We start from the raw sequence: 56,822 nt of genomic DNA on the forward strand, positions 1-56,822 counted from the left end.
CGCCTGGTGGAGCAGTTGCACGCGGCCGGGCCCGACGCCCGGGTGTGGACGGTGCTGCCCGACGAGACGTCCCCAGCCTTCTGGGCCCGGCGGATGGCGGGCGAGACCCTCGTCCACCGCGCGGACGCGGCGCTCGCCGTCGGCGCGGAGTTCACCGCCACCGACGAGGCGGCCCGCGACGCGGTCGACGAGTGGCTGTCCTTCTGCGACCACCCGGAGGCCCACGCACCGCTCCCGGACTCCCCCGCCGTCCTCGGCCCGGGCCGTACCCTCGCCTTCGACACGACGACGGCCACCCCGGACGCGGCCGACGGCGCCCTCTCCCCCGGCGGTCCCCCGCCCGCCCCCGCCCGCTGGTTCATCGACCTGACCGGCGACACCCCCGTCCTCCACCGCACCGCGGCCCCGGCAGCCGTCACCGTCCGCGCCACCCCGACGGCCCTCCTGCTCTTCCTCTACGGGCGCCCGCTCCCCGACGGCGCCCTCGGTGTCACCGGCGACCGCGAACTGCTGGCCCGGTGGCGGGACCGGGCCGCGTTCTGGCTCACCTGACCCGCGCCCGGACGGCCCCTGACCTGCGGCGAGGACGTCATAACGAAGGGGTTGTGGATCGGGTCACCTGACCATCGCCGACTGCACCAACAACACCAACCAGCGCGTCGCCTTCCATGTGACGGCCGTACGCGGCTGGGCCCCCGACGGCGCGGGGAACTGGGTCAGCCTCACCCCGGGCCGGCGCGGCAGGTCGGGGTTCCCGTGCGGCGGCACCGGCGTCGGCAGCAACGGGCTGGGAGGAAGGCTGAGCGACCGTAGCGGTCGCGCCTGACTCTTTCAGGTAAACGAAAACCCCCTCCGAACTGCTGTGATGCAGTTCGGAGGGGGTTTCCTCCACTGTGGCGGCGCCAGGATTCGAACCTGGGAAGGCGAAGCCGGCAGATTTACAGTCTGCTCCCTTTGGCCGCTCGGGCACACCGCCAGGGTTTGCTGCCGGAGACCCGCTTGCTGCGGTGCTCGGTGGCAACGACGTAAACCATACCTGATGGCAGGGGGTGCTCCGCCACTCGGTTCGCGCGGCCGGGGGCGTGGGTGCGGGGGCCGCCTCCTCTAGGCTGGCGGGGCGGTCCGGGACGGGCCGTTTCCCTGACGGATCTATCCACGAGGAGCCAACTCACCATGGCCGACTCCAGTTTCGACATCGTCTCGAAGGTCGAGCGGCAGGAGGTCGACAACGCCCTCAACCAGACCGCCAAGGAGATCTCGCAGCGCTACGACTTCAAGGGCGTGGACGCGTCGATCGAGTGGTCGGGCGAGAAGATCGAGATGCGCGCCAACGGCGAGCAGCGGGTCAAGGCCGTACTCGACATCTTCCAGACCAAGCTGGTCAAGCGCGGGGTCTCGCTGAAGGCGCTGGACGCGGGCGAGCCGCAGCTCTCCGGCAAGATGTACAAGATCTTCGCCTCCATCCAGGAGGGCATCTCGCAGGAGAACGCCAAGAAGGTCGCCAAGACGATCCGCGACGAGGGCCCGAAGGGCGTCAAGGCGCAGGTCCAGGGCGATGAGCTGCGGGTCAGCTCGAAGAGCCGCGACGACCTCCAGGCCGTTCAGCAGCTGCTGAAGGGCAAGGACCTGGACTTCGCGATCCAGTTCGTGAACTACCGGTAGGCACCGGCGTACGACGGTACGGGCCCGTGGGTCGGGGCGTTCCGTCGGCGGAGCACACGCAGTGACCGGGTGGGGCGGCGGGCCATGGGCGCGCCGCCCCACCGGCGTGTCCGGCCGTCACCCGGACGGGGCGACGGCCGGGGCGCGGTGCGGCCCGCGCCCGGGTGGTCAGCGGGTGGCGAAGGGCTCGTCGGTGGGGACGATCTCGCGGCCGAGGGGCATCAGGGAGATCGGGATCATCTTGAAGTTGGCGATGCCGAACGGGATGCCGATGATCGTGATGCAGAGGGCGATGCCGGTGCAGATGTGGCCGAGCGCCAGCCACCAGCCCGCGAAGATGATCCAGACGACGTTGCCGATCGTGGATCCGGCGCCCGCGTCCCGGCGTTCGACGGTGGTACGGCCGAAGGGCCAGAGCGCGTAGCCCGCGATGCGGAAGGACGCGATGCCGAACGGGATCGTGACGATCAGGACGCAGCAGATGATTCCCGCAAGCACATAGCCGAGCGCCAGCCAGAAGCCGCTGAGAACCAACCAGATGACGTTGAGGATGAGCTTCATGATCGACAGCCTTCCACGGCAGGGCGACAGGGGTACGCCCGGGTAGACGCGGCAGCCGACGGGGAACGTTGCGACGCGGGCGCCCCGATGTGCCCGGCCGCGCCTTTATATGTGGGGACCGGCCATCCGCTCCAGGCGGCTGATGCGTTCGCCCATCGGCGGGTGGGTGGCGAAGAAGCGGGACATACCGTCCCCCGCGCGGAACGGATTGGCGATCATCATGTGCCCCGCGGTCTCCAGCCGCGGCTCCGGGGGCAGCGGCAGCTGCTGGGTGCCCCTCTCCAGCTTACGGAGCGCGGAGGCCAGGGCCAGGGGGTCGCCGGTGAGCCGGGCGCCCGAGGCATCGGCCTGGTACTCCCGGGAGCGGCTGACGGCGAGCTGGATCAGGGACGCGGCGAGCGGCCCCAGGATCATGATCAGCAGCATCCCGAGCACCCCGGGGCGGTCGTCGTCGTCCGAGCGGCCGGCCGGGATCAGCCAGGCGAAATTCACCAGGAACATCACCACGGAGGCCAGCGCCCCGGCCACCGAGGAGATGAGGATGTCGCGGTTGTGGACATGGCTCAGCTCATGGCCGATCACCCCGCGCAGCTCCCGTTCGTCCAACAGCTGGAGGATGCCGTCGGTGCAGCAGACCGCGGCGTTACGGGGATTGCGGCCGGTGGCGAAGGCGTTGGGCGCCTGGGTCGGCGAGATGTAGAGGCGCGGCATGGGCTGGCGGGCGGCGGTCGACAGCTCACGGACCATGCGGTACAGACCGGGCGCCTCGAATTCGCTCACCGGGCGGGCGCGCATGGCCCGCAGCGCGAGCTTGTCGCTGTTCCAGTACGCGTAGGCGTTGGTCCCCACCGCGACGAGTACGGCGACGACCAGGCCCGTGCGGCCGAAGAAGCTGCCGATGACGAGGATGAGGGCGGACAGACCACCGAGGAGTACGGCGGTTCTGAGCCCGTTGTGCCGGCGGTGCACCGTACGCCCTCCAAGCGATCCGGCAGGGGAACCCGCTGCTGCGACATCCACTCTCCGGTGGACCCTTACTCACTGGTCAACGCGGGATGAGCAGGGCAGGTTCCCTCACCCTCCGCACCCGGGGAGGGCCGGTTCCGGCGCCCGGACGGACGCGGGCGGCGGCGGTGGAACGCCGGGTTCCGGCCAGGGGGCGGCCCGGGCCGGGCTTACAGCAGGGTGCTCGCGGCGAAGCGCAGGACCAGCTGCGGGGCGCCGGAGAGGGCCACGCCGAGGACGGTGGCCAGGGTGAGCGCGACGGCGAGCGGCGCGGGGATCCGGGCGGGCGCGGGGCGGGCGGCGAGTGCGCCCCCCGCCGTCACCTCCACGGAGCCCGCGTCGGCCGCCTCCTGCGGGGCACCGCGGAAGAGCACGGCCGTCCAGCGGAGGTAGTAGTAGAGCGCGATCACCACGTTGACGGCCATGACCACGGCGAGCCAGCCCAGGCCCGCGTCGACGGCCGAGGCGAAGACCGTGACCTTGGCGAACAGGCCGATCACGCCCGGCGGCAGCCCGGCCAGGCAGAGCAGGAAGAAGCCGAGCGCCAGCGCCACCACGGGGCGGCGGGCGGCCAGCCCCCGGTAGTCGGTGAGGCGGTTGGCCGGGCTGGTGCGGGCCACCAGGGCGGCGACCGCGAACGCGCCGAGGTTCACCGCGGCGTACATCAGGGCGTACGCGACGGTCGACCCGATGGCGCGCCCCGGGGCGTCGGCGTACGCGGCGGCGGCGATCGGCACCAGGAGGTACCCGGCCTGGCCGACGGAGGACCAGGCCAGCAGCCGGACGGCGCTGTGGGTGCGGGCCGGGTCCTGACGCAGCGCGGCGACGTTGCCGACCGTCATGGTCAGCGCGGCCAGCACCGCCAGCACCGGGCCCCAGACGTGCGCGTACGCGGGGAAGCCCTTGACCGTGACGAGGATCAGGCCGGAGAAGCCGACGGCCTTCCCGATGACGGAGAGGTACGCGGCGATGGGCAGCGGCGCGCCGACGTAGGTGTCGGGGACCCAGAAGTGGAACGGCGCGGCGGCGGTCTTGAAGGCGAAGCCGACGAGCGTGAGGGCCACGCCGGCGCTCGCGAGGGTGGCCAGGCGCGGGTCCGGGAGGTGGGCGAGTCCATGGGCGACGCGGGTCAGGTGGAGGCTCCCGGTGGCGGCGTACAGGAAGCTCACGCCCAGGAGCATCACGGCGGTGGCGGCCACCGAGGAGAGGAAGAACTTCAGGGCCGCCTCGGAGGAGAGCCGGTCGCCGCGGCGCAGGCCGACCAGGGCGAAGGCGGGCAGCGAGGCCACCTCCAGGGCGAGGACGAGGGTCGCCAGGTCCCGGGAGGCGGGCAGCAGGGCGGCGCCGGAGGCCGAGGAGAGCAGCAGGAACCAGTACTCGCCCGCGGGCAGGCCGCCGTCCTTGACGGTGTCGATGGACAGCAGCGCGGTCAGCAGCGCACCGGCCAGCACGAGGAGCTGGATGACCAGGGCGAACGGGTCCGCGACATAGCTGCAGACGTCCCCGCCGCCGACGCAGAAGGTGCGGCGGTCGCCGCCCACCAGGGGCAGCAGGGAGAGCCCGGCCAGGGCGAGGCCGCCGGTGGCGAGCCACCCCAGGAGCGGCTTGCGCGCCACCGGGAGGAACAGGTCCGCGACGAGCACCACCAGGGCGACGAGGGCGGTGAGGAGGGGCGGCGCCAGGGCGACCCAGTCGACGGACTGCACCAGGGAGGCCGCTCCGCTCGCGGCCGTCGAGATCATCGGGCTGGTCACTTGCCGCCTCCGAGGAGCTGCTGGACGGCCGGGTCGGTGAGGCCGAGGAGGGCCGCGGGCCACAGTCCGGCGAGGACGGTGAGGGCGGCGAGGGGGGTCCAGGCCGCGTATTCGTGGCGTGCGATGTCCGGGATGAGGGTGCCGCCCGCGGTCCGTCCGGTGGCGGGCCGCTTCCCCGGGGCGGCGTGGTGCGCGGCCTCGTCCGGGGAGGCGGTGCCCTCCTCGATCGCGGCGGCGGGCTCGTCGGCGTCGGGGGTGGCGCCCATGCAGACCCGGCGGACGACGAGCAGCAGATACGCCGCGGTCAGCAGGGTGCCGAGCCCGGCCAGCGCCATGAAGGTGAGGAAGGCGGGTCGGCTGAGGCCCGGCGCCGGGTGGAACGCGCCGAACATGGCGAGCATCTCGCCCCAGAAACCGGCGAGCCCGGGGATGCCCAGGGAGGCGACGGCGGCGAAGGCGAGCAGGGCGCCGAAGCGGGGCGCGCGCCCGTAGAGCGCGGCGCCGGTGGTACCGGCGAGGGTGTCGAGGTCGGTGGTACCGGTGCGGTCCTTGAGGGCGCCGACCAGGAAGAAGAGCAGGCCGGTGATGAGGCCGTGGGCGATGTTGGCGAAGAGCGCGCCGTTGACGCCGGTGGGCGTCATGGAGGCGATGCCGAGCAGTACGAAGCCCATGTGACCGACGGAGCTGTACGCGATCAGCCGCTTCAGATCGCCCTTGGCGCCCTTGCGGACCAGCGCGAGGCAGGCGAGCGAGCCGTAGACGATGCCGACGGCGGCGAGGGCGGCGAGGTAGGGCGCGAAGGTGTGCATGCCCTCGGGCGCGATCGGCAGCGCGATCCGCACGAAGCCGTACGTGCCCATCTTCAGCAGGACTCCGGCGAGCAGCACCGAGCCGACGGTGGGGGCCGCGGTGTGGGCGTCCGGCAGCCAGCTGTGCAGCGGCCACAGCGGCGACTTGACCGCCAGTCCGACACCGATGGCGAGCACCGCGACGAGTTGGACGGTGTGGCTGAGCTGGGACTTCGGACCGTTGTCAGTGGCGAGTGCAACCATGTCGAACGTGCCGGTTTTTACTCCTACGAGAAGGAGGCCGAGCAGCATGACGACGGAGCCGAGCAGCGTGTAGAGGATGAACTTCCAGGCGGCCGCCTGTCGGCCGCCCGACTCCCGGCCGGACGGAGCGCCGGGCGCCGCCCCTCCGGAATTGCCGCCCCAGCGGGCGATGAGGAAGTACATCGGGATGAGCACCATCTCGAACGCCAGGAAGAACAGCACGAGATCGAGGACGGCGAAGGTGGCGAGGGTGCCGGACTCCAGCAGGAGCAGCAGGGCGACGAACGCCTTGGGGGACGGCCCCTGGGGCATCGAGAAGTAGCTGTAGAGCGCGCAGAGGAAGGTCAGCAGCGCGGTCAGGACGACGAGGGGGAGCGAGATGCCGTCGATGCCGAGGTGGACGCGGATGTCCAGCGCGGGGATCCAGCTGATGTCGGTGGTGGCCTGCATCCGGGCCGGGTGGCTGTGGTCGAAGCCGATGGCCAGGGCCACGGTCGCCGCGAGGACGACGCCGGTGACGGTCACGCCGTGGCGCAGTACGGCCTGGTCGGGGCCGCGGCCGCGGAGGCCGGGCGGGGCCGGGAGCAGCGCGCCGACGGCGCCCAGCAGCGGGAGGACGACGACGCCCGCGAGGAGCAGCTGCATAGCGGTGTGATTCATGGTCAGGCTCCGGTGCCCGTGGCGACGAGGACCGCGGCGACGGCCAGGACGAGCGCGCCCGCGAGCAGCGCGCCGAGGTAGGTCTGCACGTTGCCGGTCTGGGCGCGGCGGACGGCGGCGCCCAGCCAGCGGGGGCCGGTTCCGGCGGCGCGGACGTAGGTGTCGACGACCTCGCGGTCGAGGAAGCGGACGAGGACCGCGGCGGCGCGCACCGGCCGGACGAACAGCGTGGTGTAGACGGCGTCGAGGTGGAATCCGGCGGCCGCGGGGCGGTACAGCGGCCCGAGCAGCACCCGGCCGGGGTCGGTGGCGGCGCCGTCGGCCGCGGTGCGGGTGGCCGGGGCGGTGGTGTGGCGCCAGGTCGCGTAGGTGATCAGGCCGCCGACGAGGGCGATGCCGGTGCCCAGGACGGAGGTGGTGAGCGTCGGGGTGAGCGAGCGCCCGTCGAACCAGTCGGGCAGGAAGGGGGCGGTCAGGCCGAAGGCGGCGGTGGGGACGAAGAGGACCCAGAGCACGGCCTTCATGGCGAGCGGCTGCGGGCTGTGGTCGGGGGCCTCGGGTCCGCTGCCGCGGAAGGCGAGCAGCCACAGCCGGGTGGCGTACCCGGCGGTGAGGAGGGCGGCGATCAGCCCGGAGATCAGCACGGTCCAACCGGCCGCGCCGGGGATGCCCGCGGCCCCGCCGGTGGCGGCGTGCTCCGCGGCGCCGAGGACGGCTTCCTTGGAGAAGAAGCCGGAGAACGGCGGGATGGCGGCGAGCGCGAGGAGGGCGACGGTGACGGTCCAGTAGGCGTCGGGGACGCGCCGGTCCAGGCCGCTCATCCGGGACATGGCGGAGAGCGAGTTGGTACCGGCGGCGTGGATCAGCGCCCCGGCGCCCAGGAAGAGGAGGGCCTTGAAGGCGCCGTGGGAGATGAGGTGGAAGACGGCCGCACCGCGGTCGCCGACGGCCAGGGCACCGGTCATGTAGCCGAGCTGGCCGATGGTCGAGTAGGCGAGGACGCGTTTGACGTCGTCCTGGGCGAGCGCGGCCAGACCGGATCCGATCATGGTGACCGCGGCCATGACGGCGAGGACGACCAGCGCCGCGGCGGAGGCGGCGAAGACGGGGAGGAGCCGGGCGACGACATAGACACCGGCGGCGACCATCGTCGCGGCGTGGATGAGCGCCGAGACGGGGGTGGGACCGGCCATGGCGTCGGGGAGCCAGGTGTGCAGCGGGAACTGCGCGGACTTGCCCGCGACACCGGCGAGCAGCAGCAGCGCGATCAGCGTCGGGTGGTCGAGCCCGTCGCGGGCGATCGAGCCAACGATGCCGGTGATGCGGAAGGTTCCGGTGTCGGCGGCCAGCGCGAAGATGCCGAAGAGGAAGGGGACGTCGCCGAGCTTGGTGACGAGGAACGCCTTGAGGGAGGCGGCGCGGGCGGCCTCGGTCTCCCAGTAGTGGCCGACGAGGAAGTACGAGCAGATGCCCATGACTTCCCAGCCGACGAGCAGCACCATCAGGTCGCCGGTGTAGACGACGAGCAGCATCGCGGAGGTGAAGAGCGAGACCAGCGCGGCGTAGGAGGGGTAGCGCGGGTCGTCCCGCAGATAGCCGGTGGAGTAGATCTGCACACAGGTCGCGACCACACCGACCAGGACGGCGATCAGGACGGCGAAGCCGTCGAGGTGGAGCGCCAGGTCGATGGGGACGGAGCCGGTCGGGGTGAGCCGGGTGGCGACGTCGGTGGCGGGCCCGGTGCCGACCGCCGCCGCGGTGACGGCGGCGAGCACGGCGGCGGCGAGCGTGGGCAGCACGGCGAGCGGCCGGACGAAGCCGGGGGCGCGGCGGCCCAGGAGGAATCCCGCGACCGCGCCGAGGAACGGCAGGAGGGGGACGAGGACGGCGGTGGTCGTGGGTGTCACGCGGGGGCCTCCGCCTTGGTGTCCGGCTGCGGCTGCGGTTCCGCGGTGGCGGCGTCCGGGGTGCCCGGCGTGTCGGCGAGGTCGCGCAGCCGGTCGATGTCGGAGGTGCCGCGGTGGCGGTGGACGAGCAGCACGATCGCCAGACCGATGCCGATCTCGGCGGCGGCGACGGCGATGGTGAAGAGGGTCAGGGCCTGCCCGGCGTGGAGGGTGTCGCGCAGCCAGGCGTCGAAGGCGACGAGGTTGAGGTTGACGGCGTTGAGCATCAGCTCGACGGACATCAGCACCAGGATCACGTTGCGGCGGGCGAGCACGCCGTACAGACCGGTGCAGAAGAGGAGGGCGGCGAGGACGGCCGGATAGACGAGATGCATCAGCGCTGTCCCTCCCGCAGGGCGGGGCCGGGGGCGGTCGCCGCGCCGGAGGGGGCCGCCGCGCCGGGTGCCGGGAGCGGTGCCGTACCGCCCCCGTCGGACCCGGCTGCCGTGTCGGTGCCCTTGCGGGAGAGGACGATCGCGCCGACCAGGGCGGCGAGCAGCAGGACGGAGAGGGCTTCGAAGGGGAGGACCCAGTACTGGAAGAGGCTGCGGCCGGTGGTCTCGGTGGTGCCCTGCGGGGTGCCGAGTTCGATCCAGGTGGCGCGGAAGGCGTCGACGACGACCCACACCAGGGCGGCGGCGGAGGCGGCGGCCACGGCGACGGCGGCCCAGCGGTTGCCGGAGTCGGCGTCGGGTGACCGGCCGATGGGCGCCTTGGTGAGCATCAGCCCGAAGAGGAGGAGAACGACGACGGAGCCGACGTAGATCAGGACCTGCACCCAGGCGATGAACTCCGCGGTCAGCAGCAGGTACTCGACGGCGGTGCCGCCGAGGGCGACGACCAGCCAGAGCGCGGCGTGGACGAGCTGCCGGGTGGTGACGGTGACGACCGCGGCGCCGAGGGTGACGAGGCCGACGAGGAGGAAGGCGATCTCGACGCCGGAGGGGGTGAGGAAGCCGTGGCTTGCGGCGGCGAGCGTCACGCGTCCTCCCCGGAGTTCTCGGCGTCGGCGGCGGCCTGCTGGGCGGCGAGTTTGTCGGCCGTCTTACGGGCGGCGGCGATCTCCTTGGGCTCCTCGGCGGCGGGGTCGAGGGCGGGCGGTTCGGGCACGGTCCACATCCACTCGCGGAGTTTGTCGCGCTCGTGGGTCAGCTCGCGGATGTCGGTCTCGGCGTACTCGAACTCCGGTGACCAGAAGAGCGCGTCGAAGGGGCAGACCTCGATGCAGATACCGCAGTACATGCAGAGGGAGAAGTCGATGGCGAAACGGTCGAGGACGTTACGGCTGCGCTCGCGCCCGCCGGGGGCGGCGGGCGGCACCGTCTCCTTGTGGGAGTCGATGTAGATGCACCAGTCGGGGCATTCGCGGGCGCAGAGCATGCAGACCGTGCAGTTCTCCTCGAACAGCCCGATGACGCCGCGGGTGCGCGGTGCCAGATCGGGCTGGACGTCGGGGTACTGCGCGGTGACGCTGCGCTTCGTCATCGTCCGGAGGGTGACGGCGAGGCCCTTGGCGAGCCCGGAGCCGGGGAAGCCGGACGGCTTGGACTTCTTGTCGGCGGCCATCTCAGGAGGTCACCACCTTGACGACGCCGGTGAGGGCGATCTGTACGAGGGCGAGCGGGATCAGGACGGTCCAGGCGAGCTTCTGCAGCTGGTCCTCGCGCAGCCGCGGATAGGTGACCCGCAGCCAGATGATGAGGAAGGCGAGGACCGCGGTCTTCAGCAGCGTCCACAGCCAGCCGAGGCCGTCGGCGCCGAACGGTCCGTGCCAGCCGCCCAGGAAGAGGACGGAGGTCAGGGCGCAGAGCACGACGATGCCCGCGTACTCGGCGAGCAGGAAGAGCGCGAACCGCAGACCGGTGTACTCGGTGTACGCGCCGAAGATGATCTCGGAGTCGGCGACCGGCATGTCGAACGGCGGGCGTTGCAGCTCGGCGAGACCGGCCACGAAGAAGACCACCGCGCCGATCAGCTGCCACGGCACCCACCACCAGTGGAAGGAGTCGAGGATCCCGGGCAGCGAGAGGGTGCCCGCGGCCATCGCGACGGAGGCGGCGGCGAGCAGCATCGGCAGTTCGTAGGCGAGCAGCTGGGCGGCCGTGCGCAAGCCGCCGAGCAGGGAGAACTTGTTGGCCGACGCCCAGCCCGCCATGATCGAGCCGAGGACGCCGACGCCCATCACCGCGAGGACGAAGAAGAGGCCCGCGTCCAGGCTCTGGCCGACCGCGTTGCGCGGCCCGATCGGGATGGCGGCCAGGACCAGCAGATACGGCAGCAGTCCGACGGCCGGGGCGAGCTGGAAGACGCGCCGGTCGGCACCGGCGGGGACGATGTCCTCCTTCTGCGCGAACTTCACGCCGTCGGCGACGAGCTGCGCCCAGCCGTGGAACCCGCCCGCGTACATCGGTCCGAGGCGGCCCTGCATATGGGCCATGACCTTGTGTTCGGTCTGTCCGACGACCAGCGGGAGGACGAGGAAGGCGACGAAGACGGCGAGCAGGCGCACCACGATGTCGAGAGCGTCGCTCATGGGGTGTCGCCTCCTGCCGGGTCCTGGGTGGGGGTGCCGTCGTCGGTACCGGCGTCCTGGCCGGTACCGGATTCCTCGCCGGAGCCGGTGGACGTACCGGTGCCGGGTTTCCCGGCCGTACCGGGTTTCCCGTCCTTACCGGATTCCCCGTCCGTACCGGTGCCGGTGGCGTCGGGAGCCGTGTCCGCCGGGGCGGGCTCGGGCTCCTCGAAGGCCGGGCGGGCGTGGTGCCAGGGGGCGTCCGAGGAGGTGGCCGCGGGCTTGGCCGGACGGGAGGCGGCGCCTCCGCCCGACGCCGCGGGTCCGGCGGCCGCTTCCGGCTTCGCCGACGCCTCGGGCCCGGCGGAAGCCTCGGGTCCGGTCGGTGCTTCCGGCCCGGCCGCGGTCTCGGGCTCGGCGGCCGCATCCGGCTTCGCCGCCGCCTCCGGCCCGGCCGGGGTCTCCGGCTTCGCCGACGCCTCGGGTCCGGCCGGTGCTGTCGGGCCACCGGCCGCAGGCCGCTCCGACGCGGGCTGTTCCGGCGCGGGCTGTTCCGCCACGGGCTGGGGCGACGCGGGCGGTTCCGGGGTGGTCGGGCGCTGGCTGGCGGAGCCGGCGCTCGCCGAGCGGGTGCGGCGGGCCGGGCGTTCGCCCGCGGCCGGGCGCTCCGCCGCTCCGGCGCGTCCGGCACCGGCCGTCCGTCCGGCACCGGCGGCGCGGGCGCCACCGGCCGCGCGGGCACCGCGTGCCGGGCGGGCCGGGGCCGGGGGCAGCTGGCCCTTGAGCGGGCCCCATTCGTTCGGGTCGGGGACGCCGGGCGGCAGCATCTGGCGGCGCTTGGGGCCGCCGTGCTCGGACTCGCCCGGTTCCTTGGCGCCCGGCCACGCCTTGGCGACCCGCGCGGCGAGGACGAAGTCCTTGCGCAGCGGGTGGCCCTCGAAACTCTCCGGGAGCAGCAGCGGCACGAGGTGCGGGTGGCCGGTGAAGTCCACGCCGAACATCTCGTACGTCTCGCGTTCGTGCCAGGCGGCGCCCGCGTAGACGCCGATGGCGGTGGGCAGCGCCGGGGCGTCGTGCGGCACGGTGGTGCGGACGAGCAGCCGCCGGACGGTGCCGGGGCGGGAGACGTCGGCGAGGTGCGCGCAGATCCGAAAGCCGGTGCCGGGCTCGTCGACGGCGCTCAGCCAGTCGAAGAAGGTGCAGCTCAGGGCGGTGCGGGCGACGGTCAGGGCCTCGATCCAGCGGTCGGCCGGTACGTCGACGGTCAGCAGGTCGTAGGCGGCTTCCGCGGTGGCGCCGGTGCCGAAGAGGGCGCTCGCCGGGCCGGGCAGCCAGCCGACGACGGGCTCGGCCGCCTCCGCCGCGGGCGCGTCCACCGGCTCCTCGGCCGGACCGTTCGCCGGGTCGTGCGTCGGCTCGCTCATCGGGGCTCCTCCCCCGGACCGCCGGGTTCCGCCGTGGGGGCCGGGCCGGGCTCCGGGGGCGCCACCAGGCCGCTGCGCAGCGCGTTCGCGGAGGGCGCGGGCGCCCCGGCGGAGCCGTACCGCTCGCCCAGCGATTCGCGGGCGATCTTCTCCTGGAGCTTGAGGATGCCCTGCAGCAGCGCCTCCGGGCGGGGCGGGCAGCCCGGTACGTACACGTCCACCGGAATGATCTGGTCGACGCCCTTGGTCACGGAGTACGAGTCCCAGTAAGGGCCGCCGCAGTTGGAGCAGGCGCCGAAGGAGATGACGTACTTCGGCTCGGGCATCTGCTCGTAGAGCCGCTTGACGGCCGGGGCCATCTTGTCGGTGACGGTGCCGGAGACGATCATCAGGTCGGCCTGGCGGGGGCCCGGCGCGAACGGGATGACGCCGAGCCGGATGAAGTCGTGGCGCGCCATGGACGCGGCGATGAACTCGATGGCGCAGCAGGCGAGGCCGAAGTTGAAGACCCACAGGCTGTAGCGGCGGCCCCAGTTGAGGACCACCTTCATCGGTTCGGGCGCGAGCCGGGAGAGCGTGCCCAGGCGGCGCGGCATCGGCAGATCGGCGCGGGCGGAGCCCTCGGCCGCAGCCGACGCGCCGTCGGGGGCGGGGGTCACGTCCATTCCAGGACGCCCTTCTTCCATGCGTAGAGCAGGCCGACGGTGAGGAAGCCGAGGAAGATGAACATCTCCACGAGCGTGACGCCGCCGAAACCGGGGGCGGCGAAGACCGTCGCCCAGGGGAACAGGAAGATCGAGTCGACGGCGAAGATCACGTAGAGGAACGCGTAGACGTAGTAGCGGACCTGGGTGTGCGCCCAGCCCTCGCCGACCGGGTCCACGCCGCATTCGTACGTCAGCAGCTTCTCGGGCGTCGGCACCACGGGCCGCAGCAACCGCCCGGCGCCGAAGGCCACGCCCACGAAGAGGACACCGACGACGGCGACCAGGCCGACGAAGGAATACCCCTGGAAGTACTCCGCGGCGCTGGTGATGGTGCGCACGGTCGTGTCGTCCGGCACGTCCGCCCCTCGCTCCCTGACTGCGCTTGTTCAACGACTTCGACGATCTGTACGCACGGAGTCTAGGCCCTGCCCTCCCCGCGCTGAGCAGCCGCGTCTCGTCCACGGTGACGTTGACCCCACTTCGTCCCGGCTCTGCGACCGACTGCCGGACGGTGCTGCCCGCCATGCGGACGGGCCGGACGGCGCCGGGCGGTCAGGCCCCGGCCCCGTCCGGACGGGGCAGCGGGCCGCCGTCGAAGGGGCTCCGGCCGTCCGGCGGGGCGTCGAAGGGACTCCGCTCCCCGCCCGACGGCGGCGCCTGGGGTTGCCGGGTGGCCCGCAGCGGCTCCGGTTGCCGGGGAGGCTCGGGGGTCGCCCGGGGCTGGTGGGGCGGTTGCCCGTACGGGTGCGCCGGGGGCTGCTGCGCCGGGGGCTGCTGCTTGGGGACGTAGGGCGGGTGGGGCTGCATGTATGGGTTGGTGTGCGGGGGCAGGGGCTGCTGCGGACTGTGGTGCGGCTGGGGCGCCTGTACTGGCTGTGCCGTCTGCATCGGTTGGGCTGCCTGTCCCGGCTGGGGTGCCTGTCCCTGGTACGGCGGCTGGGTCTGCTGCGGGGGCAGGGGCTGCTGGTGGGGGTGGTGTGGGTGGTTGCCCTGGTGTGGGGGCTGACCCTGCGGTTGGTGCGGTAGCTGCGGGCCGAGCGGTGCGTGGGGCTGCGGCTGCGGAGCGAGAGGCGGCTGCGGGCCCGGTGGCGTCTGAAGCTGCGGCCCGGCGGCGGGCGGCATTCCGGCGGCGGGCCCGGGGACGACCGGCCCCGCGGGGGTAACCGTCACCGCCCCAGTAGCGGGCACGACCGGCCCGCCCGGGGCAACCGGCCCCGCGGCCCCGGGAACGACCGTCGGCGTCGCGTTCGGCATCACGTTCGGCGCCGCGTCCGGTGCCGTCCCCGGGTGCGGCATCGGGGCGGCGGCGGGGCGGACGACGCCGTGGGCGACGTACGGTTCGGCGCCGCGGGTGGTGTGGTCGGACGGGCGGCGGCCGGGTTCCCGGGAGACCGCGCGGTCCATCACCTCGGCGGCGATCCGGGCCGCGGCCGCCAGCGTCCGTTCGCCCAGCAACTCCGTACGGATCGCGCCCCCCGCGGCCAGATGACGGTCGTAGGGCAGCGGCAGCACCGCCGCGCCGCCCGCGCCGAGGTGGGCGGTGGCCGTACGGGCGTCGATGCCGGTGTCGGGCGCCAGGTGGGTGAGGACCACGACGGTGGTCGGCAGCAGTCCCGGGTGGAGGCCGCCGACCCAGTCCAGTACGGAACGGGTGGCCGCGACGCCCTCCGGGGTGGCCGGGGTGACCAGCACCCTGGCCTGGGTGGTGACCAGCGCGGTACGGGCCACCTCGGCGGGGAGGGTCTCGCAGTCGACGACGGTGGCGGCGAAGTGGCGCCGCAGCGAGGTCATGACGATGCGGTAGGTGTCGAGGTCCAGCCGGGTGCCGATCGCGCCCTGGCTGCCGGGCAGCAGCCAGCCGCCGCCCGTGAACGGCAGCAGATAGCCGGTCAGATCGGTGATCAGCATCGACGGGTCGACGATCTCCGCCAGATCGCTGCCGGACCAGCGCACCTCGCGCGCGCCCAGCCGGTGCGGGAGGGTGCCGAGCGCCGGATCGGCCTCGACGGCGAGCACCGGGTCGGGCCGGTAGTGGGCGTAGGTCAGCGCGAGCAGCGCCGCGACGGTGGACTTACCGGCGCCGCCCCGGATGCTGGAGACCGCGATCTGCCGCCCGGTGACGACCGGCTGCTGGATGGCGCGCGCCGCCTCCGTGACCGCCGCCGTCTCACCGGCGGGCGACGAGGCGAACACCTTCCGCAACGCCCGCCCGGCCCGCCGCCCCAGCGGATCCCCACGCCGCGGCCTGGGCTGCCCGTCGACCAGCTCCGGCGGCAACAGCGGTACGGAAACGGGCGTACGGGCGGGAAGCCGGGGACGACCGTACGAAGCGGGCAGGGGAGCGGCCTGGGCCGGGCCGGGGGCGGCCGGAGCCTGATTCGCCCCGGGGGCCGTGGGGGTGGCTGGCCCTTGGATCGGGCCGGGGACCACGGGCCCGGCGGGAGCCGGAGCCGGGCCGGGAGCGGCCGGGGCCGGAGCGGGAGCAGGAGCGGGAGCGGCCGGAGCCTGATTCGCCCCGGGAGCCGTGGGAGCCGTGGGGGCCGTGGGGGCCTGAGCCGGACCGGGGGCGGCCGGGACCGGCTGCGCACCGGGAGCCACAGGGGCAGTTGGCCCTTGGGCCGGACCGGGAGCCACGGGCGCAGCGGGAGCCTGAGCCAGGCCAGGAGCGGCCGGGACCGGCTGCGGACCGGGAGCCACAGGAGCAGCTGCCCCTTGGGCCGGACCGGGAGCCACCGCCCCGACGGGAGCCTGCGCCACCCCGGAAGCCCCAGGCCCGGCCGGAGCCGGACCCGCCCCGGGCGTCCCGGCCGCCCCGGGCGCCGCCCCGGCGCGCGGGGTCTGTTCGGGCGCCCCCGGCGCACCCGCAGGCGCCCCTGGGACGTCCCTTCCGGGTTCTCCCGGAAGGGACGGCGCTTCGGGGGCTCCCGGAGGGGACGGCGTCTCCGCCGGGCCGTCCGTTCCGTCCTGCTTCCGTGTCTGTGCCGCCATGTCCCGCCGCCCCTCTTCCCCGAGTGCTCCCGGTGCCTTTGGCCGGACCGGCCGTTGCGTTGCCTCCGGCCGTGTCTCCGGGCCCGTCTGCCACGACCGTTCGGGTACCGCCGATGGTTCCGTCCGCGCGGGTGCCACCGGTGGTTCCGAGCCGTCGGGCGGTGCGGACGGGGCCGCCACCCCCGTAACCGGCGCACCCTGGTCCCGGGTCGCCCGGTCCGTACCGTTCATCGTCAGAACGCGTCCCGCAGCAGGGCGTACCCACCGAGGGCGCCCACCGTCACCGGGAGCAGGGCCAGGACCGCCACCGGTTCGGCGCGGGCGACGGCGCGCCGTAGGGCGTCCTGGGTGCGCGGGGTGAGGAGCGCGGCCGGGAGGGCCGCCAGGAGGCAGAGGAGCGCGCCCGCGGCGGCGGGCGCCGGGCCGGTCGCCGCCCAGCGCAGCACCGGGTGCAGACAGGCGGCGCACCCGGCGGCGGCGACCGCGGCGACCTGCGCGGCGAGCGGGTAGGCGCGGGCCCGGGCGCAGAGCACCAGGCCCAGCAGCAGCGCGGCGGCGGGCGCCCAGACGCCGCTCTGACCGGCCGCGAGCCAGCCACCGGCGCCCGTGGAGACGGCGACGGCCACGGTGGCCGGGGCGAGCGTCCGGTGGGTGGCGCCGAGGGCCGCGGCCACCCGGTGACGGCTGACCGGGGTGGCGCCCGCGCGCCGGTCGTCGCGCCCGGTCAGTCCGGCCGACGTCAGGGCGTGGCGGGGCAGTTGGCCCAGGACGAGGAGGCCCAGCAGGCCGAGGAGCGCGCCGGTCCGGGCGGGCGTCGTCAGGGCGAGTCCGGCCTCCCACGCCCCCAGGGAGACGAGGACCGCGGCGGCCCCCAGGTGGGCCGCGCGCCGCCAGGGGGCGCACAGCCCGAAGAGTCCGAGGAGGGCGGCGGCGGTCCCGGCCAGGGCGGCGAGGCGGACCGCGCCGCCCGGTGCCGCGTACCAGGAGGCGTACGCCCCCAGGGTGCCGCCGAGCAGCAACAGGGCCGCCCCGGGGGCGCGTCGGGCGGGCCGGGTCGCGGCCAGGGCGGCACCGGCGCCGCCGCACAGCACCGCGGCGACGCCGAGCCAGAGCGCGGCGGCGCCGCCGTACCAGCGGTCGGCGCCGGTGCCCGCGACGGCGCCGAGCAGCACACCCGCCGCGCCCGCGGCCGCCGCGGCGGACCGTGGTCCCCAGCCCCAGCCGCGTACCTCCAGGGGCGCGGCCGTGTCGGCGCCGAGGCCGCCGCCGGGGCGGGTGCCGGGCGTGAACGGGCCCCGGACGAGGTGGAGTTCCGCGCCGTCCGGCAGGCGGGCGGCGGCGAGGGAGGCGTGCGGGGCGAGGGCGGTGCCGTCGGCGGTGACCAGTTGCCGCGTACCGGGTCCGGCCGGGCGTGCGCTGAGCAGCCGCAGCAGTTCCGGCAGGAGCGCCCCCACGGGCTCCCCGGACGGGACGACGAGTGCGGTGCGGCGGCCGTCACCGGTGACGAGGGTGACCCGGCTCAGGGTGGTGCGGCGCTCCTCGGGGGCGCCCACGGTCGCGCTCACGCCGGGGCCTCCGTCCGGCGCCCGCCCGGCCAACGGCCGCCGTCCGCCGGGGTTTTTGCCCCGTACGGAGAGGTGTGGCGGGTGTGCCGCCGCCGTGTGGTGTCCGCCCCCGGAGACCGGCCGCCGTCGTTCCGCGCCATCGCCCCTCGTCCCTCCCCTGTACGCACGGCGACACCCTACGGCGATTTTCGCCTCCCCGACCCCTCGAAAGCGGCGAGGGAATCGACAAAAGGGCAGGTCAGAGCAGGTACCGGGGCGAGCACCCCCGCACAGGGGCAAGTCGTCCCGAGGGGTGCGCGGAGGGCCTCCCCGAGGACGGCCGGACCCGGGGCGCCCCGGTCACCGGGTGGGGGTGGGGAGAACCCCACCCCCACCCGGCCCGTGCACCCCATGGCAGACGGCGCGGCGTCCGGGCAGGCTTGCCGTATGACACAGACAGTGACCCCGGCCGGCGCACGCGAGGACGAGGGGGCGCCCCTGCCCCGTCCGCGCGCCGCCCTTTCCCCCGAGACCTGGCGGGAGATCGGGTACCTGCTGGCCAATCTGCCGCTGGGCGTGCTCGCCTTCGAGGTGGCGCTGGTGTGGCTGGTGACGGGGCTGGGACTGTCGATCACGGTGGTCGGACTGCCGCTGCTGGCCCTGGGCCTGGCGGCGTGCCGGTGGTACGGGCGACTGGAGCGGGCCCGGGCCCGGGTGCTGCTGGGCCTGCGGATACCGGAGCCGTCGCCGCTGCGCGCCCGGGAGCCGGGGTTCTTCCCCCGGCTGTGGGCGCGGCTCACGGACCCGGTGGGGTGGCGGCACGCGCTGTTCGCGCTGGTCCGGCTGCCGTGGGTGGTGGTGACGTTCGGGCTCACCCTCGTCCTGCTCGTCGCGGGCTGGCCGCTGCTGCCCTGGGCGGCGCGGCTGCTGACCGACGTCGACCGGGCCATGGTGCGCGGGCTGCTGTCGCCGTCGGACGCGCTGGAGCGGCGGATCGCCGAACTGGAGGCGGACCGCGAGAAGGTGACCGACACCGCCGCGGCGGATCTGCGCCGCATCGAGCGGGATCTGCACGACGGCGCGCAGGCCAGGCTGGTGGCGCTCGCGATGGGGCTCGGGCTGGCGAAGGAGAAGCTGGAGGAGGACCCGCAGGCGGCCGCCGCGATGGTGGACGAGGCGCACGGCGAGGTGAAGCTGGCCCTCCAGGAGCTGCGGGACCTGGCCCGGGGCATCCATCCGGCGATCCTCACCGACCGCGGTCTCGGCCCGGCCCTGACGTCGCTGGCGGGGCGCTGCACGGCCCCGGTGTCGGTCGCCGTGGAGCTGACGGAGCGCCCGGTACCGGCGATCGAGGGCATCGTCTACTTCACCGTCTCCGAGCTGCTGCAGAACGTCTCCAAGCACGCCGGGGCGCGGTCCGCCGCCGTGGAGGTGCGGCACTCCGGCGGGCGGCTGCTGGTGACGGTCACCGACGACGGCCACGGCGGCGCCCGGAAGGTGCCGGGCGGCGGCATGGCGGGGCTCGCCGACCGGCTGGCGTCGGTGGACGGCGCCTTCACCCTGGACTCGCCGTCCGGCGGCCCCACCCGGATCACCGCCGCCCTCCCCTGGCGCGGTCGCACCACCACCTGACCCACCCGCGGCCGGTGACCCCGCGCCGCCCCACCTCATCCGGAGACACGGACCGCCCCCGGGGCGCGTCCGGCGGACCAGGCATCCCGAAAACAGGCACCGCCTCCTTCCGGCACCACCCCTTCCGGCACGACGACTTCGGCACACCGACAGGACGGACGGCATGACGATGGCCACGGCTTCCGAGCGGCGGGCGGACGCCCCCCGCGCACTCCTCGCGCTGCGCGCCCCCTTCTCGGGGCGTACCTGGCGCGCGTTCCTCTACCTCCTCGGCAACCTCCCGGTGGCCGTCGCCCTGTTCGCGTACGCGACGACGATGGTCTCGCTGAGCGTGGGACTGCTGGTCACCGTCGCGGGCATCCCGGTGTTCGCGGCGACGCTGGCGGGGGCGCGGGGTCTGGGCGCCATGGAGCGGGCGCGGGCCCGGGTCCTCCTGGGGACGGCGGTGGCGTCGCCGCCACCGGTGCGGCCGTCCGGTGCGGGCGTGGTGCGGTGGACCGGCGCGCTGCTGCGGAACGGCGCCTCCTGGCGGCAGCTGCTCTTCTGCCTGCTGCGCTTCCCCTGGGCGGTGGCCGCCTTCTCCGTCGTGCTCACGTACTGGCTGCTGGCCTGGTCGCTGCTGACGTATCCGCTGTGGCAGTGGACGTTCCCGCGCTACCTGGGGCAGCCGGGCATCCAGCTGTGGGAGCCGGGCGCCGTGCCGGGCGATCTCTCCGGGTACCTCGACACCCCGGCCGAGATCGCGGTCACCGCGCTGGTGGGCCTGCTGCTCGTCCTCGCCCTGCCCTGGGTGACGTACGCGCTGACCGCCCCGGACCGGGCCCTGATCCGGGTGCTGCTGGGCCCCTGGCCGCCGACCGCGACGGGATCCGGGCCGGTGGTCGCCGGTGCCGAGGCGCCCGCCCCGTACGGCGGCGCCCCGGAGACCGTACGGACCGCGGCGCCCGGGGACGGCCCGGTGCCCCGGGAGGGCTGACCGCCTCAGCAACCTCACGCTCCTCGCCCCGCTCACCCGTTTCTGCCCCGACGCGTCCCGATCCTGGGATGCTGAGGTGCCGCCCCGGGAGTGAGCGGGGCGGTGGCGTGGGGACGGTTCGGGAGAGACGGGCGACGTGGAGGACAGGGTGCGGGTGGTCATCGCCGAGGATTCGGTGCTGCTGCGGGAGGGGCTGACGCGGCTGCTGACCGACCGCGGGCACGAGGTGGTGGCCGGTGTCGGCGACGGCGACGCGCTGGTCACGGCGGTCGGCGAACTGGCCGGGTCCGGTTCCCCGCCGGACGTCGTGGTGGCCGACGTCCGGATGCCGCCGACCCACACCGACGAGGGGGTCCGGGCCGCCCTGACGCTGCGGCGGACGCACCCGGAGGTCGGGGTGCTGGTGCTGTCGCAGTACGTCGAGGAGCAGTACGCGACCGAGCTGCTGGCCGGGTCGACCCGGGGCATCGGCTATCTGCTCAAGGACCGCGTCGCCGAGGTGCGGGACTTCGTCGACGCGGTGGAGCGGGTCGCGGACGGCGGCACCGCGCTCGACCCCGAGGTGGTCGCCCAACTGCTGGGCCGCAGCCGCCGTCAGGAGGCGCTGGACCGGCTGACCCCGCGGGAGCGGGAGGTGCTCGCCCTGATGGCGGAGGGCCGGACCAACGCCGCCGTCGCCCGGGAGCTGGTGATCAGCCACGGCGCGGTGGAGAAGCACATCGGCAACATCTTCCTGAAGCTGGGCCTGGCGCCGAGTGACGGGGATCACCGCCGGGTGCTCGCCGTCCTCACCTACCTCCGCCCGTGACGCCCCCGCCGCCGCGCCCCGGACCAGGCACGTACCGCGCCGCACCGGGGCCGTAGGTCCGTGGTCCTAGCACCATTGTCGGAGCGTCACCGCAGTGCGGAGCGGCCTCGGAGAGGGGGGACGGACCCAGTGTTTTCATGACGATTCACGAGCATCCGCCATCTCACGGCCACGTCCATCATGTGATCGACCCAGGGAAGGCGACCCTTACCCCCGTACGATGGTGAGGGGACCGTCCGGTCGGCACGACACGTCCCGAACCCGCCCTCCGGCGGGGAGCCGTACCCCTCTAGGGAGGTCCGAAGCAGTGACCAGCCAGGTCAGCAGCACCGCCGAACAGGCCGACGGAGCGCACGTCGGGGAACAGCGCTCGTTTGGTGACGGAGGCACAGACAAGGAGATCCGGCGTCTGGACCGGGTGATCATCCGGTTCGCGGGTGACTCCGGGGACGGTATGCAGCTCACGGGTGACCGGTTCACCTCGGAGACCGCGTCCTTCGGCAATGATCTGTCGACACTGCCGAATTTCCCCGCCGAGATCCGCGCCCCCGCCGGTACCCTGCCCGGTGTTTCCAGTTTCCAGCTGCATTTCGCCGATCACGACATTCTCACCCCCGGTGACGCCCCCGACGTTCTGGTGGCGATGAATCCGGCGGCCCTCAAGGCAAATCTGGCGGATGTCCCGCACGGCGCGGAGATCATCGTCAACACCGATGAATTCACCAAGCGTCCGATGGCGAAGGTCGGCTATGCCACCAGCCCGCTGGAGGACGGCTCGCTGGAGGCGTACCGCGTCCATCCGGTGCCGCTGACGACGTTGACGATCGAGGCGCTGAAGGACTTCGGGCTCTCCCGCAAGGAAGCCGAGCGCAGCAAGAACATGTTCGCGCTGGGCCTGCTGTCGTGGATGTACCACCGGCCGACGGAGGGTACGGAGAAGTTCCTCGCGGCGAAGTTCGCCAAGAAGCCGGACATCGCCAAGGCGAATGTCGCGGCCTTCCGGGCGGGCTGGAATTTCGGTGAGACGACGGAGGATTTCGCCGTCTCCTACGAGGTCGCCCCCGCGACGACGGCTTTCCCGACCGGCACCTACCGCAATATCTCCGGAAACCTCGCCCTGTCCTACGGTCTGGTCGCCGCGGGCCGCCAGGCGGATCTGCCGGTCTACCTCGGTTCGTACCCGATCACCCCGGCATCCGACATCCTGCACGAATTGTCGAAGCACAAGAATTTCGGGGTGCGGACGTTCCAGGCGGAGGACGAGATCGCCGGTATCGGTGCCGCGCTCGGCGCCGCCTTCGGCGGTTCGCTCGCGGTGACGACGACCTCCGGCCCCGGTGTGGCGCTGAAGTCCGAGACCATCGGTCTCGCCGTCAGCCTCGAACTCCCGCTGCTGATCGTCGACATCCAGCGCGGCGGCCCCTCCACCGGTCTGCCGACCAAGACCGAGCAGGCCGACCTGCTCCAGGCGATGTACGGCCGCAACGGCGAGGCGCCGGTGCCGATCGTGGCGCCGAAGACGCCCGCCGACTGCTTCGACGCGGCCCTGGACGCCGCCCGGATCGCGCTGACCTACCGCACGCCGGTGTTCCTGCTCTCCGACGGCTACCTCGCCAACGGCTCCGAGCCCTGGCGCATCCCCGAGGTCGAGGAACTGCCCGACCTGCGCGTGCAGTTCGCCACCGGCCCCAACCACACCCTGGCCGACGGCACCGAGGTGTTCTGGCCCTACAAGCGCGACGAGCGGACCCTCGCGCGCCCGTGGGCGGTGCCGGGCACGCCGGGGCTGGAGCACCGGATCGGCGGCATCGAGAAGCAGGACGGCACGGGCAACATCTCCTACGACCCGGCCAACCACGACTTCATGGTCCGCACCCGCCAGGCCAAGGTGGCCGGTATCGAGGTCCCGGACCTGGAGGTCGACGACCCGGCCGACGCGGACACCCTGGTCCTGGGCTGGGGCTCGACATACGGCCCGATCACCGCCGCGGTGCGGCGGGTGCGCGGGGCCGGGCAGCGCATCGCCCAGGCCCATCTGCGCCACCTCAACCCCTTCCCGAAGAACCTGGGCGAGGTCCTGGCGCGCTACGACAAGGTGATCGTGCCGGAGATGAACCTCGGCCAGCTCGCCACCCTGCTGCGCGCCGAGTTCCTGGTGGACGCGCGCTCGTACAACCAGGTCAGCGGAATGCCGTTCAAGGCCCAGCAGCTCGCCGAGGTCTTCAAGGAGGCCATCAATGACTGAGACGATCGCGGGCCCGGCGGCCGGACCGCAGGCGCTGGCGCTGGTGCCCAAGGCCGAGGCCAAGCAGTCCATGAAGGACTTCAAGTCGGACCAGGAGGTCCGCTGGTGCCCCGGCTGCGGTGACTACGCCGTCCTCGCCGCCGTCCAGGGCTTCATGCCCGATCTGGGGCTGGCGAAGGAGAACATCGTCTTCGTCTCCGGCATCGGCTGCTCCTCCCGCTTCCCGTACTACATGAACACCTACGGGATGCACTCGATCCACGGCCGCGCCCCGTCGATCGCCACGGGCCTGGCGTCCTCCCGCCGCGACCTGAGCGTCTGGGTCGTCACCGGTGACGGCGACGCGCTGTCCATCGGCGGCAACCACCTCATCCACGCGCTGCGCCGCAACGTCAACCTCAAGATCCTGCTGTTCAACAACCGGATCTACGGGCTGACGAAGGGCCAGTACTCCCCCACCTCCGAGGTCGGCAAGATCACCAAGTCGACGCCGATGGGGTCGCTGGACGCGCCGTTCAACCCGGTGTCGCTGGCGCTCGGCGCGGAGGCGTCGTTCGTCGCCCGCACCGTCGACTCCGACCGCAAGCACCTCACCTCCGTGCTGCGCGCCGCCGCCGACCACCCGGGCACCGCGCTGGTGGAGATCTACCAGAACTGCAACATCTTCAACGACGGCGCCTTCGAGGTCCTCAAGGACAAGGACAAGGCCCAGGAAGCGGTGATCCGGCTGGAGCACGGGCAGCCGATCCGCTTCGGCGTGCCCGGCGAGGACGGTCTCGGCTCCCAGGGCGTCGTCCGCGACCCGGCCACCGGCGATCTGAAGGTCGTCGACGTGGCGGAGGCGGGCACCGACGCCATCCTGGTGCACGACGCGCACAGCCCGTCGCCCACCACGGCGTTCGCCCTCTCCCGCCTCGCCGACCCGGACACCCTGCACCACACCCCCATCGGCGTGCTGCGCGACGTCGAGCGCCCGGTCTACGACACCCTGATGGCCGACCAGCTGGACGCCGCCGTCGAGCAGCAGGGCAAGGGCGACCTCGGCGCGCTGCTGACCGGCAACGACACCTGGACGGTCGTCGGCTGACGCCCGCACCCGCCCGCCCCACGGTGCCCCCACCCGGTCCTCCCGGTGGGGGCACCGCCGCGTTCCGAGGCCGTGACCTGGGCTTTCGGCGGTGCCGGGCGGTGGGTCGCGGCGCCGCCCGGCGGTCATGACCGTATTCCGATACGCACATGACAGGCGGGCGGCGCGGCGCTACCGTCGCAGGGTGGCGCCGCACGTCCGGGGGCGGCCGAGCAGCCTCGGGAGGGTCCTTTGGAGTCCGGGAACACGCAGCGCGCAGGGCTCGCGTACGGTCTCGCCGCGTACGGCATGTGGGGGCTGCTGCCGCTCTACTGGCATCTGCTGGACGCCGCCTCGCCCGCCGAGATCCTGGCGCACCGCATGGCGTGGTCGCTGCCGGTCGCCGCGCTCATCCTGCTGGCGCTGCGCCGCTGGTCGTGGGTGCGCCCGCTGCTGCGGCAGCCGCGCCGGTTGGCGCTGGTCGCGGCGTGTGCGGCGGTCATCTCCGTGAACTGGTTCCTGTACATCTGGGCGGTGAACGCCGGGCACGTCCTGGAGGCGTCGCTCGGATACTTCATCAATCCGCTGGTCAGCATCGCCTTCGGGGTGCTGGTGCTGCGGGAGCGGCTGCGGCCGTTGCAGTGGACGGCGGTGGGCGTGGGCGCCCTCGCGGTGCTGGTGATGGCCGTCGCCTACGGCCGGGTGCCGTGGATCTCGCTGGTGCTGGCCTTCTCGTTCGCCACGTACGGGCTGCTGAAGAAGGGCATCAAGCTCGACGGCGTGGACGGGTTCGCGGCGGAGACGGCGATGCAGTTCATACCGGCGGTCGGCTTCCTGGTCTTCCTCGGTGTCCGCGGCGACTCGGCGTTCGTGAACGACGGCATCGGCACGGCGCTGCTGCTCGCCGGGTGCGGGGTGGCGACGGCGGTGCCGCTGATCTGCTTCGGCGCCGCGGCGGTCCGGCTGCCGCTGACGACGGTCGGGATGCTGCAGTATCTGGCGCCGACGTTCCAGTTCGCGCTGGGTCTGCTGGTCTTCCACGAGTCGATGCCGCCGGAGCGGTGGGCCGGTTTCGCGCTGGTGTGGCTGGCGCTGGCCCTGCTGACCTGGGACGCGCTACGGACCGCCCGCACCGCGCGGGCGGCGGTGGCGGCCGCCGGACGGCGCGCCGGAGCCGCGGTCGCGGCGGGCGCGGCGGGCGCGGCGGGCGCGGCAGGCGCGGCAGGCGCGGCAGGCGCGGCAGGCGCGGCAGGCGCGGCAGGCGCGGCGGGAACGGCAGGCGCGGCGGGAACGGCAGGCGCGGCAGGCGCGGCCACGGTGGCCGCGGACGGCCCCGCCGGGGAGGCCGGGGCCCCGCTTCCGGCGGCTGCGGACGAGCCCTCGGCCTGAGCCCGTACCGCCCCGGGGGCGCGCCGTGCCGCGCGTCCCCGGGGCCGTGGGACTACTTGGCGGCCGTGTTCGCCGTCTTCACGAGGGTCTGCCGGTCGACGGCGCCGACGTAGACGGTGCCGTCGTCGGTCATCAGGGCGTTGACCAGGCGGGTGCTGAAGACATGGCCGGAGCCGAAGTCGCCGTGGACCTGCTCGCCGAGGCTGTCGAGGAAGGCCGCCGCGCCGCCCTTGCCGGTCGGCAGGGAGCCGCCGCCCTTGAGCACCGCGACACCCGTCCAGCCCTTGCCCAGCACCGTGACACCGTGCGGGCCGGTGGCGTTCCGCGGGCCCTTGCCGCCGTGGAACTCCTTGAAGCCTTCGAAGCCCGGGGAGCCGTGGCCCTTGCCCGGGGTCGGCCGCGTACCGTCGACGATCTTCGCGCCGCCGGGTGGAGCGAACGACGAGGCGGCCGGGCGGGCGAAGTCGACGGTGGTGAAGCCCGCGTCGACGACCGCGGCGCCGCCGCTCCGGGGCAGCAGGGAGAACTTCAGCGGCACGCCCTTGGCGGCGTCCACCGCGATCCGGACCGAGCCGACCGTCGATCCGGACTGCTTGGGCGTCAGCACCAGCTGGTACGCGTCCCGCCCGGCGACCTTCTCGGTGCCGCCGACGGTGACGGAGGTGGTGTCCCCCGCGGCCTTCAGCGCCTGCCGGGCCAGCTCCTGCGGGGTGGCACCGGCGAGATCGCGCGGCAGCCCCGCACCGGGCCGCTGGGTGTGCGCCGCGCCCTTGGGCCGCTCGGAGCGGACGGCGGTGTTGCTGCCGCCGTCGTACGCCCAGCTGCGGTCGCCGTCGTGGATCAGGCTGTACTCGGCACGGCCGTCGACGAAGGTGACGCGCTGCCGGTCGGGGCCGTCGGCCGCGACGCGCAGGGTGTGGGAGCCGGACGCCAGCTCCATCAGCTTGTTCCGCGGCGCCTGCGGGGAGCCGTCGCCCTCGCCGGAGCCGCCCGCGCCGAGGCCCGGCAGCGCGCCGCCCGCGCCCGGCAGCGACGGCAGGCCCAGGTCCGTGGTGACACGGACGGTGCCGGACAGCTGCTGGGTGTCGGACCCGGCCATCTTGGCGAGGAGCTGCTGCGCCGTGATCTTCGGCAGGTCGGGTGAGCCGGATCCGGCGAACGCCGGGACCAGCCCGACCGTCGCCGCGACCACCGCCGCCACCGCGACGGGAGCCCCGTACCGGACGGCCTTGCGGCGCTTCACCGGGACGTCCCCCTCCGGGACCGGGCGGCCCGCGGTGGCGTCTGTCGGTTCGTTCCGTGGCATGTGCCTACCTCCGGTCATGAGCGGCGGGCCCGCGCTGCGCACCGGTCCCCCGGGCCCCTTCGTGGCCGTACCGCCGCGTTGTGGTGATCTCATCCCACCAAAACGACCGGAACGCCGCGTCAACCCACGGAGCCAACCCGTCCTCCTGCTGGGGTATGACATCCGGTCAGCGCACGGCGGCACGCCTCCACCGGGAGGGTGACACGACCCCTGAGACCGGGGCAACGGGAGGCGGACCGTCCGGTCCCCGGGGACCGGACGCGGCACGCCGCCCCGGGTCAGCCGGCCCGGTGCACCACGGCGTCGCAGAGGCTCTCCAGCGCCGTCTTCGCCGTGCAGTCCGGCAGCGGCGCCAGCACGGCGCGGGCCTCCTGCGCGTGGCGGACGGTGTCCCGGCGGGCCTGCTCCAGGGCGGGGTGGGCGCGGAGCCCGGCGAGCGCCTCGGCGTGCCGGGCGTCGTCGGTGAGGTCACCGGCGAGCAGCTCGCACAGGGCGCGGTCCTCGGCGGTGCCGGACGGGCCCTCGGCACGGGCCCGCAGATGCAGCACCGGCAGGGTGGCGACGCCCTCCCGCAGGTCGGTGCCGGGCGTCTTGCCGGACTCGTGGGAATCGCTGGCGATGTCGAGCACGTCGTCGGCGAGCTGGAAGGCGGTGCCCAGCCGCTCGCCGTACTGGGTGAGGATGCCGACGGTGTTCTCGTCGGCGCCGGACATCATCGCGCCGAACCGGCAGGCCACGGCGACCAGCGAACCGGTCTTCCCGGCGAGGACGTCCAGGTAGTGGTCGACCGGGTCGCGCCCGTCGCGCGGCCCCGCGGTCTCCAGGATCTGGCCGGTCACCAGCCGCTCGAACGCCTCGGCCTGGATACGGACCGCGTCGGGCCCGAGGTCGGCGAGCATGTGCGAGGCGCGGGCGAAGAGGAAGTCGCCGGTCAGGACGGCGAGGGAGTTGCCCCAGCGGGCGTTGGCGCTGGCCACACCGCGGCGCACGTCCGCCTCGTCCATCACGTCGTCGTGGTACAGCGTCGCCAGATGCGTCAGCTCCACGACGACGGCCGAGGGCACGACACCGGGGGCGTAGGGATCGCCGAACTGTGCGGCGAGGGTGACGAGCAGCGGCCGGAACCGCTTGCCGCCCGCGCGGACGAGATGCTGTGCGGACTCGGTGATGAACGGCACGTCGCTTTTGGTGGCCTCCAGCAGGCCCTCCTCGACAGCCGCCAACCCGGCCTGGACATCGGCCTCAAGAGCCTGGTCCCGCACGCTCAGCCCGAAGGGCCCGACGACGGTCACGAGGGGTACTCCTGTCTGCTGACGATCAAACGGAATGTCGATCTGTCGCTGTCTCCACCGCCCGCCAGCGTATCCGGTCCCAGTTCGATCACCGTGAGCGCCCGCCCCCCGAACCCCATCGGCAGCCGACCAGCCCTGTGCCCGGTATGTTCCAGGACCCCTTTTTCCCCTGTATGGCATGAATCGGACGGGGTGCGGACCACGACGGGACGGGAACCGGGGCGCCCCGGGACCCGCGCGCCCGGGACGGCTCCGCCTCCGCGCGGGCGGCGCGGGCGCGCGACCCCGTCCACCCGGCGCCCGCTCCCCTTCCCCCACCTGAGCAGGCACCCGAGGAGTTGTCCACAGGGCCCACGGCGACCGCGGGACGGGCCGTAGTCTGCTGATCGACCCCACGGCCACCGGCCGGGCGGGCGGGGCCACCACGCCGCGCCCGCCGGTGACGACGAACGCGAGGAGCTGTCATGTCCGAGCAGAGCCCGTTCGACCTCCCCGAAGGCGATCCCTTCGGCCCGCACACCCTGCCCTACGGCGTGTTCAGCACCGCCGCGGAGCCCGCGGTGCGCCGCCTCGGCGTCCGCCACGGCCGGTACGTCCTCGATCTGAGCGCACTGCCCGAGCCGCTGCGCCCCGCCCACGCCGAGGTGCTCGCCGCCCCGACCCTCAACCCCCTGCTGGCCGCCGGACGACCGGTGTGGACGGAGGTCCGGGCCGCCGTCCGCGCCGCGCTGACCGACCCCGCGCACCGCCCCGCCGTCACCCCGCTGCTGCACCCCCTGGACGACGTCACCCTCCACCTGCCCTTCGACGTCGCCGACTACGTCGACTTCTACGCCAGCGAGCACCACGCCACCAACGTCGGCAAGATCTTCCGCCCGAACGACGCCGCCCTCCCGCCGAACTGGAAGCATCTGCCGATCGGCTACCACGGCCGCGCCGGGACGGTCGTCGTCTCGGGCACCCCCGTCGTCCGCCCCAACGGCCAGCGCAAGGCCCCCACCGACGCCGCGCCGACGTTCGGCCCCTCCCGCCGTCTCGACATAGAGGCCGAGGTCGGCTTCGTCGTCGGCACCCCCTCCACGCTCCACGAGCCGGTCGCCCTGGAGTCCTTCCGCGACCACGTCTTCGGCGTCTGCCTGGTCAACGACTGGTCCGCCCGCGACATCCAGGCATGGGAGTACGTCCCGCTCGGCCCGTTCCTCGGCAAGTCCTTCGCCACCTCCGTCTCCGCGTGGATCACCCCGCTCGACGCCTTCGACGACGCCCGCACCGCCCCGCCCGCCCGCGACTTCCCGCTGCTGCCCTACCTCGACGACACGGCGGCCGAGCCCGGCGGCATCGATCTGCGCATCGAGGTGCAGATCAACGGCGAGACGGTCTCCCGGCCCCCGTTCGCCTCGATGTACTGGACGGCCGCCCAGCAGCTGACCCATATGACCGTCAACGGCGCCTCGCTGCGCACCGGCGACCTCTACGCCTCCGGTACGGTCTCCGGCCCCGGGCGGGACCAACTCGGCTGCCTCCTCGAACTCACCGAGGGCAAGGGCCCGTTCCTCCAGGACGGCGACGAGGTCACCCTGACCGCCTGGGCCCCCGGCCCAGGCGGCGCCCGCATCGGACTGGGCGAGGTCACCGGCCGCGTCCTCCCCGCACCGGCGGCGCCCTGACCCGCAGGTCCCGGGCCCCGCGGACGAGGACGGCGAGGGGAGCGGCGGCGGTGGCGGGCGCACGATCGTCACCTCGCCTCCACACCCCTCCTGCTAGCCTCACGGCTCCCCAACTCACCACCGAACGAGGAGACGTAGGTGCGTAAGGCAGCGCAGATCGCCGGAGCGGCCGCCCTCGCCGCGATGCTGCTCAGCGGCTGCGGCAGCAGCGGCAGCTCCGAGGACGAACCGGCCGGAGGGGCGTCCGCGCCGTCGGCCCCCGACGCGGGCGGCAAGCCCGCCGAGGGCGCGGCGGTGGAGGGCGCCTGGGAGACCGAGGAGGGCGGCGAGCCGCTCATCCTGGTGTTCAAGAACGGCACCGCCGCCCTCAGCCGCGGCCACAAGGCCGGTTGCCTGGGCAAGGTCCAGCAGATGGGCGGCATGTCGATGGTGGCGCTGAAGTGCACCGACGGCGACACCAGCCGCACCATGGGCACCCTCAAGCCCGGCACGGACGGCAAGAGCCTGACCGTCAGCTGGAAGGGCGGCCCGACGGAGAAGTACCAGCGCTCCGCGGACGGCAAGGTGAAGATCCCCGACCTGCCGGAGCTGCCCAGCGGCGCCCCGAACGGCACCTGAGCCCGGTCCGTACGACGGCCGCCGCCCGGCCCCTGCGGAAGGGACCGGGCGGCGGCCGGGTACGAGCGGATCCGGCGGGTCAGCGGACGAAGGTGCCCGCCTGCCCCGCGAGATCCAGGAAGTACTGCGGTGCCAGACCGAGCACCAGCGTGACGACCACGCCGAGGGCGATGGCGGTCGTGGTGAGCGGGCTGGGCACCGCGACCGACGGGCCGTCCGCCTTCGGCTCGTTGAAGAACATCAGCACGATCACGCGGATGTAGAAGAACGCCGCGATGGCCGACGACAGCACACCGATGACGACGAGCCAACCGGCACCGCTCTGCGCCGCCGCCTTGAAGACGGCGAACTTCCCGGCGAAGCCGGAGGTCAGCGGAATACCGGCGAAGGCCAGCAGGAACACCGCGAAGACCGCCGCGACCAGCGGTGAACGGCGCCCGAGCCCCGCCCACTTGGACAGCTGCGTCGCCTCTCCCCCGGCGTCGCGGACCAGCGTGACGACGGCGAACGCGCCGAGCGTCACGAAGGAGTACGCGGCGAGGTAGAAGAGGACCGACGAGATGCCGTCCTGGGTGGTCGCGAGGACACCGGCCAGGATGAACCCGGCGTGGGCGATGGAGGAGTACGCCAGCAGCCGCTTGATGTCGGTCTGGGTGATGGCGACGATCGCGCCGCCCAGCATCGTGACGATCGCGACGCCCCACATCACCGGCCGCCAGTCCCACCGCATCCCGGGCAGGACCACGTACAGCAGCCGCAGCAGCGCACCGAAGGCGGCGACCTTGGTGGCGGCGGCCATGAAGCCGGTGACCGGGGTCGGGGCGCCCTGGTAGACATCCGGCGTCCACATGTGGAAGGGGACGGCGCCGACCTTGAAGAGCAGCCCCATCAGGACGAGCGCACCGCCGATGAGCAGCAGCGCGTCATTGCCCATCGTGCCCGCGAGGGCCGGGTCGATCTGCTTGGTGCCGTCCGCGATGACCTCGGCGATACCCGCGTAGGTGACGGTACCGGCGTAGCCGTAGAGCAGCGCGATGCCGAAGAGGAGGAACGCCGAGGAGAACGCGCCGAGCAGGAAGTACTTGAGGGCGGCTTCCTGGGAGAGCAGGCGCTGGCGGCGGGCGAGGGCGCAGAGGATGTAGAGCGGGAGGGAGAAGACCTCCAGCGCGACGAAGAGAGTCAGCAGGTCGTTGGCGGCGGGGAAGATCAGCATGCCGCCGACGGCGAACAGCAGGATCGGGAAGACCTCGGAGGTGGTGAACCCCGCCTTGACCGCCGCCTGCTCGGCCGCGCCACCGGGGACGGCGGCCGCCTGCGCGGCGAACGAGTCGACGCGTTTGCCGTGGCTCGCCGGGTCGAGACGGCGCTCGGCGAAGGTGAAGACCGCGACCAGGGAGACCAGCAGGATGGTGCCCTGGAGGAAGAGCGCGGGGCCGTCCACGGCGAGCGCGCCCATCGCCGCGAGGTGCGCCTTGGTGGTGGCGAAGCCGCCCGCGGCGAGGCCGACGACCGCGGCGAACCCGGCGGCCAGCGCCAGGACGGCGAGCAGCAGTTGGACGGTGTGGCGGTGGCGACGGGGCAGGAACGCCTCGACGAGGACGCCGATGATCGCGGCGCCGAAAACGATCAGCGTCGGGGAGAGCTGGGCGTACTCGATGTGCGGGGCCGGGATCCGCCCGGGCGCCTCGGCCGCCGTTGTCCACAGGGTGTGGATGTCTGTCACGGGGTTCACTTCGCGGCCTCCGCATCGTGGTGGTGCGCGGGGTGACCGGCCCGGTGGTGCCCGGGCACCGCGTCCACCCGCACCTCGGGCTTGGGGTCCTGCTTGTCCACGACGGAGAGGGTGTGGTCGACCGCGGGGTTGACGAGGTCGGTCAGCGGCTTGGGGTACACGCCGAGGAAGAGCAGCAGGGCGATCAGCGGACCGACGACGACCAGCTCCCGCACGCGCAGATCCGGGAGGGCGCGGACCTCGTCGTCCTTGGGCGGGCCCGTCATCGTCCGTTGGTAGAGGACGAGGACGTAGAGCGCGGCGAGGACGATGCCGACGGTGGCGATGATGCCGATGACCGGATAGCGGCTGAACGTGCCGACGAGGACGAGGAATTCGCTGACGAACGGGGCGAGCCCCGGCAGCGACAGGGTGGCCAGACCGCCGACGAGGAAGGTACCGGCGAGCAGCGGCGCGGCCTTCTGCACCCCGCCGTAGTCGGCGATGAGCCGGGAGCCGCGGCGGCTGATGAGGAACCCGGCGACCAGCATCAACGCGGCGGTGGAGATGCCGTGGTTGACCATGTAGAGGGTGGCGCCGCCCTGGCCCTGGGAGGTCATGGCGAAGATGCCCAGGATGATGAAGCCGAAGTGGGAGATCGAGGCGTACGCGATCAGACGCTTGATGTCCCGCTGGGCGACCGCGAGCAGCGCGCCGTAGAGGATGCTGATCAGCGCCAGGACCAGGATGACCGGGGTGGCCCAGCTGCTGGCCTGGGGGAAGAGCTGGAGGCAGAAGCGGAGCATCGCGAAGGTGCCGACCTTGTCGACCACCGCGGTGATCAGCACCGCGACGGGTGACGTCGACTCGCCCATGGCGCCCGGCAGCCAGGTGTGCAGCGGCCACAGCGGCGCCTTCACCGCGAAGGCGAAGAAGAAGCCGAGGAAGAGCAGGCGTTCGGTGCCGGTGCCGAGGGTGAGATGGCCGGAGGCCCGCGCCTGGACGATCTGCTGGAGCGAGAAGGTGCCGGTGCCGAGCTGATCGGCGGTGACGGCGTAGAGACCGATGACCGCGGCGAGCATGATGAGGCCACCGGCGAGGTTGTAGAGCAGGAACTTCACCGCGGCGCTCGCCCGCCGGGCCGCCGCCTCGCCCTCGTCGGCGCCGCTCGCGCCGTCGCCGAAGCCGCCGATGAGGAAGTACATCGGGATGAGCATGGCTTCGAAGAAGAGGTAGAAGAGGAAGACGTCGGTGGCCTCGAAGGAGAGGATCACCATCGCCTCGACGGCGAGGATCAGCGCGAAGAAGCCCTGGGTGGGACGCCAGCGGCGGTTGGGCCGGGCCTCCTCCAGGGTGTCCGCGTCGTGCCAGCCCGCGAGGATGACGAACGGGATGAGCAGCGCCGTCAGGGCGATCAGGGCGACCGCGATGCCGTCCACGCCGAGTTCGTAGCGGACGCCGAAGTCGGCGATCCAGGCGTGGGACTCGGTGAGTTGGAACGGTCCCTTGGCGCCGGGGTCGAAGCGGAACGCGATGACCAGGGCCAGCGCGAAGGTGGCGACGGAGAAGAGCAGCGCGACCCATTTGGCGGCGGTGCGCCGGGCCGCTGGGAGCGCGGCGGTGGCGACGGCGCCGACCGCCGGGAGCGCGGCGGCGCAGGTCAGCAGGGGGAACGAGAGATCTGCCACGGGTCAGACACCCCTCATCAGCAGGGTCACGGCGACGAGGACGGCGGCCCCGCCGACCATTTGGGCGGCGTAGGAACGGACGAAGCCGTTCTGCAACCGGCGCAGGAGTCCGGAGAGTCCGCCCATGGTGACGGCCGTGCCGGTGACGGCGCCGTCGACGAGGGTGTGGTCGAGGCGGACGAGGGTGTCGGTCAGATGGGTGCCGCCGCGGACCAGGACGACGTGGTTGAAGTCGTCCTGGAGGAGGTCGCGGCGGGCGGCGCGGGTGAGCACCGAGCCGCGGGGCGCGGTGGCCGGTACGGGCCTGCGGCCGTACATCAGCCAGGCGGTGGCGACACCGATGAGGAGGACGACGACGGTGGCGGCGGTGGTGACCGTCGCGCCGAACGGCGGGTGGCCGTGGGCGAGGGAGGTGACCGGCTCCAGCCAGTGGACGAAGGCTTCGTTGATGCTGAACAGGCCACCGGCGAAGACCGATCCGAAGGCGAGGACGATCATCGGGATGGTCATCGTCTTCGGGGATTCGTGCGGATGGACCTCGTCCGGATCCCAGCGCTTCTCGCCGAAGAAGGTCATCAGCATCACGCGGGTCATGTAGAACGCGGTGATCGCGGCGCCGAGGAGGGCCGCGCCGCCGAGGATCAGGCCCTCGGTGCCGCCCTTGGCGAACGCCGCCTCGATGATCTTGTCCTTGGAGAAGAAGCCGGAGAGGCCGGGGAAGCCGATGATGGCGAGATAGCCGAGGCCGAAGGTGATGAAGGTGACCGGCATGTGCTTGCGCAGTCCGCCGTACCGCCTCATGTCGACCTCGTCGTTCATCCCGTGCATCACCGAACCGGCGCCGAGGAAGAGCCCCGCCTTGAAGAAGCCGTGGGTGACGAGGTGCATGATCGCGAAGGCGTAGCCGATCGGGCCGAGCCCGGCGGCCATGATCATGTAGCCGATCTGCGACATCGTGGACCCGGCGAGGGCCTTCTTGATGTCGTCCTTGGCGCAACCGACGATCGCACCGAAGAGGAGCGTGACGGCACCGACCGCGACGACCGCCGTCTGGGCCGCGGGCGCGGCGTCGAAGAGCGCCCCGGAGCGGGTGATGAGGTAGACGCCCGCGGTGACCATGGTCGCGGCGTGGATGAGGGCGGAGACCGGGGTCGGGCCCTCCATCGCGTCCCCGAGCCAGGACTGCAGCGGCACCTGGGCGGACTTGCCGCAGGCGGCCAGCAGCAGCATCAGCGCGATGGCGGTGACCTTGCCCTCGCCCGCGGAGCCCGCCGTGCCCGCGGCGTCGAGGACCGGGGCGAACGCGAAGGTGCCGAAGGTGGTGAACAGCAGCATGATCGCGATGGAGAGGCCGACGTCACCGACGCGGTTGACGAGGAACGCCTTCTTCGCGGCGGTGGCGGCGCTGGGCTTGTGCTGCCAGAAGCCGATGAGCAGGTACGACGCGAGGCCGACGCCCTCCCAGCCGACGTAGAGCAGCAGGTAGTTGTCGGCGAGGACGAGCAGCAGCATCGCCGCGAGGAAGAGGTTGAGATAACCGAAGAAGCGGCGGCGCCGTTCGTCGTGCGCCATGTAGCCGACCGAATAAAGGTGGATCAGCGAACCGACCCCGGTGATCAGCAGGACGAAGGTCATCGACAACTGGTCGAGCTGGAAGGCGATGTCGGCGTGGAAGCCGCCGACCGGGATCCAGGTGAACAGGTGCTGGTGCAGGGCGCGGTCATCGGTGGCCCGGCCGAGCATGTCGGTGAAGAGGACGGCGGCGACGGCGAAGGAGGCGACCGCGAGGAGCGTGCCGATCCAGTGGCCGGTGCGGTCGAGGCGTTTCCCGCCGCACAGCAGCAGGGCCGCACCGACCAGCGGTGCCGCGATGAGCAGCGCGATCAAGTTCTCCACTTTGTGCGACCCCTTACAGCTTCATCAGGCTGGCGTCGTCGACCGAGGCCGTATGACGGGTGCGGAAGATCGTCACGATGATCGCCAGCCCGACGACGACCTCGGCTGCGGCGACGACCATCGTGAAGAAGGCGATGATCTGGCCGTCGAGATTGCCGTGCAGACGGGAGAAGGTGACGAAGGCGAGGTTGCAGGCGTTGAGCATCAGCTCGATGCACATGAACACCACGATGGCGTTCCGCCTGATCAGCACGCCTGCCGCGCCGATGGTGAACAACAGGGCGGCGAGGTAGAGGTAGTAGACCGGGTTCATTTTCCGGCTTCCTCCTTCGGTGCCGCCGGTGTGGTGGTCGGGGCGGCCGGGGACTCGGAGCCGCCGCGGCCGAGCCACTCCTGCGACCGCTGCTCCAGGGCCTTCAGCTCGGCGAGGGCTTCCTGGGAGACGTCACGGATCTGGCCGCGCTCGCGGAGCGTCGGGTTGACGGTCAGCTCGGACGGGGTGCCGTCGGGCAGCAGGCCCGGGATGTCGACGGCGTTGTGGCGGGCGTAGACACCCGGAGCCGGGAGGGGCGTCACCTGCTTGCCGTCCTTGATGCGGGCGAGCGACTGCTCCCGCTGGGACGGGGTGCGCTCGGTGCGCTCGCGGTGGGTGAGGACCATCGCGCCGACGGCGGCGGTGATCAGCAGGGCGCCGGTGACCTCGAAGGCGAAGACGTACTTGGTGAAGATCAGGGCGGCCAGCCCCTGGACGTTGCCCCCGGCGTTGGCGTCGCCGAGGCCGTTGAACTCCTTCAGCGAGGCGTTGCCGATACCGGCGATGAGGAGGATGCCGAAGCCGACGCCCAGCCCGGCGGCCAGCCAGCGCTGGCCCTTCAGCGTCTCCTTGAGGGAGTCCGCGGCGGTGACACCGACGAGCATCACGACGAAGAGGAAGAGCATCATGATCGCGCCGGTGTAGACGACGATCTGGACGACGCCGAGGAAGTAGGCGCCGTTGGCGAGGTAGAAGACCGCCAGGACGATCATGGTGCCGGCGAGCGAGAGGGCGCTGTGGACGGCGCGCTTCATCAGGATCGTGCAGAGCGCGCCGACGACGGCGACGGTGCCGAGGATCCAGAATTGCACGGCCTCGCCGGTGGAGGCCGCGGCGGCGAGGGAGTTCATCGTTCGATCACCTCCGGGGATGCCGGTTCGTTCTCCCCGGTGGTGTGGGCCGCTTCCTGGGGCATCTCGCCCTTGCTGTGGGCGGTCTGACGGACCGTGCCGGGGGCGGCCTCGGTGACGAGGCCCCTGTAGTAGTCCTTCTCCGTCATCCCGGGGAAGATCGCGTGCGGGGTGTCGACCATGGTGTCCTCCAGGCCCGCGAGCAGCTCCTCCTTGGTGTAGATGAGCGATTCACGGGACCTGTCGGCGAGTTCGTACTCGTTGGTCATGGTCAGCGCGCGGGTCGGGCACGCCTCCACGCACAGGCCGCACAGGATGCAGCGCAGGTAGTTGATCTGGTAGACGCGGCCGTAGCGCTCGCCCGGGGAGTAGCGCTCCTCGTCGGTGTTGTCGGCGCCCTCGACGTAGATGGCGTCGGCGGGGCAGGCCCAGGCGCACAGCTCGCAGCCGACGCATTTCTCCAGGCCGTCCGGGTGGCGGTTGAGCTGATGGCGGCCGTGGAAGCGGGGCGCCGTCGGCTTCTTCTCCTCCGGGTACTGCTCGGTCAGCCGCTTCTTGAACATGGCCTTGAAGGTCACGCCGAAGCCGGCCACAGGGTTCTGGAACTCAGGCACCGTCGCCCCCCTTTCCGTCCGTTCCCTCAACGTCACTGACAGTGTCCACCCGACCACTGACAATCAACTCGCGCTCCTGGCGCGGCCGTCGGCGCGGCACCGGCGGCACCTCCTGTCCGGGCAGCGGCGGGACGGGGAAACCGCCCGCCATCGGGTCGAAGGCGCCGTCCTCCGCACCGTCCGGCTCCTTGCCGTCCGGGGCGGAGCCGCGCCGGAAGAAGTCCACGACCAGGGAGATCAACAGCAGGGCGACGGCGGCTCCGGCGACGTACAGGACGATCTGCTGGAAGTCGTGGCCCTCGTTCTTCAGGGCGCGGACGGTGGCGACGAGCATCAGCCAGAGCAGCGAGACCGGGATCAGGACCTTCCAGCCCAGCTTCATGAACTGGTCGTAGCGGACCCGGGGCAGCGTGCCGCGCAGCCAGATGAAGAAGAACAGCAGCAGCTGCACCTTGAGGGTGAACCACAGCAGCGGCCACCAGCCGTGGTTGGCGCCCTCCCAGAACGTGGAGATCGGCCACGGGGCGCGCCAGCCGCCGAGGAAGAGGGTGATGGCGACCGCCGAGACGGTGACCATGTTGATGTACTCGGCGAGCATGAACATCGCGAACTTGATGGACGAGTACTCGGTGTTGAAGCCGCCGACGAGGTCGCCCTCGGACTCCGGCATGTCGAACGGCGCCCGGTTGGTCTCCCCGACCATCGCGACGATGTAGATGATGAACGACACCGGCAGCAACAGCACGTACCAGCGGCTCTGCTGCGACTCCACGATCGTCGACGTCGACATCGAACCGGAGTAGAGGAAGACCGCCGCGAAGGACATGCCCATCGCGATCTCGTACGAGATCATCTGCGCGCACGAGCGGAGCCCGCCGAGCAGCGGATACGTCGAGCCGGACGACCAACCCGCCAGGACGATGCCGTAGATGCCGACGGAGGCGGTGGCCAGGATGTAGAGGATGCCGATCGGCAGATCGGTCAGCTGCATCGGGGTGCGGTGGCCGAAGATGGAGATCTCGTTGCCCGCGGGGCCGAAGGGGATCACCGCGATGGCCATGAAGGCGGGGATCGCGGCGACGACCGGCGCGAGGATGTAGACCGCCTTGTCCGCCCGCTTGACGACCAGGTCCTCCTTGAGCATCAGCTTGATGCCGTCGGCGAGGGACTGGAGCATCCCCCACGGACCGTGCCGGTTGGGGCCGATGCGCAGCTGCATCCAGGCGACGACCTTGCGCTCCCAGACGATGGAGAACAGCACGGTCAGCATCAGGAAGGCGAAGCAGAAGACCGCCTTGATGACGATCAGCCACCACGGGTCGCGGCCGAACATCGACAGGTCTTCCTGGGCCAGCGCCGTGGTGCCGAGGGCGAGTTGCGGCATCATGCGTCCACCTCCTCGGCCGTCGCCGGGGCTCCGGGGACGGCGGCGATCGTGACCGGTTCGCCGGGGCGCGCGCCGGTGTCGGCCGCCACGCCACCGCCGGTGGAGTTCAGCGGCAGCCAGACGACCCGGTCGGGCATCGGCGTGATGTGCAGCGGCAGTTCGACGGTGCCCGCCGGTCCGGTGACCGCCAGCAGCGCGCCCTCGGCGACGCCGGTCTCCCGCGCGGTGGCGGCGGAGAGCCGCGCCGCGGGCGGTCGGCGGGTGCCGGTCAGCGCCTCGTCGCCGTCCTGGAGCTTCCCCTGGTCGAGCAGGAGGCGGTGCCCGGCGAGCACCGCCTCACCCGGCTCGGGGCGCGGCACCGGGCGGCCGGTCGCCAGCGGGTCGGCGGCGTACGGGCCGGGGCGCCCGCCGAAACGGTCCAGCTCCCGGCGGACGGCGTGCACATCGGGCAGCCCCAGCGGCGTACCGAGCGCATCGGCCAGCATGTGGAGGACCCGGGCGTCGGCCTGGAGGTGGCGCCGGGTCATCTGGTCCGGTTTGAGCGCCGCCTCGAACATCCGGGCCCGGCCCTCCCAGTTGAGGAAGGTGCCGTCCTTCTCGACGACGGCGGCCACGGGGAGGACGACGTCGGCGCGGTCGGTGACGGCGGACGGCCGCAGCTCCAGGCTGACCAGGAAGCCGACGGCGTCGAGGGCGGCGGTGGCGCGGGCCGGGTCCGGCAGGTCGGCGACCTCCACGCCGCCGACGAGCAGGGCGCCCAACGCGCCGGTGGCCGCCGCCTCGACGATCTCGCCGGTGGCGCGGCCGGACCCGGACGGCAGCTCGGCCACGCCCCAGATCGCGGCGGTCTCCTCACGGGCCCGCGGGTCGGTGGCGGGGCGGCCGCCGGGCAGCAGCCCGGGCAGGGCGCCCGCCTCGACGGCGCCGCGCTCCCCGGCGCGCCGCGGGATCCACACCAGGCGGGCGCCGGTGGCGGTGGCCAGGCGGACCGCGGCGGTCAGCGCGCCGGGCACGGTGGCGAGGCGTTCGCCGACGACGAGGACGGCGCCCTCCGCCCGCAGCGCCTCGGCCGCCTCGCGCCCGTCGCCGTCGAGACCGACGCCCCCGGCGAGCGCGTCGAGCCATTCGGTCTCGGTGCCGGGGGCGGCGGGCAGCAGCGTGCCGCCGGTCTTGAGCAGCCCGCGGGTGGCGTACGGGGCGAGCCCGTAGGTGTGCTGGCCGCGCTTGCGGTGCGCCTTGCGCAGCCGCAGGAAGACGCCGGGCGCCTCCTCCTCCGCCTCGATCCCGGCGAGCAGGACGGCGGGCGCCTGCTCCAGCGCGGTGTACGTGACACCGCCCCCGTCGAGGTCGAGCCCGCGCCCGGCGACCCGGGAGGCCAGGAACTCGGCCTCCTCCGCGCTGTGCGGGCGGGCCCGGAAGTCGACGTCGTGGGTGCCGAGGACGGTGCGGGCGAACTTGGCGTACGCGTAGGCGTCCTCGACGGTGAGGCGGCCGCCGGTCAGCACGCCGGTGCGGCCGTGGGCTGTGGCGAGACCGCGGGCGGCGGCGGCCAGCGCCTCGGGCCAGCTGGCGGGCTCCAGCTCACCGGTGTCGGCGTTGCGGACGAAGGGGCTCTCCAGCCGGTCGCGCTGCTGCGCGTACCGGAAGGCGAAGCGGCCCTTGTCGCAGATCCACTCCTCGTTGACCTCCGGGTCGTCGGCGGCCAGTCGGCGCATGACCTTGCCGCGGCGGTGGTCGGTGCGGGTGGCGCAGCCCCCGGCGCAGTGCTCGCAGACGCTCGGCGACGACACCAGGTCGAAGGGGCGGGAGCGGAAGCGGTAGGCGGCGGAGGTGAGGGCGCCGACCGGGCAGATCTGGATGGTGTTGCCGGAGAAGTACGAGACGAACGGGTCGCCGTCGCCGGTGCCGACCTGCTGGAGGGCGCCGCGCTCGATCAGCTCGATCATCGGGTCACCGGCGATCTGGTTGCTGAAGCGGGTGCAGCGGGCGCACAGCACACAGCGTTCCCGGTCGAGCAGGACCTGCGGGGAGATCGCGACCGGCTTCTCGTACGTCCGCTTGCGGCCCTCGAACCGGCTCTCCGGGTCGCCGACCTGCATCGCCTGGTTCTGCAGCGGGCATTCGCCGCCCTTGTCGCAGACCGGGCAGTCCAGCGGGTGGTTGATGAGCAGCAGCTCCATGACGCCGCGCTGGGCCTTCTCGGCGACCGGCGAGGTCAGCTGCGTCCGGACGACCATGCCCTCGGTGCAGGTGATGGTGCAGGAGGCCATCGGCTTGCGCTGGCCCTCGACCTCGACGATGCACTGACGGCAGGCGCCCGCCGGGTCGAGCAGCGGGTGGTCGCAGAAGCGCGGGATCTCGATGCCGAGGAGTTCGGCGGCGCGGATGACCAGCGTCCCCTTGGGGACGGAGAGCTGCACGCCGTCGATCGTCAGCGTGACGAGGTCCTCGGGCGGTTTCGCCGCCTCGCCGCCCCCGTCGTGGGGGGCGTTCGTGGTGACGGTCATGCGTTCACCCCCAGGTGAGCGTCGTTGTCGGCCCAGGCGGTCGACCTGGCGGGATCGAAGGGGCAGCCCCTGCCGTTCAGGTGCTGCTCGTACTCCTCACGGAAGTACTTGAGGGAGGAGAAGATCGGCGAGGCGGCGCCGTCACCGAGGGCGCAGAACGACTTGCCGTTGATGTTGTCGGCGATGTCGTTGAGTTTGTCGAGATCGCCCGCCCGCCCCTTGCCCGCCTCGATGTCGCGGAGCAGTTGGACGAGCCAGTAGGTGCCCTCCCGGCAGGGGGTGCACTTGCCGCAGGACTCGTGGGCGTAGAACTCCGTCCAGCGGGTGACCGCGCGGACCACGCAGGTGGTCTCGTCGAAGCACTGGAGCGCCTTGGTGCCGAGCATCGATCCGGCGGCGCCGACGCCCTCGTAGTCGAGGGGGACGTCGAGGTGCTCCTCGGTGAACATCGGGGTGGAGGAGCCGCCCGGCGTCCAGAACTTCAGGCGGTGGCCGGGGCGCATCCCGCCGCTCATGTCGAGGAGTTGGCGCAGCGTGATGCCGAGCGGCGCCTCGTACTGGCCGGGGCTCGCGACATGGCCACTGAGGGAGTAGAGCGTGAAGCCGGGCGACTTCTCGCTGCCCATCGAACGGAACCAGTCCTTGCCGCGGTGGACGAGGGCGGGAACCGACGCGATGGACTCGACGTTGTTCACCACGGTGGGGCAGGCGTACAGGCCCTCCACCGCGGGGAAGGGAGGGCGCAGCCGGGGCTGTCCGCGACGGCCCTCCAGCGAGTCGAGCAGCGCGGTCTCCTCACCACAGATGTACGCACCGGCACCGGCGTGCACGGTGACGTCCACATCGAGACCGGAGCCGAGGATGTCCGTGCCGAGGTAGCCCGCCGCGTACGCCTCGCGGACCGCCTCGTGCAGACGGCGCAGGACGGGGACGACCTCGCCGCGCAGATAGATGAAGGCGTGCTGGGAGCGGATCGCGTGGCAGGCGATCACGATGCCCTCGATGAGGGAGTGCGGGTTGGCGAAGAGGAGGGGGATGTCCTTGCAGGTGCCCGGTTCGGATTCGTCGGCGTTGACGACGAGGTAGTGCGGTTTGCCGTCGCCCTGCGGGATGAACTGCCATTTCATGCCGGTGGGGAAGCCCGCGCCGCCGCGTCCGCGCAGTCCGGCGTCCTTGATGTACGCGATGACGTCGTCGGGGGCCATGGCGAGGGCCTTGCGGAGACCTTCGTAGCCGTCGTGGCGGCGGTAGGTGTCCAGGGTCCAGGAGCCGGGCTGGTCCCAGAAGGCGGAGAGCACCGGCGCGAGGAGTTTCTGCGGGCTGGTTTCGTCGACCTCGGCTGCCACCGTCATCACTTCCCCTCCTCGGCTTCGGGTCCGGCCGGGTGCCGCTCGTCGGAGGCCGAGGTCTGCTGGGGCGCGTCGTGGGAGCTGGGGTGCGCCGGGGACGCCTGCTCGCCGGGGGCGCCCGACGGCGGTTCGCCGGGCGGGTGTTCGCCGGGGTGCTCGCCGCCGTCGGCGGTGGCGCGCGGGGCGATGACGTGGTCGGCGCCGCGGCCCGGTGCCGCCTCGCCCTTCGCCAGGCGGAGCCCGATGAGGGAGGCGGGCCCGGCGCCGCCGGTGGCCTCGACGGCGCCGGGGCGCGTGTCGGGGAATCCGGCGAGGATCCGGGAGGTCTCCTTGAAGGTGCAGAGCGGGGCGCCGCGGGTGGGTTCGACGGTGCGTCCGGCGCGCAGGTCGTCGACGAGGCGCTGGGCGGACTGCGGCGTCTGGTTGTCGAAGAACTCCCAGTTCACCATCACGACGGGCGCGTAGTCGCAGGCGGCGTTGCACTCGATGTGTTCGAGGGTGACGGCGCCGTCCTCGGTGGTCTCGCCGTTGCCGATGCCCAGATGCTCCTGGAGCTGCTCGAAGATGGCGTCGCCGCCCATCACCGCGCAGAGCGTGTTGGTGCAGACGCCGACCTGGTAGTCGCCGCCGTCCGCGCGCCGGTACATGGAGTAGAAGGTGGCGACGGCGGTGACCTCGGCGGTGGTCAGCCCGAGCCGGTCGGCGCAGAAGCGGATGCCGGTGCGGGTGACGTGCCCCTCCTCCGCCTGGACGAGGTGGAGCAGCGGCAGCAGCGCGGAGCGGGAGCCGGGGTAGCGGGCGATCACCTCCGCGGCGTCGGTCTCCAACCGGGTGCGGACGTCGTCCGGGTAGTCGGGGGCGGGGAGCGAGGGCATGCCCAGGCTCGTCGCAGCGTTCTCGGTCACCGGTCGACGCCTCCCATCACGGGGTCGATGGATGCGACGGCGACGATGACGTCGGCGACCTGGCCGCCTTCGCACATGGCCGCCATGGCCTGCAGGTTGGTGAAGGACGGATCGCGGAAGTGCACGCGGTAGGGGCGGGTGCCGCCGTCGCTGACGGCGTGCACGCCCAGTTCGCCCTTGGGGGACTCCACGGCGGCGTACGCCTGGCCCGGGGGGACCCGGAAGCCCTCGGTGACCAGCTTGAAGTGGTGGATGAGGGCTTCCATCGAGGTGCCCATGATCTTCTTGATGTGGTCGAGGCTGTTGCCCAGACCGTCCGGCCCGAGGGCGAGCTGCGCGGGCCAGGCGATCTTCTTGTCGGCGACCATCACGGGCCCGGGCTCCAGCCGGTCCAGGCACTGTTCGACGATCCGCAGCGACTGGCGCATCTCTTCCAGCCGGATCAGGAAGCGGCCGTAGGCGTCGCAGGTGTCGGCGGTCGGCACCTCGAAGTCGTAGGTCTCGTAACCGCAGTACGGCTGGGTCTTGCGCAGGTCGTGCGGGAGACCGGCGGCGCGGAGGATGGGGCCGGTGGCGCCGGTGGCGAGGCAACCGGCGAGGTCGAGGTGGCCGATGCCCTCCATGCGGCCCTTGAACACCGGGTTGCCGCTGGCGAGTTTGTCGTACTCGGGGAGGTTCTTCCGCATCTTCTTGACGAAGGCGCGGACCTGGTCGACGGCGCCGGGCGGGAGGTCCTGGGCGAGGCCGCCGGGGCGGATGTACGCGTGGTTCATCCGCAGGCCGGTGATCAACTCGTAGAGGTCGAGGACGAGTTCCCGGTCGCGGAAGCCGTAGATCATGATGGTGGTGGCGCCCAGCTCCATGCCGCCGGTGGCGATGGCCACGAGGTGGGAGGAGAGGCGGTTGAGCTCCATCAGCATCACGCGGATGACGGTGGCCCGGTCGGGGACCTGGTCGGTGATGCCGAGGAGTTTCTCCACCGCGAGGCAGTACGCCGTCTCGTTGAAGAACGGCGTCAGATAGTCCATGCGCGTGACGAACGTCGTGCCCTGGGTCCAGGTCCGGTATTCGAGGTTCTTCTCGATGCCGGTGTGGAGGTAGCCGATGCCGCAGCGGGCCTCGGTGACGGTCTCGCCGTCGATCTCCAGGATGAGCCGCAGCACGCCGTGCGTGGAGGGGTGCTGGGGGCCCATGTTGACGATGAGGCGTTCGTCGTCGGACGCGGCGGCGGCCGTCGCGATCTCGTCCCAGTCGCCGCCGGTGACGGTGTAGACGGCGCCCTCGGTCGTCTCGCGCGGCCCGGGGGCGGCGGACGCTTCGGCGGGGGAAGGGGAAGGAGTCATCAGCTGTACGACCTCCGCTGGTCGGGAGCCGGGATCTGGGCGCCCTTGTACTCGACGGGGATGCCGCCGAGCGGGTAGTCCTTGCGCTGCGGGAAGCCCTGCCAGTCGTCGGGCATCATGATCCGGGTGAGCGCCGGGTGGCCGTCGAAGACCAGGCCGAAGAAGTCGTACGCCTCGCGCTCGTGCCAGTCGTTGGTCGGGTAGACGTCGACGACCGACGGGATGTGCGGGTCGGCGTCGGGGGCCGAGACCTCCACCCGGATCAGCCGGTTGTGGGTGAGCGAGCGCAGGTGGTAGACGGCGTGCAGCTCGCGGCCCTTGTCGTCGGGGAAGTGGACGGCGCTGACGCCGGTGCACAGTTCGAAGCGGAGCGCGGGGTCGTCGCGGAGGGTGCGGGCGACGACCGGGAGGTACTCCCGCTCGATGTGGAAGGTCAGCTCGTCGCGGTCGACGACGGTCTTGTCGATGACGGTGGCGGGGACCAGGCCCTGTTCCTCCAGGGCGCCCTCCAACTCGTCGGCGACCTCGTCGAACCAGCCGCCGTAGGGCCGGGAGCTGGCGCCGGGCAGCCGTACGGTGCGGACCAGCCCGCCGTAGCCGGAGGTGTCGCCGCCGCCCGCGGCGCCGAACATGCCGCGGCGGGTGGCGATCAGGTCGCCGGTGTCGTCGCGCTGGGCCGGGACGTTCTGGCCGGGCGCGTTGGGGTCGTCCTGCTCGCTCACCGCAGCAGTCCCTTCATCTCGATCGTCGGGAGTGCCTTGAGCGCGGCTTCCTCCGCCTCACGGGCCGCCTGCCGCTGATTGACGCCGAGCTTGGTCTCCTGGATCTTCTGGTGGAGCTTGAGGATGGAATCCATCAGCATCTCGGGGCGCGGCGGGCATCCCGGCAAATAGATGTCAACAGGGACAATATGATCGACACCCTGAACAATGGCGTAGTTGTTGAACATCCCGCCCGACGAGGCGCAAACCCCCATGGAGATCACCCACTTGGGGTTCGGCATCTGGTCGTAGACCTGCCGCAGCACCGGCGCCATCTTCTGGCTGACCCGACCGGCCACGATCATCAGATCGGCCTGGCGCGGGGAGCCGCGGAAGACCTCCATGCCGAAGCGGGCGAGGTCGTAACGGCCGGCGCCGGTCGTCATCATCTCGATGGCGCAGCAGGCGAGCCCGAAGGTGGCGGGGAAGACGGAGGATTTGCGCACCCAGCCCGCGGCCTGTTCGACGGTGGTCAGCAGAAAGCCGCTGGGCAGCTTCTCTTCAAGTCCCATGGGTGACCCCTAGTCCCATTCCAGGCCGCCGCGACGCCATACATAGGCGTAGGCGACGAAGACGGTGAGCGCGAAGAGGAGCATCTCGACGAGCCCGAAAATCCCCAGGGCGTCGAAGGTGACGGCCCAGGGGTAGAGGAAGACGATCTCGATGTCGAAGACGATGAAGAGCATCGCCGTCAGGTAGTACTTGATCGGGAAGCGACCGCCGCCGGCCGGCTGCGGGGTCGGCTCGATTCCGCATTCGTACGCTTCGAGCTTGGCCCGGTTGTAGCGCCTGGGTCCGACGAGCGTGGCCATCACGACGGAGAAGATCGCAAAGCCTGCCCCGAGGGCTCCCAGTACGAGGATGGGCGCATAGGCGTTCACCGTCCTCGCTCCCTTCAGTCGACGATGACTGGATGGCGGTCCGCCCGGGCTCGCCCCACAGAGATCGTGCGCATGTGAGGCAGTTCACAAGCCCGGACCGCCTGCATCCTATGCCCGTCCTCCTGTGATCTGCGACACGGGGTACACCAACGCCTTTGTGATCTCCACCACCTGACGAAGGATCATGAAGTCGGATGAGCGGTGATCTACGCACGTGAAGCGCGCGAGTGATCACGAGAGGTGACATTCATATGGGTTACCGCTGGTCAAAGCGACTGCGTCACTATCAAGACAGTGGCCGCACAAGCAAATTGGTGCTGGACACGGTCAACTGCTATAAGCCGCACGGCCGGTGGCGTGACCGTCCCGTGATCCGCTCGTGATCGGCCGTACGTGCACGCCTTCACGAGCGCCGGGGCGCGGTCGGATCACGGGAACATAACGGGCACTCACGAGTGAGCTATCCCACGCGGTTTCGCGCCATAACTCCTTGACCGCCGGGAAGCCTTGGCGTGGCGCCCGTAGAGGTGATAGGCCCTCCGGCGCACCCGCAGCGGCCGTAAAAGCCGTGCGTAGGTGCATGATCGCGATTTTCGGACACCGTTCGAGCGAGATCACACACGGCAATAAGTCCGCTTTGTTCACCATGGACGCGTCAAGTGTGGCGCAGGCCACCTTTGTTGGCAGCAACCTGTGACTCTTGATAGCCGTGGTGCCATGTCCCCGAACGCACTCATACCCAGCCACCGGAAGCCCCGCCGTTCCGCGTCCTCGCGGGCCCTGCGTGCGGGCGTGACCGGTGGCTTCCTCACCCTCGCGGTGACCGGCGCGACCGTTCCGGCCAACGCCGCCGACAAGCCGGTGGCCGAGACCCAGGAACTGCCGACCATCACGACGGCGCTCACCGTCGACCTCGCCGAGAGCGCCGACGCGACCCAGCAGGTCGCCGAGGTGTACGAGCGTCAGGCCGCGCAGGACCGGGCGGTGTCGAACGCCGCCAAGGCCGCGAAGAAGGACAAGGCCGAGGCCGAGAAGAAGGCCGCCGAGGCGAAGAAGAAGGCGGCGGAGGCCAAGAAGAAGGCCGCCGAGGTCCTCGAAACCCGCGCCTCCCGCTCCGCCGACCGCACCAGCCTGACGGGTGGTGACTCCTCGGACTCCGGCTCCACCGGCTCCGGCGACTCCACCCCCTCCACCGGTGCCACCGGCTCCACCGCCACGCTGCTCTCCTTCCTCCGCGCCCAGGTCGGCAAGGCGTACGTCATGGGCGCCACCGGCCCCTCCGCGTACGACTGCTCCGGCCTCACCCAGGCCGCGTTCCGCCAGATCGGCATCGAGCTGCCGCGCGTCTCGCAGTCGCAGTCGACCGCCGGTACCCAGGTCGGTCTGGGCAACCTCCAGGTCGGCGACATCCTCTACTGGGGCAGCGCGGGCAGCGCCTACCACGTGGGGGTCTACGTCGGGAACGGCAACTTCATCGGCGCCCAGAACTCCAGCACCGGCGTGGTCGAGCGCCCGCTCAGCTACGACCAGCCCACCGGTGCCGTCCGCGTCCTCTGAGACCGGCACCTCCCGCGGAGCACGCCCCGTCCGTGACGCCCACCGGCACCCACTCCCGCCGGTGGACCGCCGTCACCCTTCCTGACGGGCCGACCGCTCCGTAACGCGTCCCTCGGGGCCGCTCCTCCCACCGCTCGGGAGGGGCGGCCCTTCGGCGTGTGCGGACGGCGGTCCGCCGCGACCGTGCGCCGTGCGCCGCCCGGCGGACGGCAACGGGCGGCGCACCCGGGGGACGTTGCCCGGGCACACCGCCCGTTCGGCCCACGGGCGCCCCTCCCCCGCACCGCTCCACGTGCGCCCCGGCCGGGGCTCGGCTGACATGGCTACGGAAGCGGGCCCGGCGCACCGGCGGTGTGCGGGGCCCGGGCGCCCGACCGGGCGCTTCCCGAGCCGTCCCAGGAGGACCGCATGTCCCGCGCCGCGCGCACCCTGGCCGCCTCCGCGCTCGGCGCGGCCGCCGTCGCCCTCACCGGCCCGGCGGCCGCGGCCACGCCCGCGCGGACCATAGCCGCCGACGCCGCCATATCCCGGGCGGTCGCCTCCGCCGACGGGCCGTCCGCCTCCGTCAGCCCGGCGACCGTACGCCGCGGCCGGTCCGTCACCGTGGCGGTGACCTGCGCGGTCCGTGACGAGGAGCGGATGCCGCGGAACATCAGCGGCGAGGGGCGGGTGCTGCGGGACGGCACCGTCACCCTGGAGCGCCAGGGGAACACCGGCACCTACCGGGGCGCGGCGCAGACCGCTCCCCGGGTGCCGCTGGGCCTCGGGCCGATCGACGAGGCCGCCGCCGCGCGGGCCGACGCCCGGGCGGCGTGGGCGATCGAGGGCGTCTGCCCGGACAGCGCGCCCTGGAGCGTCACCGTACGGACCACCGTCGCGGACCACACCCCGGCGCGCGCCCCGTCCGGTGCGCCGTCCACCGCGCCGCACACCACCCCGTCCGGTCCGCCCGCCGGGAACGCCCCGGCGCCCGGTGGCCCGGGCCGTGAACTCCCGCGCCCCGAGGGGCAGCACGCGAAGAGGCCGGGCCCGAACGGCCCGGCCTCCGGGAGCCCGGACGCGGCACGCCCCGGCGCCTCACGCCCCGGCGCCCCGCACGGGCCGGTGGCCGCCGGTGGCGGCGGTGCGGCGGAGCACCGTCCGACGACCGAGGTGCGCTTCGCGGAGCTGGCGCGGATCACCGCCGGGGACCGGAGCGCCGCCACCCTGCTGGCGGCGGGCGGCGCGGTCCTCGCGGCGACCGCGGCCGGCGGATATCTGCTGGCCCGCCGCCGGGAGCGGGGCGCCGCCGGACGCCCCGGCGGCGGGACGGCGCGCCCCTGACGGACCGTCCCCGGGCGCCGCGGCCGATCTCACGGCGCGCCGCCGGGGGCGGCGCCCGGGCTCACCGGACGGCTCCCGGTGCCCCGGCGCGGCCCGCCACCGGTCGCTCCGCCGCGGTCACGGGGCGCTGCCCGCGCCCTGCCGGTTCCGCTCGTACGTGCTGTGCAGCGCGCAGCGGCGGAGGGCGGCGGCGAGCTGCCGTGCCACCTCCGGGGAGCAGCGTCCCAGCTCCACCAGCGGCCGGGGGTCCTCCCCGGCGACCGACGCGGCGTCGAGCCGCAGGGTGGGCAGGACGACACCGACCCCCAGCAGCGCGGCCCGCAGCTCGTCGCGCGCTCCCTCGGCATCCCTGATCATCGCGTCCAACTCATGACCTCACACTCCACGGGCGAATGAATCCCCTCCGTCCTCCCCCCGGCCCGTGCGGACCATGCGTGACCTGCTCGGAAGAGGACGTTCTCGGGGTCAGGCGTACCCGGTGAGGTGACGCGGGCACCGTCCGGCACCCGGCGGTTCACGCCTTCGGGGCGACCTTGCTCAGCCCGTTGATGATGCGGTCCATCGCGTCGCCGCCCGCCGGGTCGGTGAGGTTGGCGAGCATCTTGAGGGTGAAGCGCATCAGCAGCGGGTGGGTCAGGCCGCGCTGGGTGGCGATCTGCATGACCTTCGGGTTGCCGATGAGCTTCACGAACGCGCGGCCCATGGAGTAGTAGCCGCCGTAGGTCTCCTTGAGGACCTTCGGGTAGCGCTCCAGGGCGCGTTCCCGCTGGAGGTAGGTGGCGCGGGCGTGGGCCTGCACGATGACCTCGGCGGCCAGCGCGCCGGACTCCATCGCGTAGGCGATGCCCTCGCCGTTGAACGGGTTGACGAGCCCGCCCGCGTCGCCGACCAGCAGCAGGCCGCGGGTGTAGTGCGGCTGGCGGTTGAAGGCCATCGGCAGGGCCGCGCCGCGGATCGTCGTCGTCATGTTCTCGGGGGTGTAGCCCCACTCCTCGGGCATGGAGGCGCACCACGCCTTGAGGATCTCGCGCCAGTCCAGCTCCTTGAAGGCGGACGAGGAGTTGAGGATGCCGAGGCCGACGTTGCTGGTGCCGTCGCCCATGCCGAAGATCCAGCCGTAGCCGGGCAGCAGCCGGTCCTGCTCGCCGCGGCGGTCCCACAGCTCCAGCCAGGACTCCAGGTAGTCGTCGTCGTGGCGCGGCGAGGTGAAGTACGTACGGACCGCGACGCCCATCGGGCGGTCCTCGCGGCGGTGCAGGCCCATCGCGACGGAGAGGCGGGTGGAGTTGCCGTCCGCGGCGACCACCAGCGGCGCGTGGAAGGTGACCGGCGTCTTCTCCTCGCCGAGCTTCGCGTGCACACCGGTGATGCGGCCGGTGAGTTCGTGGACGATCGGGGCGCCGACGTTGCAGCGCTCGTACAGCCGGGCACCGGCCTTCTGCGCCTGGCGGGCGAGCTGTTCGTCGAAGTCGTCGCGCTTGCGGACGAGTCCGTAGTCGGGGAAGGAGGCGAGGTCGGGCCAGTCGAGCTGGAGGCGGGAGCCGCCGCCGATGATGCGCAGGCCCTTGTTCCGCAGCCAGCCCGCCTCCTCGGAGATGTCGATACCCATCGCGACCAGCTGCTTGACGGCGCGCGGCGTCAGGCCGTCGCCGCAGACCTTCTCGCGGGGGAACGCCGTCTTCTCCAGGAGGAGGACGTCGAGTCCGGCCTGGGCGAGGTGGTAGGCGGTCGCGGATCCGGCGGGACCGGCGCCGACGACGATCACATCCGCGCTGTGCTCTGAGCGCCGCTCGGCGGCGGGCGCGGACTCGGTCACGGGCGCGGACTCGGTCACGGGGGATCTCCAGGGAAGTCGATATCTGGATTTCTGCATATCCGGGTGCCGAACGGCACCGGGCATGGGCAGTCTATGGGGGCCTTGGTGATCAGATCCTGAAGGGTTGGCCGTGAAGCCGATGACGAAGACGAGCACGGACGGCGCGCCCCCCGCCGTCGAACTGCGGGTACCCACCGAGGAGGACGCCTGGAACTGGCACCGCGTCTTCGCCCACCCCGAGGTCATGGAGTTCCACGGCGGCGCCCCGGCCGAACTCTCCTTCTACGACGAACTCACCGCCCGCCAGCGCCGTCACCACGCCGAACGCGGCTACTGCCTCTACACCCTGCTCGACCCGGACGGCGCGGTCCTCGGCTTCACCGGCGCCCAGCCGTGGCCGCACGAGGCGTGGGGCCCGGTCGGCGAGATCGAGATCGGCTGGCGGCTGGGGCGCGACCACTGGGGCAAGGGGTACGCGACGGCCGCGGCGCGCGCGGCGCTGGACGACGTCCGGGCGTCCGGCGTCCCCGAGGTCGTCGCGATGATCAACTCCCGGAACGCCCGGTCGATCGCGGTCGCCGAACGGCTCGGCATGCGGCGGGCGGAGACGTACGAGAAGCCGGGGGTCACGGCGTACTGCTACCGGCTGGCGCCGTGAGGCGGGGGTGAACCGCGGCCGGGGCGGGTGTGGTGACCGCCCCGGCCGGTCCGTGTCAGTGCGTGGGGCGGACGCCGCGGTGCAGGGCGACGATGCCGCCGGTGAGGTTGCGCCAGGCCACCTTCGACCAGCCGACGCCCTGGAGGCGGGCGGCGAGCGCGGGCTGGTTGGGCCAGCTGCGGATCGACTCGGCGAGGTAGACGTACGCGTCCGGGTTGCTGCTGACCGCGCGGGCGACCGGCGGCAGCGCGCGCATCAGGTACTCGGTGTAGACGGTGCGGAACGGGCCCCACGTCGGCTCGCTGAACTCGCAGATCACCACGCGGCCGCCGGGCTTGGTGACGCGGTACAGCTCGGCGAGGGCGGCGTCGGTGTCCTGGATGTTGCGCAGGCCGAAGGAGATGGTGACGGCGTCGAACACCTCGTCCGCGAAGGGCAGCTTCGTGCCGTCACCGGCGGTGAACGGCAGCCACGGGTGGCGCTTCTTGCCCTCGCGGAGCATGCCGACGGAGAAGTCGCACGGCACGACATGGGCGCCGGTGCGGGCGAAGGGCAGCGAGGACGTCCCCGTCCCGGCGGCGAGGTCGAGGATGCGCTCGGCGGGCCGCGCGGCGACCGCCCGGTCCACCTCCTTGCGCCACAGCCGGGCCTGCCCCAGGGAGAGCACGTCGTTGGTGAGGTCGTAGCGCGCCGCCACGTCGTCGAACATCGCGGCGACTTCGTGCGGCTGCTTGTCCAGGGATGCTCGGGTCACCCGGCCATTGTCCACCGTCGCCCGACCGCCCCCGGCACCGGGCACGCACCGGGACGGAAGGGGCACCGCGGCGGTCAGCGGCGGCGGTGCACCAGACGGCCGTCGATCACCGTGGCGACGCAGGTGGCGGCGCCGAGCCGGACCAGGGCGGCCCGGTCCGGGACGTCGAACACCGCGAACCGGGCGGGCCCGCCCACCGTCAGCCGCGGCAGCAGGACCAGCGGGGACGGCGAGAAGGACGCCGGGCCCGGCAGGTTCTCCGGACGCTGCCCGACCGCGAGCCGGGCCCGCCGCACCGCGTCCACGACGGCCCGGTGGCGCAGCTCCCCGGCGACGGCGACCGTGCCGTGCGCCAGCAGCCGCTGGATGCCGCGCCGGGCACTGGCACCGCGCCGCGCCGGATCGGCCCGGAAGATCTCCTGCGCGCGCTCCCCGAAGATCGGCGCGGTGCCGAACCGGTCGGCCTCGCGCGGGTCCGGGTGATAGGCGCCTTCGAGCAGCTCGGGCCCGTACGGGTTGAGCAGCCCCGGGGTGAGGATGCCGGGCCACCGCCGCACCCGCGCGGCGGGACGGGCGGCGGCCAGCTCCTCGTACGGGCCGACGGCGGCGACGGACGCGCCGTCGACCAGGACCGCGGCCTGCGGGGAGGACTCGGCGACGTGAAGCGTCAGCACCGCGGGCTCAGTTGGCCTCGACGAGCTTCAGCTCGGGGTGGGCGGTGCCGCCCTCGATCGCGGTGGACGAGATGTGCGAGGCGACGCGCTCGTCGACCGGGTCGTTCGCCGGGTCGTCGTGGACGGCGAGGTGCTCGTACGTGGTGGCGCGCTGCGCGGGGACGCGGCCCGCCTTGCGGATCAGGTCGATGATCTCCTGGCGGTTGGAGCGGTGCTTGGCACCGGCGGAGGAGACGACGTTCTCCTCCAGCATGATCGAACCGAGGTCGTCGGCGCCGTAGTGGAGCGACAGCTGACCGATCTCCTTGCCGGTGGTCAGCCAGGAGCCCTGGATGTGGGCGACGTTGTCGAGGAAGATCCGCGCGATGGCGATCATCCGCAGGTACTCGAAGAGCGTCGCCTGCGTCCGGCCCTTCAGGTGGTTGTTCTCCGGCTGGTAGGTGTACGGGATGAAGGCGCGGAAGCCGCCCGTACGGTCCTGGACGTCCCGGATCATCCGCAGGTGCTCGATCCGCTCGGCGTTGGTCTCGCCGGTGCCCATCAGCATGGTGGAGGTGGACTCCACACCCAGGTTGTGGGCGATCTCCATGATCTCCAGCCAGCGCTCGCCGGACTCCTTCAGCGGCGCGATGGCCTTACGGGGCCGCTCCGGCAGCAGCTCGGCACCGGCACCGGCGAACGAGTCGAGACCGGCGGCGTGGATCCGGCGGATCGCCTCGTCGACCGACACCTTGGAGATGCGGGCCATGTGCTCGATCTCGGAGGCGCCCAGGGAGTGGATGACCAGCTGCGGGAACGCCTCCTTGATCGCCGAGAAGTGCTTCTCGTAGTACTCGACGCCGTAGTCCGGGTGGTGGCCGCCCTGGAACATGATCTGGGTGCCGCCCAGCTCGACGGTCTCCGCGCAGCGGCGCAGGATGTCGTCGAGGTCGCGGGTCCAGCCCTTCTTCGTGTCCTTCGGCGCCGCGTAGAACGCGCAGAACTTGCAGGCCGTCACGCAGACGTTGGTGTAGTTGATGTTCCGCTCGATGATGTACGTCGCGATGTGCTCGGTGCCCGCGTAGCGGCGGCGGCGTACGGCGTCGGCGGCGCGCCCGAGGGCGTGCAGCGGCGCGGAACGGTAGAGGTCGAGCGCCTCCTCCGGCGTGATGCGGCCGCCCTCGGCGGCGCGGTCGAGTACGGACTGGAGGTCGGCGTTCTCGGTCACCGGAGCGTCCCTTTCGGAGGGGTATTGACGGACCGGCCCAGCCTACGCCAGGGGTCCGGGGCGGCCCGGGGGCCTCCCGCCGGGCGGACGGCGGGAGGCGGACCGGGCGGCGGACGTCCGGGGCGCGCGGCGCCGACGTCAGGGGCGCGCGGCGGTGCGGTGCGCGCCGGTGGCCCGGGCGGTCAGCGGCCCAGGAGGTCCACCGACACATCGGCGGGGAACCCGGTGGTCGGCCCGACCCGGCGGGCGAACTCCGTGACGCCGCGCAGCTGGTCGGGGCCGAAGCGGAAGTCCAGCGTCGTGAAGTACTTCTCCAGGACCGACTCGTCGAAGGACTCCCAGCGGGCGGCCTGCTCGGCGACCTTGGTGACCTCCTCCAGCGACACGTCCCGGGAGGCGAGGAACGCCTCGTGGACCTTCTCCACGACCTCCGGCTCGCGCGCCAGGTAGTCGCGGCGGGTGGCCCAGACGGCGAAGACGAACGGCAGGCCCGTCCACTCCTTCCACATCTGCCCCAGGTCGTGGACCTGGAGGCCGAGCCGGGGACCGTCGTGGAGGTTGGCGCGGAGCGCGGCGTCCCCGATCAGGACGGCGGCGTCCGCCTCCTGCATCATCAGGCCCAGGTCCGGCGGGCAGGTGAAGTAGTCCGGCTTGACGCCGATCCGCTCGGCGAGGAGCAGCTGTGCCAGCCGCACCGAGGTACGCGACGTCGACCCGAGGGCCACCCGGGCGCCGTCCAACTGGTCCAGCGGCTTCTGCGAGACGATCACGCAGGACATCACCGGGCCGTCGCAGCCGACCGCCAGGTCCGGGAAGGCCACGAGGTCGTCGGCGGCGCGCAGGAACTCCACGAGGGTGACCGGGGCGATGTCCAGCTCCCCGCGGACCAGCTGCTCGCTGAGCTTCTCCGGGGTGTCCTTCGTCAGCTCCAGATCCAGCAGCGTGCCCGTACGGGCGAGCCCCCAATAAAGGGGCAGGCAGTTCAGGAACTGGATGTGGCCCACCCGCGGGCGGCTGCGACGGGCCTCGGCAGCGGCTTCGGCGGGGGCGTCTCCAAAGGTTGAATTGTCCACATGCGGAGGCTAGACCCGTGGGTCGGGAACCGGCACGGCGGGGGCGCATATGGCTCCCCGGGCGCCGGATGGGCGCTCCTGACCCCTTCGGGTAAACGTGATCTTTGGCTCTTCCACCGCACGAGCGCACCATGCTACGCTCAGCGCAAGTTGCAGTTTGGTTTCCCTTGCAGTACAGAGCCTGCGGAGCATGTAACCCGCAGGCTTTCGTCGTTTTCAGACTTGTTTCAGGTTCTGGAGCAGGGCAACCCTTTGGCCCAAGGAGGGCTTATGGCTACCGGAACCGTCAAGTGGTTCAACGCTGAAAAGGGCTTCGGCTTCATCGCCCAGGACGGCGGCGGCCCGGATGTCTTCGTCCACTACTCCGCGATCAACGCCTCTGGCTTCCGCTCCCTGGAGGAGAACCAGCAGGTGAACTTCGACGTCACGCAGGGCCCGAAGGGCCCGCAGGCGGAGAACGTCACCCCGGTCTGAGCACCTGGGTCGGCCGGTAACGGCCATTGGTAGGAGTTCTCAAGAGCAGTACCCAAGGAGCCCCGCCCCGCCACTTCGGCGGAGAGTGGGGCTCCTGCTTTTCTGCTTTTCTCGGGTTTCCCGCCATGCGCAACCGGATTTCCGATTCCCCCGCCGAAGCCGCGACAAACAGCGTACAAACCGGGCATGTACCGGACGGAAACGCCAAGGGAAACGGGCGCGGAAACGGATCTGCGGCAAGCGGCCCGACGGCGGAGGATTTCCTG

At 72.6% G+C, this 56,822-nt stretch carries 50 protein-coding genes and 1 tRNA gene (1 of these 51 cut by a window edge); 14 read left to right on the top strand and 37 right to left on the bottom strand.

Annotation, left to right across the window (positions count from 1 at the left end; translation table 11 throughout):
- On the top strand, window positions 1–552 hold the 3' portion of the coding sequence (locus tag IF23_RS0114205) for a maleylpyruvate isomerase family mycothiol-dependent enzyme (RefSeq protein WP_030283499.1). It extends 285 nt beyond the left edge of the window; only the last 552 of its 837 coding nucleotides appear in the window; its start codon lies off the left edge, out of view; the stop codon is at window positions 550–552.
- 342 nt (window positions 553–894) lie between these two features.
- Here the strand turns inward: IF23_RS0114205 and IF23_RS0114215 are convergent.
- Window positions 895–976 (bottom strand) — tRNA-Tyr (locus IF23_RS0114215).
- A 197-nt stretch (window positions 977–1,173) separates the two neighbouring features.
- Between IF23_RS0114215 and IF23_RS0114220 the strand changes: the two genes are divergently transcribed.
- A complete protein-coding gene (locus IF23_RS0114220; RefSeq protein ID WP_030283501.1) occupies window positions 1,174–1,662 on the top strand; it encodes a YajQ family cyclic di-GMP-binding protein in 489 nt (162 codons plus the stop codon).
- A gap of 168 nt (window positions 1,663–1,830) precedes the next feature.
- On the opposite strand, the gene IF23_RS0114225 is transcribed toward IF23_RS0114220, so the two are convergent.
- From IF23_RS0114225 to IF23_RS0114290, 14 genes are all read right to left on the bottom strand, one after another.
- Window positions 1,831–2,223: a YccF domain-containing protein gene (locus tag IF23_RS0114225; RefSeq protein WP_030283502.1), complete on the bottom strand. Its 393-nt coding sequence runs from the start codon at window positions 2,221–2,223 to the stop codon at window positions 1,831–1,833.
- Between the two features lie 105 nt (window positions 2,224–2,328).
- Window positions 2,329–3,192 carry a zinc metalloprotease HtpX gene (htpX, locus tag IF23_RS0114230; RefSeq protein ID WP_030283504.1) on the bottom strand — a complete coding sequence of 288 codons (864 nt, stop codon included), beginning with the start codon at window positions 3,190–3,192 and terminating at the stop codon, window positions 2,329–2,331.
- A gap of 206 nt (window positions 3,193–3,398) precedes the next feature.
- Window positions 3,399–4,970 carry an NADH-quinone oxidoreductase subunit N gene (locus IF23_RS0114235; RefSeq protein ID WP_030283506.1) on the bottom strand — a complete coding sequence of 524 codons (1,572 nt, stop codon included), beginning with the start codon at window positions 4,968–4,970 and terminating at the stop codon, window positions 3,399–3,401.
- Between the two features lie 8 nt (window positions 4,971–4,978).
- Entirely contained in the window at window positions 4,979–6,679 is a 1,701-nt protein-coding gene (locus IF23_RS0114240; RefSeq protein WP_078653969.1) for a complex I subunit 4 family protein, read from the bottom strand.
- A 17-nt stretch (window positions 6,680–6,696) separates the two neighbouring features.
- On the bottom strand, window positions 6,697–8,601 hold the full coding sequence (locus IF23_RS0114245; protein ID WP_030283509.1) for an NADH-quinone oxidoreductase subunit 5 family protein: 1,905 nt from the start codon (window positions 8,599–8,601) through the stop codon (window positions 6,697–6,699).
- Complete coding sequence (nuoK, locus tag IF23_RS0114250; RefSeq protein WP_030283511.1) at window positions 8,598–8,975, bottom strand: NADH-quinone oxidoreductase subunit NuoK; 378 nt, start codon at window positions 8,973–8,975, stop codon at window positions 8,598–8,600. The genes IF23_RS0114245 and nuoK (IF23_RS0114250) overlap by 4 nt, the downstream gene beginning before the upstream one ends.
- The gene (locus tag IF23_RS0114255) at window positions 8,975–9,622 is read right to left on the bottom strand and encodes an NADH-quinone oxidoreductase subunit J family protein (RefSeq protein ID WP_030283513.1); all 648 of its coding nucleotides are present in this window, start codon (window positions 9,620–9,622) and stop codon (window positions 8,975–8,977) included. Before IF23_RS0114255 ends, nuoK (IF23_RS0114250) begins: the two co-directional genes overlap by 1 nt.
- On the bottom strand, window positions 9,619–10,206 hold the full coding sequence (locus IF23_RS0114260; RefSeq protein WP_030283514.1) for a NuoI/complex I 23 kDa subunit family protein: 588 nt from the start codon (window positions 10,204–10,206) through the stop codon (window positions 9,619–9,621). The genes IF23_RS0114255 and IF23_RS0114260 overlap by 4 nt, the downstream gene beginning before the upstream one ends.
- Before the next feature lies 1 nt (window position 10,207).
- Window positions 10,208–11,173: an NADH-quinone oxidoreductase subunit NuoH gene (gene nuoH, locus IF23_RS0114265; protein WP_030283516.1), complete on the bottom strand. Its 966-nt coding sequence runs from the start codon at window positions 11,171–11,173 to the stop codon at window positions 10,208–10,210.
- Window positions 11,170–12,576, bottom strand: coding sequence for an NADH-quinone oxidoreductase subunit C (locus IF23_RS32620; RefSeq protein ID WP_078653970.1), 1,407 nt, complete (start codon window positions 12,574–12,576; stop codon window positions 11,170–11,172). Before IF23_RS32620 ends, nuoH (IF23_RS0114265) begins: the two co-directional genes overlap by 4 nt.
- Window positions 12,573–13,241: an NADH-quinone oxidoreductase subunit B gene (locus IF23_RS0114275; RefSeq protein ID WP_030283520.1), complete on the bottom strand. Its 669-nt coding sequence runs from the start codon at window positions 13,239–13,241 to the stop codon at window positions 12,573–12,575. Before IF23_RS0114275 ends, IF23_RS32620 begins: the two co-directional genes overlap by 4 nt.
- The gene (locus IF23_RS0114280) at window positions 13,232–13,639 is read right to left on the bottom strand and encodes an NADH-quinone oxidoreductase subunit A (RefSeq protein WP_030283522.1); all 408 of its coding nucleotides are present in this window, start codon (window positions 13,637–13,639) and stop codon (window positions 13,232–13,234) included. The genes IF23_RS0114275 and IF23_RS0114280 overlap by 10 nt, the downstream gene beginning before the upstream one ends.
- A 196-nt stretch (window positions 13,640–13,835) precedes the next feature.
- The gene (locus tag IF23_RS34925; protein ID WP_245654981.1) at window positions 13,836–15,560 is read right to left on the bottom strand and encodes a CpaE/TadZ family protein; all 1,725 of its coding nucleotides are present in this window, start codon (window positions 15,558–15,560) and stop codon (window positions 13,836–13,838) included.
- A 944-nt stretch (window positions 15,561–16,504) separates the two neighbouring features.
- Window positions 16,505–17,836: an EsaB/YukD family protein gene (locus tag IF23_RS0114290; protein ID WP_245654978.1), complete on the bottom strand. Its 1,332-nt coding sequence runs from the start codon at window positions 17,834–17,836 to the stop codon at window positions 16,505–16,507.
- A 426-nt stretch (window positions 17,837–18,262) separates the two neighbouring features.
- Between IF23_RS0114290 and IF23_RS0114295 the strand changes: the two genes are divergently transcribed.
- From IF23_RS0114295 to rarD, 6 genes are all read left to right on the top strand, one after another.
- On the top strand, window positions 18,263–19,447 hold the full coding sequence (locus tag IF23_RS0114295; protein WP_030283527.1) for a sensor histidine kinase: 1,185 nt from the start codon (window positions 18,263–18,265) through the stop codon (window positions 19,445–19,447).
- Window positions 19,448–19,610: 163 nt separating this feature from the next.
- Complete coding sequence (locus IF23_RS0114300; protein WP_051739564.1) at window positions 19,611–20,423, top strand: sensor domain-containing protein; 813 nt, start codon at window positions 19,611–19,613, stop codon at window positions 20,421–20,423.
- 148 nt (window positions 20,424–20,571) lie between these two features.
- Window positions 20,572–21,231: a response regulator transcription factor gene (locus tag IF23_RS0114305; protein WP_281179968.1), complete on the top strand. Its 660-nt coding sequence runs from the start codon at window positions 20,572–20,574 to the stop codon at window positions 21,229–21,231.
- Window positions 21,232–21,538: 307 nt separating this feature from the next.
- Window positions 21,539–23,476: a 2-oxoacid:acceptor oxidoreductase subunit alpha gene (locus IF23_RS0114310; protein WP_030283532.1), complete on the top strand. Its 1,938-nt coding sequence runs from the start codon at window positions 21,539–21,541 to the stop codon at window positions 23,474–23,476.
- Window positions 23,469–24,563 carry a 2-oxoacid:ferredoxin oxidoreductase subunit beta gene (locus IF23_RS0114315; protein ID WP_030283533.1) on the top strand — a complete coding sequence of 365 codons (1,095 nt, stop codon included), beginning with the start codon at window positions 23,469–23,471 and terminating at the stop codon, window positions 24,561–24,563. The genes IF23_RS0114310 and IF23_RS0114315 overlap by 8 nt, the downstream gene beginning before the upstream one ends.
- A 288-nt stretch (window positions 24,564–24,851) precedes the next feature.
- Window positions 24,852–25,931 carry an EamA family transporter RarD gene (gene rarD / locus IF23_RS0114320; RefSeq protein WP_245654980.1) on the top strand — a complete coding sequence of 360 codons (1,080 nt, stop codon included), beginning with the start codon at window positions 24,852–24,854 and terminating at the stop codon, window positions 25,929–25,931.
- A 52-nt stretch (window positions 25,932–25,983) separates the two neighbouring features.
- On the opposite strand, the gene IF23_RS0114325 is transcribed toward rarD, so the two are convergent.
- Window positions 25,984–27,237 carry a LolA family protein gene (locus IF23_RS0114325; protein ID WP_030283537.1) on the bottom strand — a complete coding sequence of 418 codons (1,254 nt, stop codon included), beginning with the start codon at window positions 27,235–27,237 and terminating at the stop codon, window positions 25,984–25,986.
- Between the two features lie 278 nt (window positions 27,238–27,515).
- Window positions 27,516–28,529 carry a polyprenyl synthetase family protein gene (locus tag IF23_RS0114330; RefSeq protein ID WP_030283539.1) on the bottom strand — a complete coding sequence of 338 codons (1,014 nt, stop codon included), beginning with the start codon at window positions 28,527–28,529 and terminating at the stop codon, window positions 27,516–27,518.
- Between the two features lie 464 nt (window positions 28,530–28,993).
- Here IF23_RS0114330 and fahA point away from each other — a divergent pair, with 464 nt between their 5' ends.
- Both fahA and IF23_RS0114340 read left to right on the top strand, forming a co-directional pair.
- Window positions 28,994–30,196: a fumarylacetoacetase gene (gene fahA, locus IF23_RS0114335; RefSeq protein ID WP_030283541.1), complete on the top strand. Its 1,203-nt coding sequence runs from the start codon at window positions 28,994–28,996 to the stop codon at window positions 30,194–30,196.
- A gap of 138 nt (window positions 30,197–30,334) precedes the next feature.
- On the top strand, window positions 30,335–30,814 hold the full coding sequence (locus IF23_RS0114340; RefSeq protein ID WP_030283542.1) for a hypothetical protein: 480 nt from the start codon (window positions 30,335–30,337) through the stop codon (window positions 30,812–30,814).
- A 79-nt stretch (window positions 30,815–30,893) separates the two neighbouring features.
- Here IF23_RS0114340 and nuoN read toward each other — a convergent pair whose 3' ends face one another.
- Genes nuoN through IF23_RS0114410 form a run of 14 tightly spaced genes read right to left on the bottom strand, consistent with a single transcriptional unit; the run spans window position 30,894 to window position 47,020 of the window.
- Window positions 30,894–32,537, bottom strand: coding sequence for an NADH-quinone oxidoreductase subunit NuoN (gene nuoN, locus IF23_RS0114345; protein ID WP_425423839.1), 1,644 nt, complete (start codon window positions 32,535–32,537; stop codon window positions 30,894–30,896).
- A 5-nt stretch (window positions 32,538–32,542) separates the two neighbouring features.
- Window positions 32,543–34,213, bottom strand: coding sequence for an NADH-quinone oxidoreductase subunit M (locus IF23_RS0114350; protein WP_030283544.1), 1,671 nt, complete (start codon window positions 34,211–34,213; stop codon window positions 32,543–32,545).
- Between the two features lie 3 nt (window positions 34,214–34,216).
- Window positions 34,217–36,109, bottom strand: coding sequence for an NADH-quinone oxidoreductase subunit L (gene nuoL, locus IF23_RS0114355; protein ID WP_030283546.1), 1,893 nt, complete (start codon window positions 36,107–36,109; stop codon window positions 34,217–34,219).
- 13 nt (window positions 36,110–36,122) lie between these two features.
- Window positions 36,123–36,422, bottom strand: coding sequence for an NADH-quinone oxidoreductase subunit NuoK (nuoK, locus tag IF23_RS0114360; protein WP_030283548.1), 300 nt, complete (start codon window positions 36,420–36,422; stop codon window positions 36,123–36,125).
- On the bottom strand, window positions 36,419–37,273 hold the full coding sequence (locus tag IF23_RS0114365; protein ID WP_030283550.1) for an NADH-quinone oxidoreductase subunit J: 855 nt from the start codon (window positions 37,271–37,273) through the stop codon (window positions 36,419–36,421). The genes nuoK (IF23_RS0114360) and IF23_RS0114365 overlap by 4 nt, the downstream gene beginning before the upstream one ends.
- Window positions 37,270–37,887, bottom strand: coding sequence for an NADH-quinone oxidoreductase subunit NuoI (gene nuoI / locus IF23_RS0114370; RefSeq protein WP_030283552.1), 618 nt, complete (start codon window positions 37,885–37,887; stop codon window positions 37,270–37,272). The genes IF23_RS0114365 and nuoI overlap by 4 nt, the downstream gene beginning before the upstream one ends.
- Complete coding sequence (nuoH, locus tag IF23_RS0114375) at window positions 37,880–39,274, bottom strand: NADH-quinone oxidoreductase subunit NuoH (protein ID WP_030283554.1); 1,395 nt, start codon at window positions 39,272–39,274, stop codon at window positions 37,880–37,882. Before nuoH (IF23_RS0114375) ends, nuoI begins: the two co-directional genes overlap by 8 nt.
- Window positions 39,271–41,781 carry an NADH-quinone oxidoreductase subunit G gene (locus IF23_RS0114380; protein ID WP_030283556.1) on the bottom strand — a complete coding sequence of 837 codons (2,511 nt, stop codon included), beginning with the start codon at window positions 41,779–41,781 and terminating at the stop codon, window positions 39,271–39,273. The genes nuoH (IF23_RS0114375) and IF23_RS0114380 overlap by 4 nt, the downstream gene beginning before the upstream one ends.
- On the bottom strand, window positions 41,778–43,133 hold the full coding sequence (gene nuoF / locus IF23_RS0114385; RefSeq protein WP_030283557.1) for an NADH-quinone oxidoreductase subunit NuoF: 1,356 nt from the start codon (window positions 43,131–43,133) through the stop codon (window positions 41,778–41,780). The genes IF23_RS0114380 and nuoF overlap by 4 nt, the downstream gene beginning before the upstream one ends.
- A complete protein-coding gene (gene nuoE / locus IF23_RS0114390; RefSeq protein ID WP_030283559.1) occupies window positions 43,133–44,005 on the bottom strand; it encodes an NADH-quinone oxidoreductase subunit NuoE in 873 nt (290 codons plus the stop codon). Before nuoE ends, nuoF begins: the two co-directional genes overlap by 1 nt.
- Before the next feature lie 26 nt (window positions 44,006–44,031).
- Complete coding sequence (locus tag IF23_RS0114395; protein ID WP_030283561.1) at window positions 44,032–45,378, bottom strand: NADH-quinone oxidoreductase subunit D; 1,347 nt, start codon at window positions 45,376–45,378, stop codon at window positions 44,032–44,034.
- Window positions 45,378–46,100, bottom strand: a complete 723-nt coding sequence (locus IF23_RS0114400) for an NADH-quinone oxidoreductase subunit C (protein WP_030283563.1) — start codon at window positions 46,098–46,100, stop codon at window positions 45,378–45,380. The genes IF23_RS0114395 and IF23_RS0114400 overlap by 1 nt, the downstream gene beginning before the upstream one ends.
- Window positions 46,097–46,651, bottom strand: coding sequence for a NuoB/complex I 20 kDa subunit family protein (locus IF23_RS0114405; protein WP_030283565.1), 555 nt, complete (start codon window positions 46,649–46,651; stop codon window positions 46,097–46,099). The genes IF23_RS0114400 and IF23_RS0114405 overlap by 4 nt, the downstream gene beginning before the upstream one ends.
- Window positions 46,652–46,660: 9 nt before the next feature.
- Complete coding sequence (locus IF23_RS0114410; RefSeq protein WP_030283567.1) at window positions 46,661–47,020, bottom strand: NADH-quinone oxidoreductase subunit A; 360 nt, start codon at window positions 47,018–47,020, stop codon at window positions 46,661–46,663.
- A gap of 717 nt (window positions 47,021–47,737) precedes the next feature.
- Between IF23_RS0114410 and IF23_RS0114415 the strand changes: the two genes are divergently transcribed.
- On the top strand, window positions 47,738–48,577 hold the full coding sequence (locus IF23_RS0114415) for a C40 family peptidase (protein ID WP_030283569.1): 840 nt from the start codon (window positions 47,738–47,740) through the stop codon (window positions 48,575–48,577).
- A gap of 408 nt (window positions 48,578–48,985) precedes the next feature.
- On the top strand, window positions 48,986–49,900 hold the full coding sequence (locus IF23_RS0114420) for a hypothetical protein (RefSeq protein WP_030283570.1): 915 nt from the start codon (window positions 48,986–48,988) through the stop codon (window positions 49,898–49,900).
- Window positions 49,901–50,017: 117 nt separating this feature from the next.
- Here IF23_RS0114420 and IF23_RS0114425 read toward each other — a convergent pair whose 3' ends face one another.
- A complete protein-coding gene (locus IF23_RS0114425) occupies window positions 50,018–50,257 on the bottom strand; it encodes a hypothetical protein (RefSeq protein WP_051739565.1) in 240 nt (79 codons plus the stop codon).
- Window positions 50,258–50,414: 157 nt separating this feature from the next.
- Window positions 50,415–51,734: a geranylgeranyl reductase family protein gene (locus IF23_RS0114430; protein ID WP_051739566.1), complete on the bottom strand. Its 1,320-nt coding sequence runs from the start codon at window positions 51,732–51,734 to the stop codon at window positions 50,415–50,417.
- 121 nt (window positions 51,735–51,855) lie between these two features.
- Here IF23_RS0114430 and IF23_RS0114435 point away from each other — a divergent pair, with 121 nt between their 5' ends.
- The gene (locus IF23_RS0114435; RefSeq protein WP_030283576.1) at window positions 51,856–52,374 is read left to right on the top strand and encodes a GNAT family N-acetyltransferase; all 519 of its coding nucleotides are present in this window, start codon (window positions 51,856–51,858) and stop codon (window positions 52,372–52,374) included.
- A 55-nt stretch (window positions 52,375–52,429) separates the two neighbouring features.
- Here IF23_RS0114435 and IF23_RS0114440 read toward each other — a convergent pair whose 3' ends face one another.
- From IF23_RS0114440 to IF23_RS0114455, 4 genes are all read right to left on the bottom strand, one after another.
- A complete protein-coding gene (locus tag IF23_RS0114440) occupies window positions 52,430–53,128 on the bottom strand; it encodes a demethylmenaquinone methyltransferase (protein ID WP_030283578.1) in 699 nt (232 codons plus the stop codon).
- A gap of 74 nt (window positions 53,129–53,202) precedes the next feature.
- Window positions 53,203–53,802 (bottom strand): hypothetical protein, encoded by a 600-nt coding sequence (locus IF23_RS0114445; protein ID WP_030283581.1) that lies wholly within the window; start codon window positions 53,800–53,802, stop codon window positions 53,203–53,205.
- 7 nt (window positions 53,803–53,809) lie between these two features.
- The gene (mqnC, locus tag IF23_RS0114450) at window positions 53,810–55,009 is read right to left on the bottom strand and encodes a cyclic dehypoxanthinyl futalosine synthase (RefSeq protein WP_030283583.1); all 1,200 of its coding nucleotides are present in this window, start codon (window positions 55,007–55,009) and stop codon (window positions 53,810–53,812) included.
- A 182-nt stretch (window positions 55,010–55,191) separates the two neighbouring features.
- Complete coding sequence (locus tag IF23_RS0114455) at window positions 55,192–56,082, bottom strand: menaquinone biosynthetic enzyme MqnA/MqnD family protein (protein WP_078653972.1); 891 nt, start codon at window positions 56,080–56,082, stop codon at window positions 55,192–55,194.
- A gap of 270 nt (window positions 56,083–56,352) precedes the next feature.
- Between IF23_RS0114455 and IF23_RS0114460 the strand changes: the two genes are divergently transcribed.
- A complete protein-coding gene (locus IF23_RS0114460; RefSeq protein ID WP_003984261.1) occupies window positions 56,353–56,556 on the top strand; it encodes a cold-shock protein in 204 nt (67 codons plus the stop codon).
- Window positions 56,557–56,822 lie beyond the last annotated feature (266 nt).

The organism is Streptomyces catenulae, from assembly GCF_000718015.1.
GTDB classification, from domain to species: domain Bacteria; phylum Actinomycetota; class Actinomycetes; order Streptomycetales; family Streptomycetaceae; genus Streptomyces; species Streptomyces catenulae.

Coding starts and splice junctions, on each gene's coding strand:
- IF23_RS0114435 (WP_030283576.1), top strand. CDS start 51,856: ATGACGAAGACGAGCACGGACGGCGCGCCCCCCGCCGTCGAACTGCGG.
- IF23_RS0114420 (WP_030283570.1), top strand. CDS start 48,986: ATGTCCCGCGCCGCGCGCACCCTGGCCGCCTCCGCGCTCGGCGCGGCC.
- nuoE (WP_030283559.1), bottom strand. CDS start 44,005: ATGCCCTCGCTCCCCGCCCCCGACTACCCGGACGACGTCCGCACCCGG.
- IF23_RS0114415 (WP_030283569.1), top strand. CDS start 47,738: ATGTCCCCGAACGCACTCATACCCAGCCACCGGAAGCCCCGCCGTTCC.
- IF23_RS0114365 (WP_030283550.1), bottom strand. CDS start 37,273: ATGAACTCCCTCGCCGCCGCGGCCTCCACCGGCGAGGCCGTGCAATTC.
- IF23_RS0114295 (WP_030283527.1), top strand. CDS start 18,263: ATGACACAGACAGTGACCCCGGCCGGCGCACGCGAGGACGAGGGGGCG.
- IF23_RS32620 (WP_078653970.1), bottom strand. CDS start 12,576: ATGAGCGAGCCGACGCACGACCCGGCGAACGGTCCGGCCGAGGAGCCG.
- nuoK (WP_030283548.1), bottom strand. CDS start 36,422: ATGAACCCGGTCTACTACCTCTACCTCGCCGCCCTGTTGTTCACCATC.
- nuoF (WP_030283557.1), bottom strand. CDS start 43,133: ATGACGGTGGCAGCCGAGGTCGACGAAACCAGCCCGCAGAAACTCCTC.
- IF23_RS0114220 (WP_030283501.1), top strand. CDS start 1,174: ATGGCCGACTCCAGTTTCGACATCGTCTCGAAGGTCGAGCGGCAGGAG.
- IF23_RS0114225 (WP_030283502.1), bottom strand. CDS start 2,223: ATGAAGCTCATCCTCAACGTCATCTGGTTGGTTCTCAGCGGCTTCTGG.
- nuoH (WP_030283554.1), bottom strand. CDS start 39,274: ATGATGCCGCAACTCGCCCTCGGCACCACGGCGCTGGCCCAGGAAGAC.
- IF23_RS0114380 (WP_030283556.1), bottom strand. CDS start 41,781: ATGACCGTCACCACGAACGCCCCCCACGACGGGGGCGGCGAGGCGGCG.
- IF23_RS0114425 (WP_051739565.1), bottom strand. CDS start 50,257: ATGATCAGGGATGCCGAGGGAGCGCGCGACGAGCTGCGGGCCGCGCTG.
- IF23_RS0114315 (WP_030283533.1), top strand. CDS start 23,469: ATGACTGAGACGATCGCGGGCCCGGCGGCCGGACCGCAGGCGCTGGCG.
- fahA (WP_030283541.1), top strand. CDS start 28,994: ATGTCCGAGCAGAGCCCGTTCGACCTCCCCGAAGGCGATCCCTTCGGC.
- nuoH (WP_030283516.1), bottom strand. CDS start 11,173: ATGAGCGACGCTCTCGACATCGTGGTGCGCCTGCTCGCCGTCTTCGTC.
- IF23_RS0114395 (WP_030283561.1), bottom strand. CDS start 45,378: ATGACTCCTTCCCCTTCCCCCGCCGAAGCGTCCGCCGCCCCCGGGCCG.
- IF23_RS0114275 (WP_030283520.1), bottom strand. CDS start 13,241: ATGGACGTGACCCCCGCCCCCGACGGCGCGTCGGCTGCGGCCGAGGGC.
- nuoK (WP_030283511.1), bottom strand. CDS start 8,975: ATGCATCTCGTCTATCCGGCCGTCCTCGCCGCCCTCCTCTTCTGCACC.
- IF23_RS0114240 (WP_078653969.1), bottom strand. CDS start 6,679: ATGCAGCTGCTCCTCGCGGGCGTCGTCGTCCTCCCGCTGCTGGGCGCC.
- IF23_RS0114235 (WP_030283506.1), bottom strand. CDS start 4,970: ATGATCTCGACGGCCGCGAGCGGAGCGGCCTCCCTGGTGCAGTCCGTC.
- IF23_RS0114460 (WP_003984261.1), top strand. CDS start 56,353: ATGGCTACCGGAACCGTCAAGTGGTTCAACGCTGAAAAGGGCTTCGGC.
- IF23_RS0114300 (WP_051739564.1), top strand. CDS start 19,611: ATGACGATGGCCACGGCTTCCGAGCGGCGGGCGGACGCCCCCCGCGCA.
- IF23_RS0114260 (WP_030283514.1), bottom strand. CDS start 10,206: ATGGCCGCCGACAAGAAGTCCAAGCCGTCCGGCTTCCCCGGCTCCGGG.
- IF23_RS0114325 (WP_030283537.1), bottom strand. CDS start 27,237: ATGCCACGGAACGAACCGACAGACGCCACCGCGGGCCGCCCGGTCCCG.
- IF23_RS0114405 (WP_030283565.1), bottom strand. CDS start 46,651: ATGGGACTTGAAGAGAAGCTGCCCAGCGGCTTTCTGCTGACCACCGTC.
- rarD (WP_245654980.1), top strand. CDS start 24,852: ATGTGGGGGCTGCTGCCGCTCTACTGGCATCTGCTGGACGCCGCCTCG.